Source organism: Providencia sp. NPDC089933, from assembly GCF_049545585.1.
In the GTDB taxonomy this organism is placed as follows: domain Bacteria; phylum Pseudomonadota; class Gammaproteobacteria; order Enterobacterales; family Enterobacteriaceae; genus Providencia; species Providencia huashanensis.
In genome coordinates, this window is record NZ_JBMWDT010000020.1 from 1 (window position 1) to 57,671 (window position 57,671).

The following is a 57,671-nucleotide window of genomic DNA, read 5'->3' on the forward strand; positions in this document are numbered from 1 at the left end:
GAAGTCGCCTGAAATGCATGATAAAATCATCGGCACATTCATAGAGCGGGAGTATTACCTATTGTGATGATCTCTATATTGAATACACGACCAAAGAAAAAGGCTCAATATAACTATTGAGCCTTTAATAGAAATGGATGTACTAAGATTAGTTACAAGAAGCAGATTTATCGAAATTGATGTTACCTGTAGGAACTAATGCAGGATCAAATTGACCATCTTCCATTGATGGACGAACAGTATAATAACCTTCTAACTCAACATACACCGGTGTTCCACCATCAACACCTGTTTCACTATATGCTTTTTCTAATTCAATACCTGATGCTGAATATTGGCGCCCACTTTCACATTCAGTGAACACAGCAGCGTCCGCCATATAACGGTACTGACCTATTTTTTTGCTTGGCTTAACTTTCTCTAACGTATAATTCATTTGCGATTCAATCGGATTACCTTCTAAATCAAGTAAAGTAACCGACTTCCCATCCGCAGCTTGAGAGAAATAAGTATTCTCACCTTTTGGGTTAGTTGTGCGTAATTTGTTATCTTCAATAGCCCATTTACCTGAATCATGGAAAGCACTATCGCCATCCTTTGTTCCTAAATAGATCAATTGCTCAACATAGCTGCCATCTTGGTTAACTAATAAGGTTGCTTCAATACCAGAACAGTCTGCACAAGGTAGTACACCTGTGTAAACATTATCTACTGGTGATGATTCTGTATTTTTTGCAACTGTCTGACAGCCAGCTAACGTGACAGCCCCAACAGCCATTAATACTAACATTAGTGATTTTTTCATTATAATACCCTTAAAATCATACATTTTTATTCGTTAACCGATTTCTCAATCATAACATTTCAAAACTTAAAAAAACGGCAGGGATAAGAAAATTCGGACATTACTGATAAAATACGTTATGAATTAATTTAATGAATAAGAATTGTCTTTTTCCTCTAGCTACGATTATAGTTATTAAATTTACTGTGCTATTATCGTAGCAAGCGCTTTTTTGCTTGATACAACATGTTCAAGGCGGCAATAACCGCCACTAACACAGTGGTGAGGGAATATGTCTACAGATACTGAATATCAACCTATCAATTGTGATGATTACGAATATCTAGAAATTGCATGCCAACGTCAATTAAAGTTACAGATAAAACTTAATGACGGCGAGAATATTGAAGGGCAGGCCAGTGATTTGCTCCTGCGAAAAAAAGTCGAGTACCTGATTGTTGAAACGCATGAAGGAACCAAGGAACTACGACTGGATTGCATAAACTCCTTCAGTCATCCAGAAATCGGCACAATTGTTGTCGACCACTCTCACTAATACTCACATTATTGAGTCCTTCTATCCCCCCTTATGATAATCACAGTCATAAGGGGTTTCTCTTTATAACAGCGCCTTAAATACACTGCCTTGCTGCCAATCAATCGCTATCCCTAATTGTGTCTCATCAGCCAGCCCTTCAGGCGTAATAAAACAACCTACAGCCGTGATAAGCTGGTCATTATAATAAACTAGAGGCACTCGCTCACGCATCCACGGAGCAACCCCCAGTTCTTGCCATAGCTTTTTGCTACTTCTTGAACGATGGCGACCCACGATATTCAATGTGCCTTGCAACCCAAAGCGAATAGTTGCTGTTTCATGAGGCAACGGGGGGCGTATTTGCCCTTGCCCAGCCATAACATGAAGTACACCAAGAGATTCTGGCAATTCAAATGGTTTTGGATAATGCCATTGAAACTGCTTGTTCGCTAAACTATTAATACGCTTAATAACCCATAATGCCCCTTGGTACCGACGAACTTCAAATTGGCCTAATCGGCAAATTGGGTCGGCATCTTGTCGAGCTAAAGCAACTTCTTGCCAAATTCGTTCTAATTGGTTAAAAGGTGGCATCGGGAGTTGATGCAAACCTATCCAACGGCGGATTAATGCATTACGCTTTGATAATGAACAATCTTGTAGGTCATCAATAAATAGCCCACCTCGATAATCCATCATGCCTTCTAGCGTTTCCTTCAATAATTCATCAAGTAACGTTTCTTGTTCAGCACATAAAGCTGCGCTGCGAGCAACAGCATGCGGAAAGTGCGGCCAACGTTCTGTTAATGCAGGCATGATATGTAGACGAAGAAAATTCCTATCATAGCGATCATCTTGGTTACTATCGTCCTCAACCCACGCAAGTTGGTTTTCCTGCATGTAAGTTTCTAACTCAACACGTGGCGTTGAAAGTAACGGGCGCAATAGCCACGTAGCCCCACTCAAAGCAAGAAATGGTAACGATTCAGGCATAGATGATAACCCTGCGGGGCCACTGCCTCTCTTAAGCGCCAACATAAATGTTTCTGCTTGGTCATCAAGATGCTGTGCCGTCACTAGGATTTCATTTGCCATTAACTCTTCACGGTAAGCTTGATACCGCGCATCGCGTGCGGCTGCTTCAACCCCTTTTTGGCTGGGGTCAACCGTCACATGTCGGCAAATAAAAGGGATATCCCACTGTGAGCATAACTGAGCACAATGTTGTTCCCACGCATCCGCTTTATGGTTTAGCCCATGATGAATATGTATTGCGCGGATACTCAATGTAGGAAGGTGAGTTTGCCGAATTTGAAAAAGGGCATGCAATAACACCGTTGAGTCAATGCCGCCACTAAAGCCCACCAATAGCTGCTCAAAACCCTGTATTTTATTTAAAATACGCTCAATGATGATATTTGATTGCTGCACTATTAGCCTACCCTTATTCACGATTTCTGACTTTCCCTTTTATACCAATACATAAAACACCTGAAATGATTACAAGCAACACCCCTATGATATAGGCGATTTCAAACGGATCACTTAAAATTAATACCAACCACAGCACCGATAGTACAGGGGACAAAAACACGACAGAGGCGATTTTTGCCGAATGGCCCGTATTCATTGCTTTAAACCATAGAATATACGAAACGCCGTTGATTAAAATACCATTAATCAGTGTTGGCCAAAAAGCAGCTTTTGAGGGTAACTGTACTTCGCTAAACAGTAGCAGTAGCACAAGCGAGGTCAGTGTGGAGAAGATAAATAGCCATACTGTACTGATATAAGGGTCGATCGAATATTGCCGAGAAAAAACGGACATTAGCGCAAAACAAAAAGCACCACTAAAGACTAATAATAGCGCCGTTGGGTTTTCTACATGCAGCTGAGTAATTTGCCCCTTGGTAAAGGTAATTATCACGGCAATAAACCCAATAATAATGCCAACTATTTGCCTACCCGCTAACTTATCCTTTAATAATACCACTGACAGCAAAATAATAATTAATGGCCAACTGTACTGAATAACTAAGACTGCAATTCCATTTTCGATGGAATAACCGTAATACAATAGTAAGTAGAACAAACAATCCAAAAAACCAAGAATAAACACTTTTTTTATCGTGTTTCTAGGTAAAATAAACAGCTTACTCACTTTATAGCCAGAACCTAAAGCAACAATCACGACAGATATTGCTGATATCAAATTAGACCAAAATAGAAACTGAAAACTATCCATTCCAGCTTGCCCTAAACGGGAAACAATAGGAATAAAGCTCCATATCAATACACAAGCCAAAGCGTACATTAGGTAATTATATTGTCTCACTTTAGTTCCTATCTATTGTTCTTCTTAGCAGATAACCGAATGGCAATTTAGACCTTAACTTATCGGTTATATTAGAAAATAAAAAACGGGAGCAAGCAAAAGCAAACTCCCGTTTTTTTAACTAATTAACGACTCGCAATTAGCAGTAACCGTATTCCATTAAACGTTGGTAACGACGGTTTTTCAACGCTTCCGCGTCTAATAACTCTAATTCGTTAAGGTCTTCAGTGAGGCGAGCTTTTAGATGTTCTGCAATCTCATCATAATTACGATGAGCACCACCTAAAGGTTCAGCCACAACATTATCAATTAGTTTCAATTCTTTCAGACGAGGTGCGGTGATCCCCATCGCCTCAGCCGCTAATGGGGCTTTATCAGCGCTTTTCCACAGAATGGATGCGCAGCCTTCCGGCGAAATAACAGAATAAGTACTGTATTGCAACATGTTAACTTTATCGCCAACACCGATTGCCAGTGCCCCACCTGAACCACCTTCACCAATAACGGTACAAATAACCGGAACGGAGAGGCGTGACATCTCACGTAAGTTACGAGCAATAGCTTCTGATTGACCGCGCTCTTCAGCACCAACACCAGGGTATGCGCCTGGAGTATCAATGAATGTAATAATCGGTAGATTAAAGCGTTCAGCCAATTCCATCAAACGCAAAGCCTTGCGATAACCTTCAGGAGCTGGCATACCAAAATTACGACGGATTTTTTCTTTTGTTTCACGCCCTTTTTGGTGACCAATAATCATCACTGGACGACCATCTAAACGTGCCATTCCGCCCACAATAGCTTTATCATCCGCATAGGCACGGTCGCCCGCTAATTCTTGGAAATCGGTAAAAATGCGCGGGATATAATCCAAAGTATAAGGACGACGTGGATGACGAGCAAGTTTAGCAATTTGCCAAGCACCCAGATCAGAGAAAATTTTACGTGTCAGTTCAACACTCTTTTCACGTAAACGAGCAACCTCTTCATCTAGGTTGACTTCTAAGTTGTTATCTTGACGGCTAACCGCTGTTAGAGAATCAATTTTCGCCTCTAATTCCGCAATTGGCTGTTCAAAATCAAGAAAATCCAGACTCATAATATTCCTATTTTAGTCAAATTCTAATTCTACCTGCTCACTACCCAGCAGAGTTCGAAGATCGTTCAGAAGGGGATCTACGGGTGTCACACGCCAAACAACGCCAAATTTAAGCTTAGCTCTGGCATCATCCTTCTGGTAATACAAATGAACCGGGATCGTTCCTGAACGGTGAGGTTCAAGAGTACTACGAAGCCGATTCAGTAATTGATCGTTAATTTGTTTGTCTGACAGTGAAATTGCAAGCCCTCGTGCATATTTTTCCCTTGCTTCACCAATATCCATTAACTCACGCACTGTCATTTTATTACCACCATTGAAATCATCAAAGCTGACCTGACCGGTGGCTATCAGGATATTGTCTTTTTCCAGCAGGTGCTGGTACTTATCGAGTGCATCTGAAAATAGCATAATATCCAGACGACCGGAACGATCATCAAGCGTACAAATACCTATTCTATTACCACGCTTGGTTGTAATCACTTTAGCTGAAAGTACTAAACCTACCACAGTTGTCACTTGACCACGAGGGGTTGGGTTCACATCTTTTAATCTAAGACCGTTAGTATAGCGTTCTATTTCGCTCAAGTATCGTGTTATTGGATGCCCTGTTAAATATAAACCAAGCGTTTCCCTTTCACCATCCAAAACCACTTGCTCGGGCCATTTCGGTACGCTAGCGTAAGAACTTTCCACCTGCTCTGGTGCGTCCGCTAATACGCCAAACATATCAGCTTGGCCAATAGCTTCTGCTTTCGCATGTTGATCGGCGGCTTTTAATGCATCTTCTAATGAAGACATTAATGCCGCACGATGAGGGCCTAATCGGTCAAAGGCCCCCGCCATAATCAGTTTTTCCATCACCCGTCGGTTAATTTTTTTGATATCAACACGGGCACAGAGATCAAAAATTTCTTTAAAGAAGCCACCTTGTTGACGAGCTTCAACAATCGCCTCAATCGGGCCTTCACCAACCCCTTTAATCGCGCCAATACCGTAAACTATCTCACCATCGTCATTGACATGGAAATGATAAAGCCCACTATTGATATCCGGTGGCAATACTTTTAATCCCATTCGCCAACATTCGTCAACTAAACCAACCACTTTTTCTGTATTATCCATATCAGCGGTCATTACTGCGGCCATAAATTCGGCTGGATAATGGGCTTTTAACCATAAAGTTTGATATGAAACTAATGCATATGCAGCTGAGTGAGACTTATTAAACCCATAACCGGCAAATTTCTCTACCAAGTCAAAGATTTTCATTGATAGCTCGCCGTCAACACCATTTTTGATTGCGCCTTCTTCAAAAATGGACCGTTGCTTGGCCATCTCTTCTGGTTTCTTTTTCCCCATAGCTCGACGCAGCATATCTGCACCGCCAAGTGTGTAACCAGCCAAAACTTGCGCAATCTGCATAACCTGTTCTTGGTACAGAATAATGCCATAAGTTGGTTCTAGAACAGGTTTTAATGACTCATGTTGCCACTGTACATCAGGGTAAGAAATTTCTTCGCGACCATGCTTACGGTCAATAAAGTTATCTACCATCCCTGATTGCAAAGGGCCGGGACGAAAAAGAGCAACTAAGGCGATCATATCCTCAAAACAGTCTGGACGTAACCGCTTGATCAAATCTTTCATTCCACGGGATTCTAACTGGAATACCGCCGTGGTTTCTGAGCGTTGTAACATATCGAAGCTTTTTTGATCATGCAATGGGATCGCTGCGATATCAATCGGATCTAAATTTTTCTTGGCTCGACGTGCGTTGATCATTTCCAACGCCCAGTTGATGATTGTCAGTGTGCGTAAACCAAGGAAGTCAAACTTCACTAACCCTGCGTATTCAACATCGTTTTTATCGAATTGAGTAACAGGGTTATTTCCTTCTGCATCACAATACAGCGGCGCAAAATCAGTAATTTTCGTGGGGGCAATAACGACACCACCCGCATGTTTCCCTGCGTTTCGGGTCACACCTTCAAGCTTACGCGCCATATCAATAAGCGCTTTAACTTCTTCATCAGCTTCGTATATTTCTGGCAATTGGGGTTCAGCTTCAAAAGCTTTTTCCAATGTCATACCTGGATCAGGTGGCACTAATTTCGAAATTCTGTCAACAAAACCATAAGGGTGACCAAGCACGCGCCCTACATCTCGGATAACCGCTTTTGCAGCCATCGTACCGAAAGTGATGATTTGCGAAACAGCATCGCGCCCATACATATGAGCAACGTGTTCAATCACTTGGTCACGTTTTTCCATACAGAAATCGACGTCAAAGTCTGGCATCGAAACACGTTCAGGGTTAAGAAACCGCTCAAACAGTAAGTCAAATTCCAAAGGGTCAAGATCAGTAATTTTTAAAGCATAAGCGACAAGTGAGCCCGCGCCTGACCCCCTGCCCGGCCCTACAGGGACACCATTATCTTTTGACCACTGGATAAATTCCATTACGATCAAGAAGTAACCGGGAAACCCCATTTGGTTAATAACGTTTAGCTCAATATCTAAACGCTCATCATACTCGGGCCTCTTTTCTGCCCTAACTTTTTCATCTGGAAAGAGAAATTCTAAGCGCTCTTCAAGCCCTTCTTTTGAGCGTAAAACCAGAAAATCTTCCGTTTTCATATCCCCAGTAGGGAATTGTGGTAAGAAATATTCACCAAGACGGATGGTCACGTTACAACGCTTAGCAATCTCTACACTGTTTTCTAACGCTTCAGGGATGTCAGCAAATAGCTCACACATCTCTTCTTCAGAACGTAAATATTGCTGAGGGCTATAATTTTTAGGCCTTTTAGGGTCGACAAGTGTAAACCCATTATGGATGGCAACTCGGATCTCGTGAGCATCGAAATCACTACTTTCAATAAAACAAACGTCATTGGTAGCAACAACAGGTAAGCCTTTTTTAGTGGCTAGCTCAACGGCTGCGTGTAAGTAGCTTTCTTCATCCGGTCGACCAGTTCTTATTAACTCTAAATAATAACTGTCTGGGAAATGGGTTTCATAAAATTCAAGACATTCATCGACAAGCGCCTGATTACCTCTTAAAAGAAATTGACCGACATCTCCTTTGCGCCCACCTGAAAGTAAAATCAGGCCTTCTTTATGTTTTGCTAACCAATCACGGTGGATTGTTGGGCCTATTGCCCCATAACCTTTTTGATAGGCTTCAGAAATCAGCAAGGTTAGGTTCTGATAGCCTTCATTATTACGCGCTAAAATAGTTAAATGTGAAATTTCATCGCCTAATAATTCACTTTCAACATAAAAATCTGCACCAATAATTGGCTTAATCCCTGCACTATGGGCAGCCCCATAGAACCTAACTAACCCACAAAGGTTAGTAAAGTCTGTGATTGCAAATGCGGGCATTCCCATAGCTGCCACTTTTTTAACTAATGGACCCGTTTTAGCTAACCCATCAATCATGGAATAGTCACTATGGACACGCAAATGAATAAAACGAGGAGATGCCATCGAATTTCTACCTACTGTGTTATATCTAAAGCTCGTCTCACTGGAGCAAAGCTTTTGCGATGGAATTCGGTTGCGCCATATTGCGCTAATTTTTCTAAATGGTAAGCCGTAGGATAACCTTTGTGCTTAGCAAAACCATATTCAGGGAAGGTTTTATCTAGTTCAACCATTTCGCGATCTCTAATAACCTTCGCCAATATAGAGGCGGCACTAATTTCCTGTACAAGGCTATCCCCTTTGACAACCGCCTGTGCTGGCATCGGTAATTCAGGGCAACGATTGCCATCGATCAAAACAAACTCAGGAACAATTGCTAACCCTGCGACTGCACGTTGCATGGCTAACATAGTTGCATGCAGAATATTTATTTTATCAATTTCTTCAGGTTCTGCACGACCAATGCACCAACACAACGCTTTTTCCTGGATTTCATCAAATAGTTTTTCACGTTTTCTTTCCGTGAGCTTTTTTGAATCAGCGAGACCAATAATTGGATTGTTAGGATCGAGGATCACGGCAGCAGTTACCACAGCCCCGACTAATGGACCACGACCTACTTCATCCACACCAGCAATCAAATTGGCTTTTGGATAGATAAATTCCATTAATTTTTAACCAAATCTAGTACTGCCTCAGCAGCTTGTTTATCTGCATCACAACGAATACGTTGATGCAATTGCAAAAAGGTTTGTTTCAAGCTATCAACCTGCTCTCCGCCATCTAATAATGGAATAAGCTGTTGTGCTAATTGTTCAGGTTGACACTCTTCTTGTAGTAATTCTTTTACTATCTCTTTTTCGGCCAGTAAGTTAGGCAAAGAAACATAGGGTGTTTTTACTAAGCGTTTTGCTAACCAAAAAGTAAAAGGTTTCATACGATAACCCACAACCATTGGGCATTTTGTCAGCATACATTCAAGCGCAGCAGTGCCAGAGGCTAATAAAGTTGCATCTGCAGCTATCATTGCATCGCGTGCTTGACCATCAAGAATATGAACCTGTAATTCAGGCGCAGTACTTTGCTTGATAGCATCAAATTGCTGACGGCGTTTTTCATTCACCAACGGAACGACCACATGCAAGTCAGGAAACCGCTGCTGTAAAATTTTAGCTGTATTGAGAAAGTCTGCGCTGAGCATTTCCACTTCTGAATGGCGACTCCCCGGCAATAATGCTAAACATTTTACACTTTCAGGGATATTTAGACGAACTCTAGCTGCGTGCTTATCTGGATGTAATGGGATTGCATCTGCCATTGTATGACCGATAAAGCGACAAGGGACATTGAAACGATCGTAAAACGCTTTTTCAAATGGTAAAAATGCTAATACTAAATCAGTGGAACGACCGATTTTAAATACCCGTTTTTGGCGCCATGCCCAAACCGACGGGCTTACGTAATGGATCGTTTTGATCCCTTTTGACTTTAAACGACCTTCTAAGGTGATATTAAAATCAGGCGCATCAATACCAACAAAAACGTCAGGTTGCAACTGAGTAAAACGCTGAGTTAAATCTTTACGAATGGATAATAAGCGAGGTAAACGACCAAGGACTTCAACCACGCCCATCACAGCAAGCTCTTCCATTTCATACCAAGCTTCACAACCTTCAGCTTGCATAAGCGGCCCTGCAACACCGACAAAACGTGCATTAGGGACTTGCTCTTTAAGCGCTCGTATAAGGCCAGCGCCAAGAATATCACCAGAAGTTTCTCCGGCAACAAGGCCAATAGTAAGTGGACGGTTGCTATTCACCGAAATTCGCTCCTTAATAAAGGCCTAAGCTCGTTAACCCCAAAGTAGGGATTAACGGATAATACCACGTTTAGATTGCGCAGAATCTTCCAAGAAATCGCTGAATACTTTAACGTACTCATTAAGCTTTGCAGCTTCCGCGATTTCTTCACGAGCTTCCTCTAACGATTTCCCTGAACGATATAACGTTTTGTATGCATTACGAATTGCATGCAACGAGTCTTTTTCAAAACCGCGACGTTTTAAACCCTCAAGGTTTAAACCAAATGGAGTCGCATGATTCCCTTGCGCAATAACATAAGGAGGAACATCTTGTGCAACACCAGAGCAGCCACCGACCATAACATGTGCACCAATTTTACAAAACTGATGTACAGCTGTCATCCCACCAATTATGGCGTAATCACCTAATGTAACATGGCCACCTAATGTCCCATTATTGGCAATGATGCATCGATTGCCAATCAGGCAATCATGAGCAACATGGACGTTAACCATTAACAGGTTATCATCACCGATTTTGGTCAGCCCTACGTCTTGGACAGTGCCTCGGTGAATAGTTACGCTTTCTCTAATACGGTTTCTATCACCAATTTCAACACGTGTTGGTTCACCTTGGTATTTAAGGTCTTGGTTTATTTCGCCAATTGATGCGAATTGAAAAATGACATTATCACAGCCGATCTTTGTATGGCCATTGACCACAACGTGGGATTTCAGCTCTGTACCTTCTCCAATTTCAACATTCGCGCCAATATAACAAAAAGGGCCAATTCTAACATTGGCTCCAATACTAGCCCCATCTTCTACAATAGATGAGGGATGGACATAGGCTGTTTTGTCAATCATATCAGACCTCACGACGACGGGCGCACATCATTTCTGCTTCGCAGGCCACTTCTCCATCAACTTTTGCAACACCTTTAAAACGTGCTACACCACGGCGTTCTTTAATGAATTCAACCTCTAAGACCATTTGGTCTCCAGGTAGAACCGGACGTTTAAAACGTGCATTATCAATCGCAGCAAAATAGTACAGTTCACCAGGTTCTAATTTACCAGCGCTTTTAAACGCAAGAATACCTGTGGCTTGAGCCATTGCTTCTAAAATTAACACGCCAGGAAAAATAGGTTTGCCTGGAAAATGGCCTTGGAAAAATGGCTCATTAAATGAGACATTTTTTACTGCGCGCAAAGATTTGCCTTCTTCAAAATCTAATACACGGTCAACCAAAAGAAATGGATAACGGTGCGGAAGCAGTTCTAAAATTTCTTCTATATTCAGAGTATGATTATCACTCATCGAAATACTCTTCCTGTCTATTAATACGGTTTAATTAATGAATCGGCCCGCTTTAACCATAAATTAGGTTAACTGGCAGGCCGGAAAACGTAACTCAGATGACTATTTTAGCCTGAATTACAAAATGATTACTGATTTTTTTGATTTTGGCTATCTAATTCACGCTCAACATGTTTCAGTCGCTTATTCATCTCATTGATATTTAAGACTAAAGCAGCTGTTTTACGCCAAGCTTTATTAGGCTGTAAAGGAATACCTGAAGAGTAAACTCCCGGCTCAGTGATTGGTCTCATGACCATACCCATTCCCGTTACCGTTACCTTATCGCAAATTTCCATATGGCCATTGATTACACTGGCACCACCAATCATACAATAACGGCCAATTTTTAAACTGCCCGCCATGATGACACCACCAGCAACTGCTGTATTATCACCAATAATGACATTGTGTGCAATTTGACACTGATTATCGATGATAACCCCATTGCCAATTATTGTGTTATCCAATGCACCACGATCAATCGTTGTATTTGCGCCGATTTCTACTCGTGAACCAATAATTACGGTGCCTAATTGGGGGATTTTGACCCAATTACCACGATCATTTGCATAGCCGAACCCATCGGAACCAATCACTGTTCCGGATTGAACCAAGCATTGCTCGCCAATTTCAATATTGTGGTACACACTCACATTTGCCCACAAGCGGGTCTCTGCACCTATACGTGTGTTTTTACCCACAAAGCAACCTGCGCCAATCACCACGTTATCGCCTAGGATTACACCACTTTCGATAACGGCATTTGCACCTATTGCCACATTCTCACCGAGTTTTGCGTCTTCTGCAATCACTGCGGAGGGATGGATATTTTCAGCTGGGCTCGGAGTTGTATCCATAATTTGAGCCATGTGCGCATAAGCAAGGTATGGGTTATCCACAACCAATGCTGCGACTTTACAGGCTGCAAGATCTTTTGCTGTGAGAACAACCGCTGCAGCTTGGCAATCAGCCAATTTATCACTATAACGGCTATCAGATAGAAAAGTAATCTGTTGATTATTCGCTGAATGCATTGGAGCAATACTGGTGATGACAATATCGCCATCACCATGTAGTTGCGCATTCAACTGCTGAGCAAGGTCAGCCAATCGAATTGAAGACATCTATTATTTAACCTGTTTTTGAACCTGACTGGTGATGTCTACGCTATCTTTTGCATAAGCAACTGCATTTGCATCGATAACAACATCATAGCCTTCTTTAGCAGCTACAGATTTAATAGAATCCTGAATACGTGTTAAAATTTTAGTACGCTCTTCACCTTGACGACGACGGTTGTCTTCTTCAAATTTTTGAGCTTTTTCAGCGAACTGGTCACGTTTAGTCATGAGTTCTGCTTCAAGTTTTTCACGTTCAGTTTTCTTCATAGTTGCACCATCACGGCGCAATTTATCAACTCGAGCTTGTAAATCTTTCTCTAGATTTTGTAACTCAGTTGCGCGACTTTTGAACTCACTCTCAAGCTGTTTAGCAACGGCTTCACGTGCAGGCATTTTTTGGAAAATTTCACCAACATTTACAATAGCGATTTTCTCAGCATAAGCACCCGCAGACATTGCTAAAGCAATACTAACACCCGCTGCACACAACAATTTTTTCACACTAAACTCCTTAACCCATATGTATGGCTGGAAATTTTGGTTGCTCCCACAAAATTATGGGAGCCTTCATAGATAGAAACTAGAGTAGATTACCACGTTCTACCAATATTAAATTGGAACTGTTCTGATTTATCCCCTTCGTAGTCCTTAATTGGCTGCGCATAAGAGAATACCAATGGCCCAAGAGGAGACATCCATTGTAAAGCAATACCCGCAGAAGCACGGACATTACTTGCTTTACCATAGTCAGGCATACCTGCACGCCAAGCAGCGGGAATACTGTTCCAATTTGTGTCCCATACCGTACCAGCATCGACAAACAAAGAAGTACGAACAGAATTCGAATATTTCTCGTCAATAAATGGTGTAGGGGTAATTAACTCAAATGATGCTGCGTACATAGCATTACCACCGACCGCATCACTTGATGGACTTCCAGGTTCAGGTTGATCTTTACCATTAATTTTCTTCAGGTAAACCGCTTTCGGACCGATATTGTTCGAGCGGAAACCACGAATGGTGCTAGAACCACCCGCATAGAAGTTTTCATAGAATGGCATTTGCTTACTACCGATACCATCCCCATAACCCGCTTGTGCACGGCCAAGAACCACCCACGATTCGTCTTCATCCAATGGGTAATACTGTGCTGTATCAAAACGCAGTTTATAGTATTCGTTATCAGAACCAGGAATAGTCACTTTAGCAGACAAGTTAGTTTTATTACCTGATGTCGGGAAGAAACCGCGGTTTAACGAGTTGTAAGTCCAACCTAAGTTAAGCGTGAAGTCATCTGCATCAAAACTTTCTTTATTACGCCCATTTTCTGTGACTGGTGGATTTTTACCCATAGAATCAAGGTAATCCCACATCGCAGCTTGTGCACGCATATCAGAAAGTCGGTTATGTACATAACCGGCACCAACACGGAAAGAGTTATTCTCATTGAATGGGAAACTTAAGAAACTATCTAAACCATACGTTTTGTTGTTATAGCCTGATAGATCTGCATCTTTCGCACTAAAATCATTATAGAAAATGCGCCCACCTAAACTCACACCGTTAACGGTGAAGTAAGGATCAGTAAATGAGAATTCAACGTTTGTTGAATAGTCATTCTTACTTGCGTTAATACCAACCGCATTCCCCGTTCCTAACCAGTTATCTTGTGTTACACCGACTTGGAAACTTACACCACTCTCAGTACCAAAACCGATACCAAAGTTCATAGAACCCGTATTACGTTCTTTAACTTTGTAGATAACGTCAACTTGATCAGGGCTTCCTGGTACACGTTGAGTTTCAACATCAACAGTTTCAAAGAAACCAGTACGATTGAGGCGTTCTTTACCTAATTCGACAAGGTCATTACCAAGCCAAGCGCCTTCCATCTGACGCATTTCACGGCGCAGAACAGTATCTTTACTGGTATCATTCCCTTGGAAACGAATTTCACGTACATAGAAACGGTTACCAGCATCAATGTTGAGATGCAACTTAACTGTTTTATCTTCATCATTGATTTCAGGTTGAGTCATAACCCGAGGATAAGCATAGCCATAGCGACCAAACATTTCTTTAATTTGGTTTTCCATGCGTGTCACTTGCGCACCGTTATACAGCTCACCCGGAGTGATAGTGATTAGCTCTTGGATTTCAGCTAAGTGTTCTGCTGTATTACCATTAACCTCAACACCAGAAATTTTATACTGGTCGCCTTCGGTAATGTTAATCGTAATATAAATTCCTTTTTTGTCTGGTGTCAGACTAACTTGGGTTGAATCTATATTGAAACGAGCGTAACCGCGATCAAGGTAAAAACTGCGAAGTGTTTCTAAGTCACCCGCCAATTTTTGTTTCTGATATTTTTGGTCAGCAGCAAGGTTCCACCATGGTACATCATCACGCAATTGCAGTTTATTGACTAATTCTGCAGTCGTGTAATTTTTATTACCAACAATGTTAATTTGCTGAATTTGCGCAGAAACACCTTCAGAGAAAACAAATTTTAGGTCAACACGATTACGTGGTAAAGGCGTTACAACCGCTTTTACTGTCGCGTTATATTTACCTACACTGTAGTAAAAGTCTTCTAAGCCTTTTTCAATATTCGCAATTGTTGTGCGGTCAAGCGCCTCACCAACACGGATATTTGAAGCTTCCAAGTTCTGCTTAAGCATGTCATCTTTGACAGATTTATTACCTGTAAAAGTGATACTTGCGATAGTTGGGCGCTCTTTAACTTGAACGATCAGCGTGTTTCCATCACGCAGGACCCTAACATCTTCGAAGTTACCGGTTGAAAATAGGGAACGAATCGAACGACTGATATCTTCGTTATCAACCGAATCACCGACCCTAACTGGCATGTTCAATAATGCTGCACCAACGGCGACGCGTTGTAGACCTTCGAAACGAATGTCTTTAACTACGAATCCGTCTGAACTGTATGCAGTGGCGCTGCTGAAAAGCAGCGACGCTATGAGCAACTTTTTCATCGCCATCGTTGTTATGCGTATTCCTTACTGGTCCCCAGCTTATAAAAATTAGAAGCGAGAGAAATCATTAAAAAGTGCAAGTCCCATTAACAGAATCAATGCCATTGCACCTATCCGAAAACTAAAGTCTTGTACTCGCTCAGACACTGGACTTCCTTTAATTTTTTCAATTAACAAGAAGAGCAAGTGCCCCCCATCTAAAACAGGCAGTGGAAACAGATTGATGATACCTAAATTGACGCTAATAAGCGCAATAAACATCAAATAATACACCAAGCCTGATTCGGCTGATACCCCCGCACCTTTTGCGATAGATATCGGACCGCTTAAGTTATTGAGTTTGACATCCCCAACAACCAGTTTACCCATCATGTTGACCGTTAATTTCATTAACTGCCACGTTTTATCACTGGCTTGGTAAAACGCAGAAAATGGCCCATACTGCTGTACCATTTTATATTCATCCGCTAACGGTAACACTGAAAGTTCAACGCCCGCAAACCCAATTTTTTCACCACGCTGACCATTTTGGCTGTCAGGGGTTAGAGTGAGAGGGATCAAATGTTGTGACCGCTCTACCTCAAGTTTCAATGGTATTCCAGGGTTATTACGAATAATACGCGTCACTGGATTCCAAAGACCCAATGCTTCCCCGTTAACACTAACAATTCTATCACCCGGCTGTAAACCCGCACGTTCACCAGCCAAACCTTCAGTGACTTTTTGAATAACAGGGTCAATTCTCACAGATACTGGCATAATGCCAATAGACAGTATCGGGTCTTGTTTTTCTGGATCAAATTGCCAATTGGTTAAATCAACCGTTTTTGTAATCGGCTCACTGTAGCCCTGTGGCAATACTTGAGCCGTTAATTCACGGTCACCAATTTTACCGACCAATGCCAAACGCACTGAATTCCAATCAGGTGTTTCGATACCATCAATGGCTTTTAGTTCCATTTTTGGTTCAAAATTTGCTATGGCGGCGATAGAACCGCTTTTTACATCCTCAATAATTGGTTTCACCGAAGGAACACCAATCATAAATACTACCCAGTAGACAACAATAGCAAGTAAAAAGTTCGCAATTGGCCCTGCACTAACAATGGCAGCCCGCTGCCCAACCGTTTTATTGTTAAATGCTTGGTGCCGACGCTCAGGAGAAACTTCGCCAACTCGCTCATCAAGCATTTTGACATAGCCCCCTAGCGGGATCATTGCTAATACAAACTCAGTACCCTGTTTATCTACCTTACGCCATAACGTTTTCCCAAAACCAATGGAGAAACGCTCAACATAAACACCACAACGGCGAGCAACCCAAAAGTGCCCAAATTCATGTACTGTAATCAGCACACCAATCGCAATAATAAACGCCGCTAAGCTCCAAATAAATCCCATTTATCTTCCTAAAGACCAAAACCGTTAAAAACTAACAAATTTAGCCCAGCAAAAACTGGAATCGCTGCTGTCAGGCTATCAATTCGGTCAAGAATACCGCCATGCCCCGGAATTAAGTGGCTACTGTCTTTAATACCTGATTGACGTTTAAACATACTTTCTGTTAGGTCACCAAACACAGATACTACAACAACAATAATCGAAGTCACTAGCAAATAATCAGGCATCACAGGGATTGGTGCAAATGTGCTAAACAACCACGATATCACCCCTGCGGTAATCAAGCCCCCAATTAAACCTTCCCATGTTTTCCCAGGAGAAACTTTCGGCGCCATTTTATTCCGCCCAATGGTGCGGCCAAATGCATAAGCACCTGAATCAGCTCCCCAAACAAGTAACATAACGTACAATAACCACCATGCACCAAAGGATGTATCACTTTGATAACCAATAGTTCTAAGTACCATCATGCCGCAATAAAATGGAATAATAGTTAATGCACCGAACAGCAAGCGGACAATGACCGATTTACCCCACGATGCCGATGCAGGATAAGTCACGACTAAAAGAATTGCGACAACCCACCATGCCAGACCGGCCCACAAGCCGTAGAGGATCATCGGCTCAGAGGAAAATGATGTTATATCAGGAACAGCTAATTGAACCGCAAGCAATATTATTGCAAAAACAATAGCTAGCCCTATACGTTTAACTTGCGAATGCCAGCCTGCGAACTGCGCCCATTCCCAAGCACCTAATGCACAAACTGCAATCACGACAAAACCAAAATTTGCTGGAGAAAGCAAAAACAAAGCTGCAATAACGATTGGTATTAATACTATTGCAGTAAGTAAACGGTATTTCAGCACATCTTTCCCCTATTATTTGACGAGTTCATCATCTGATTCAGCTCCACCATAACGACGCTCGCGCTTACTAAAAGCATCAACTGCATCCTGAAACACCATTTCATCAAAATCTGGCCACAAAACGTTGGTGAAATAAAATTCCGCATAAGCGACTTGCCATAACAGGAAGTTGCTGATGCGATGCTCCCCTCCTGTTCTTATAACCAAATCGACATTTTCTTGGTCATGCATACAAATTTCACTATTAATGGTTTCTTCATTGATATCATCAATAGAGAGTTCACCATTTTGTACTTTCGAAAATACCTGTTTCACACTGTTGGTTATATCCCAACGGCCACCGTAATTTGCGGCAATATTCAGTTTCAAACCTGTATTGTTTTGCGTGAGTGCCTCTGCCTTATCGATTCTTTTTTTGAGACGATCACTAAAACGACTTACATCACCGATAACCTTTAATTTTACATTGTTTTTATGCAGGTTTTTAACTTCATTGTCGAGAGCAAAAACAAATAATTCCATCAAAGAACTCACTTCTTTTTCTGGCCGTCTCCAGTTTTCACTACTAAATGCATACAGTGTAAGGGAGCTAATTTTATTTTTTACCGCAAAACGCACTGAATTACGAACAGATTCAACACCTGCCTTATGACCTGTAATTCTGAGTTTTCCTCTCTGTTTAGCCCATCGCCCATTACCATCCATAATGATAGCGACATGCTTAGGTATCATCGAATCAGAGAGATTTTCACCACTAGAGTTCATTAAATGTTAATCCTTGTGAGTACTGCTTTAAAAATACAGCCCAATAATAACCACTATTATTAAGTTTGCTGATAAGACACATCCTTAATTCGCTACAAAATACTATGTTATCTTTCTTTTTTTAAACACATCACATATTAAAGATATAATGTGGCTATCAGCAACTAAATAAATCACATACTGAGGTTAAACTGCCTGAGCGATTATTTTTACCGCATTTTTGCGGGCTTGCTCATCGATTTCTAAGACCTCATCAATAGAAACTGGTTCAGAAAAAACTTGTGCATCTAGTACTTTGTGGTTAATTTTTGCTATATCTGTAAAACGAATTTTACCGTTAAGGAAAGCGGCAACGGCCACTTCATTTGCTGCATTTAATGTAGTTGTTGCCGCTTGGCCTTCATGGCAAGCATCTATAGCTAACTTCAAACAAGGATAACGTTGATAGTCTGGCTGAACAAACGTTAATGATGAAAGAGTGGCAAAATCGAGAGGTTCTGCACCAGACATTATACGTTGAGGATAAGCCATACTATATGAAATTGGTGTGCGCATATCAGGCGTACCCAATTGAGCAATCACACTGCCATCTTTATACCGTACCATTGAATGGATAACTGACTGAGGGTGAATAATGACCTCCATCTGCTCAGCACTCGCATTGAAGAAATAACAAGCTTCAATATATTCTAGCCCTTTATTCATCATTGTCGCCGAATCTACTGAAATTTTTCTTCCCATCGACCAATTCGGGTGATTGCAGGCTTCATCAGGTGTCACGTTATCAAAATGAGATAATGGGGTATCTCTAAAAGGGCCGCCTGAGCCAGTTAAAACAATACTTGATATACCAGAAGCAGATAGATCAGCAAACCCTAAATTAAGCTGAATAACTTCAGGTAAGCTTTGAAAAATAGCGTTATGCTCACTATCAATAGGAAAAACTGTCGCATTGTGTTGACGAATCTCATTAAAGAATAAACGGCCACTCGTAATCAGAGACTCTTTATTCGCTAATAATATTCTTTTGCCTTTTCTGATCGCGGCTAAAGTAGGAAGTAAGCCCGCCACACCAGTAATCGCTGACATAACTTGGTCAGCATCGTCAAGCCCTGCGAGCTCAATTGCAGCTTGGTTTCCTGACAACACTTCCGTTTTATTGTTATTTTCAGTCAAAATAGCCCGTAATGCTTTGGCTGAAGACTCATCCGCCATTGATACATATTTCGGATTAAACTCAAGGCATTGTTTAGCCATTTCAGCAACGTTTTGCCCTGCGACTAAAGCAAGAATTTGAAATTTTTCGGGGTTTTGGCGAACAACAGAAAGTGTATTTGTACCAATTGAGCCTGTGGAACCTAGGATTGTCAGACGTTTCATAGTGATTGGTTACTCTGTATTAAATCAATACTGAGATTATATCAGCTTAGAGGTTAGAAAGGATTTTTTAATAGATATGAAAACAATAAAGCCACACTAACACATACTTTTTACGGTATGCTTTGGTGGCTTTATATCAAGATGGATTAAAACTCCATCAATTCCGTTTCTTTTTGCGCTAATGACTCATCAACTTTCTTGATGTAGCTATCAGTTAGCTTTTGGATTTCATCCTGTGAACGGCGCTCGTCATCTTCACTAATTTCTTTATCTTTCAGTAAAGCTTTGACTTTATCGTTAGCATCACGGCGAACGTTGCGAACTGCGATACGGCCTTGTTCTGCTTCACCACGAACCACTTTGATTAAGTCTTTACGGCGTTCTTCCGTTAATGGAGGAAGTGGAACACGGATAACTGTACCTGCCGATGAAGGGTTCAAACCTAAATCAGAAGCCATAATCGCTTTTTCAATAGCCGGTGACATGCTACGGTCAAAAACAGAAATTGCTAATGTACGGGAGTCCTCAACCGTCACGTTAGCTAACTGACGTAGAGGTGTTGCTGAACCGTAATATTCAACAGTGATGCCATCTAAGAGGCTTGGAGATGCACGGCCTGTACGGACTTTGCTAATTTGGTTTTTAAATGCTTCTAGGCTCTTTTCCATACGGTCTTGAGCATCTTTTTGGATTTCATTAATCACGTTTTCAACCCTTAAGAACTGGTTATTAAAGGCCGCGATGCGACCTCGCTTAAATAGTCTGAATTTATGTTAGATAATACATTTAAACTCAGGTTATGTCTCTGAGTATTAATTGTGAGAAATCAGGGTACCTTCATTTTCACCCATTACGGCACGGCGTAAAGCGCCCGGCTTATTCATGTTAAAAACACGAATAGGTAAGTTATGATCGCGCGCCAGAGTGAAGGCAGCTAAGTCCATCACTTTAAGTTCACGTTCCAGAACATCTTGATAGCTCAGGGTTTCATAAAGAACTGCTTCAGGGTCTTTAGCTGGATCTGCTGAATATACACCATCAACTTTAGTGGCTTTTAATACCACATCCGCTTCAATTTCAATCCCACGTAGACATGCCGCTGAGTCCGTTGTAAAAAATGGATTCCCTGTTCCGGCAGAAAAAATAACAACACGGCCGTGGCGTAATAAGCTGATTGCTTCAGCCCAGCTATAATTATCACAGACACCGTTTAGTGGAATTGCAGACATTAACCTTGCATTCACATATGCACGGTGTAACGCATCACGCATAGCGAGCCCGTTCATCACTGTCGCTAACATCCCCATGTGGTCGCCGACAACACGGTTCATGCCAGCTTGTGCCAAACCAGCACCACGAAACAGGTTACCACCGCCAATAACCACACCGACCTGTATACCCAGTTCTATGAGTTCTTTAATTTCCTGAGCCATACGATCTAAAACGCTAGCATCGATACCAAAACCTTCTGCACCTTGTAAGGCTTCGCCACTTAATTTAAGCAGAATACGTTGATAAACGGGTTTTGCATTGGTTGCCATGGTGTTCTGTCCTAACAGATTATTTATTGGGGTAACACACGTAGAATAATGGTTTTCTACGTACCTAAATTTAAAATTAGAATACGACAGTTATACACTAAATAGTTCGAGCTACATGTTGCTGTTATGTCAACGGCTCCGAGGGCGGAGTTATTCTCCGTTTGCAGTCGTAAAACAAGGCTAATACAGCTTGAAATATAACGTGTATAAAACAGAGCCGCCAATCGGCGGCCCTTAAGTTGCTTACTTGCTCATTGCAGCAACTTCTGCTGCAAAGTCAGTTTCAACTTTTTCGATACCTTCACCAACTTCATAACGGATGAAGTTAGAAACAGTAGCACCTTTTTCTTTCAGTAAGTCACCAACAGATTTGCTTGGGTCCATTACGAAAGGCTGGCCAGTCAAAGAGATTTCGCCAGTGAATTTGTTCATGCGACCAGTAACCATTTTTTCAGCGATTTCGCGTGGTTTACCAGATTGCATTGCGATGTCTAACTGGATTTGATGCTCATGAGCAACAACATCCGCAGGTACATCATCTGGAGTCACATATTCAGGTTTGCTTGCAGCGATGTGCATAGCAATGTGTTTTAGTAATTCTTCGTCTGCGCCTTCGCCAGCGACTAAAACACCAATACGAGCACCGTGCAGGTAGCTACCTACTTGTGCGCCTTCCAGAATATCAACACGACGGATATTGATATTTTCACCGATTTTAGCAACTAAAGTTGTACGAGCTTCTTCGAATTTTGCTTTCAGCGCTTCGATATCTGCATTTTTGTCCGCAACAACAGATGCTAAAACTTCTTTACCAAATGCTAAGAAACCAGCATCTTTAGCAACGAAGTCAGTTTCACAGTTCAGCTCGATCAGAGCGCCTGTTTTGCCATCGTTGAAAACTTCGGTCAGGATAACACCTTCAGCTGCAACACGACCTGCTTTTTTAGCCGCTTTTGCTTGACCTGATTTACGCATGTTATCGATCGCTAATTCGATGTCGCCATTAGCTTCAACAAGTGCTTTTTTACATTCCATCATACCTGCGCCAGTACGTTCACGCAGTTCTTTTACCAATGCAGCGGTAATTCCAGACATGTGATTTATTCCTCGATATTCCCCGTGAGAGTCTTCCTCACGTGGATAGTTCTGATTCATATATAAAAGGGGCCTTTATCAGGCCCCTTCTAACATATAGCAGTACCTGTATAGCAATACCTATAAATAAGGACTTAAGCCTTATTATTCAGCTTCTACTAAGCTTTCTTCTGCTTGAACAGCCAGATCTTGTGAACGGCCTTCACGAACGGTGCTTGCTACAGCGCCCAGATACAGTTTGATTGCACGGATTGCATCATCGTTACCAGGGATAACGAAATCGATACCATCTGGATCAGAGTTAGTATCTACGATAGCAAATACTGGGATACCCAGATTGTTTGCTTCTTTGATAGCAATGTGTTCGTGGTCTGCATCGATAACGAACAGAGCGTCAGGTAAACCGCCCATATCTTTGATACCACCTAAGCTGTTTTCTAACTTACCAAGTTCACGAGTACGCATCAGCGCTTCTTTCTTGGTCAGTTTATCGAAAGTACCGTCTTGCGACTGAACTTCTAAATCTTTCAGACGTTTGATTGACTGACGAACAGTTTTCCAGTTAGTCAGCATCCCACCTAACCAACGGTGGTTAACGAAATACTGATCACAGCTGTTAGCAGCTTCTTGAACGGCTTCGCTTGCAGCACGTTTAGTACCGACAAACAGAATTTTGCCTTTACGAGAAGCAATTTTAGTTAACTCAGCCAAAGCTTCGTTGAACATTGGAACAGTCTTTTCCAGGTTGATGATATGAACTTTGTTACGAGCGCCGAAAATGAAAGGTTTCATTTTTGGGTTCCAGTAACGAGTCTGGTGACCAAAGTGTACGCCCGCTTGTAACATATCGCGCATGGAAACAGTTGCCATTTAATACCTCTGTATATAAGTAATTGGGGTTATGCCTCCACAAATCCCATGCTACCGACTCTATGGCTGCGTTTAAACGCATAAGAGCACCCCGGAGCACGTGTCGATTTGTGTGTGTTATTACACAATTGAGTTTAAGTTTATCGCATATCCAATTTTCTATCCGACTAACAACATTTGAGCAGCATTCATTGATGCACAAAAAAGTGAGAAGAAATAATATGGATTGCCGGCGCGCTTTATACCATAAATCCAACTTAGAAGCCAACTTTTGTTGTTTTTTTCGCTAACAAAAATGACAAAAAAGCAGATTGATTAAAAAGCGGTTCACTCGGGAAATATGATATTCCCATTAATCAATTATAGACGCTATTTGGGCAGGGTAAAAACGCTGGTAGAGTAAAAATCTTATTTTCTATCGGTGTTATTTCTCCGTTCAAGATATCTTCATCATTACTGTGCATTTTGTGCTATAAAACACTTAGGTGAGTATAGCCTCAGCGCCCTACTCACCTATCTAAAAAACACTTAATCTATCGGTTCCTATCGATAGCTAGTTGGCAGGAAATGCGGTGGCTGTTACCATAAGTGTTATTGATGTAAAAAAGGTACCAAACCTATTTTCACCCCCCTTTATTAAACATGCCATTAATATATGTGGCATGAATGGATTAAACTCATGGCTATTATTATCAAAACTGAAGAAGATATTCAGAAAATGCGTGTTGCGGGTAGGCTAGCAGCGGAAGTGTTAGAAATGATTGCGCCACATGTTGTGCCGGGCGTCAGCACTGGTGAATTGGACCGCCTCTGTCATCAACACATCGTTGAAACGCAGCAAGCTATCCCTGCCTGTCTTAACTATCACGGTTTCCCTAAATCCGTTTGTATTTCCGTCAATGATGTCATTTGTCATGGAATTCCTAGTGAAGATAAAATTTTAAAAGATGGTGATATCGTTAATATCGATGTTACGGTGATCAAAAATGGTTTCCACGGTGATACGTCTAAAATGTTCATTGTTGGGAAACCGACTATCCAAGGCGAGCGTCTTTGCCAAGTCACATTAGATAGCCTGTACTTAGCCCTACGTCTGGTTAAACCGGGTATTCGCTTACGCACCCTAGGAAAGGCCATCCAAGAGTTTGTTGAAAAACAAGACTTTTCAGTTGTACGTGAATATTGTGGCCATGGTATTGGCGAAGGGTTCCATGAAGAACCACAAGTTCTACATTATGATGCTGATGATAGTGGAGTGGTGCTACAAAAAGGCATGGCATTTACCATCGAACCTATGGTTAATACTGGCGATCACCGCATCCGTACCATGAAAGATGGTTGGACAGTCAAAACCAAAGACCGAGGTTGGTCAGCACAGTATGAACACACTTTAGTCGTTACTGATAACGGTTGTGAAATCTTAACATTACGTAAAGAAGAAGAGCCATTTATCTCAGCGGTTCTGGTTAACGCCTAATTCCAAGAAGACCCCCTCACATTAGGGGGTTCTTTTTCTGTTCATTTTTACTAAAAAACCGTAAGCTGATATAAGTTTTTCTATCGATATCACTACGGAAAGATAAAGATGACGGCACTTCCTACTCCCTATCTCTCACCAAACCAATTTGGTCCCCACGACCTTGAACTCAGTGCCTTAAGGCAACATGTCGATGATTTTGACCATTGGCTAGAGGAAGCATTCAACCAAGGTAAAGATGTCGTTGACCTAGTTCATATTCGCAGTGACTACCTCGATGCTTTACTGACTCGTCTCTGGCAATCATTTAAATTTGAAAAACAGTCAGGGATGTCACTGATTGCGGTTGGTGGCTATGGCCGTCATGAGCTGCACCCACTTTCTGATATTGATATCTTAGTGTTAAGTAAAGAGCCACTACCTGAGACATTAGCAGCTCAAATTGGGCAATTTATTACTTTATTGTGGGATCTTCGCTTTGATATTGGTCATAGCGTTCGTTCTTTATCTGAATGTATTGAAGCCGGCAATGCAGACCTCACAACCGCAACAAATTTAATTGAATCAAGGCTAATTTGTGGTGACATCGCCCTCTTTTTACAGTTACAAAAAACGATTTTCAGTGATGAATTTTGGCCTTCCGCTGTCTTTTTTGCCGCTAAAATTGAAGAGCAACAAGAACGCCATCAACGCTACCATAGCACTAGCTACAACTTAGAACCTGATATTAAAAGCAGCCCTGGTGGCTTGCGGGATATACATACCTTACTATGGGTAGGTAGGCGTCACTTTGGGGCAACAACCGTCGATGAAATGGTGGGTTTTGGTTTTTTAACCGAAGAGGAACACCAAGAACTCAAAGAATGTTTAGTCTTTTTATGGAAAATTCGCTTCGCCTTACACTTAGTGGTTAAACGCCATGATAATAGACTGTTATTTGACCGCCAGTTTAGTGTAGCCAATCTATTGGGTTATCAAGGTGATAAAAACCAACCTGTTGAGCGAATGATGAAAGATTTTTATCGTGTCACTCGGCGCGTTAGAGAACTAAATCAAATGTTATTACAACTATTTGATGAAGCCATTTTGACCCTCAACCCCGATGAAAAGCCTCGTCCTATTGATTCTCAATTCCAGCTTCGTGGCTCGTTAATTGATATGATTGATGATGACCTATTCATTAACCAGCCTGCCACTATCTTAAAAATGTTCTACCAAATGGCCCGCTATCCCAATATTACAGGGATTTACTCAACCACTTTACGGCAATTACGTTTTGCGCGACGAAATCTTGTGAAGCCGCTCTGTGAACTACCAGAAGCACGAAAACTATTCCTAAAAATATTATGCCATCCTAGAGCAATCAAAGGTGCGTTTGTCCCTATGCACCTTCACAGTGTCCTAAGCGCTTATACGCCTCTTTGGAGCAATATTGTTGGCCAAATGCAATTCGACCTATTCCATGCTTATACCGTCGATGAACACACAATTCGCGTCTTGCAAAAAATTGATAGTTTTACCCTAGAAGAAAATCGCCGCGATCACCCGCTTTGTGTCAGTGTTTACCCTAAATTACTTCAACCTGAGATTTTACGGCTAGCCGCTATTTTCCATGATATTGCTAAAGGGCGTTCAGGAGATCATTCTGATCTTGGAGCCGAATTTGTGTATGACTTCGCCTTATTACATGGTTTTTCGAGCAAAGAAGCAGGTCTTGCCGCTTGGTTAGTAAAAAACCACTTACTGATGTCAGTAACCGCTCAAAGGCGTGACATTCAAGACCCCGATATCATTAAGCAGTTTGCAGCTGAAGTAAAAACAGTTTCGCGTCTTAATTATTTAATGTGTTTGACCGTCGCTGATATTTGCGCGACCAACAGCACATTATGGAATAGCTGGAAACAAAGTTTAATCCGCGAGTTATTTTTATCCACTGAACACCAGTTAAATCAAGGGATGCAAAGCACGCCTGATTTGCGCCAACGTATCCGCCATCACCGTTATCAAGCTTTATCATTATTACGGCAGTCCCCTACTAACGAAGAAAAATTGCAAGCGCTTTGGTCCCGTTGTCACGCCGACTATTTTTTGCGTCACACCCCATCACAACTGGCTTGGCACGCCAAACATTTGCTAGCGCATGATTTAAGCCAACCGCTTGTCCTGATAAGCACCCAACCTAAACATGGTGGCACTGAAATTTTTATTTGGTGCCATGATAAACCCCATTTATTTGCAGCTGTTGCTAGTGAACTTGATAGGCGTAATTTAAGTATTCACAGTGCGCAGATCTTTACTAATAAAGATAATATGGCAATGGATACTTTTGTGGTGTTAGAGCCTAACGGGAATGCATTGTCGAAAGATAGATATGAACATATCCGTAAAATGTTGTTGCTAGCGGTGCAACAACCTGAAATTTCGCTACCAAAACCACGCACTATTCCATCTAAATTACGTCATTTTACGGTTCCAACAAAAGTCAATTTTTTACATTCAACGAATGATCGCCGTACCTATATGGAATTATTTGCCTTAGATCAACCAGGGTTATTAGCGCGAATTGGGCATGTTTTTGCTCAAATGGAAATTTCGCTATATGGCGCACGGATCACCACTATTGGCGAAAAAGTTGAAGATTTCTTTGTGTTAGCAGATAAAGAGCACCAAGCCTTAAGTAAAAATATGCAACAAGAGTTATCAGAAAGGTTGACAGAAGCCCTAAAATCGAAGGATAAAATATAGCGCTCATCGCATTATTGCGGTCAACGCTTACTTTCATGTCATTCAAGAGGGAAATACAATCAATGCAGCATTTACAGGCGATCATTGAACAAGCATTCGAAGATAGAAGCAGTATTACACCAAATACCGTCTCTATACCAGTAAAACAAGCCGTTTTAGAGACTATTGCATTACTTGATAGCGGTAAATTACGTGTCGCAGAAAAAATTGCTGGTGTTTGGGTTACACATCAATGGCTCAAAAAAGCCGTGTTGTTATCATTTCGTATTCAAGATAACCAAGTCATTGATGGCGCTGAAAGCCGTTATTTCGATAAAGTCCCAATGAAATTTGCCGACTACGACCAAGCTCGCTTCGAAAAAGAAGGTTTTCGCGTTGTTCCACCAGCCGCTGTACGTAAAGGGGCTTACATTGCTAAAAATAGCGTCTTAATGCCATCATACGTCAACATAGGGGCTTATGTTGATGAAGGCACCATGGTTGATACATGGGCGACAGTCGGCTCTTGTGCGCAAATTGGTAAAAATGTTCACTTATCTGGCGGCGTTGGCATTGGTGGTGTTTTAGAACCATTACAAGCAAACCCAACAATAATTGAAGATAACTGCTTTATTGGTGCTCGCTCAGAAGTGGTTGAGGGTGTGATTGTTGAAGAAGGCTCCGTTATTTCAATGGGGGTTTATCTGGGACAAAGCACAAAAATTTATGATCGCGAAACTGGCGAAATCTTTTACGGTCGTGTACCTGCGGGGTCTGTCGTTGTTTCCGGTAACTTGCCTTCCAAAGACGGTAGCTATAGCCTTTACTGTGCTGTTATTGTTAAAAAGGTCGACGAAAAAACACGGGGTAAAGTAGGGATCAATGAATTATTAAGAAGTATTGATGAATAATTCCTATCAGCCACTACTTACCATCTAAAAACCTATTACTCAGTTTTTGTAATCATTTCATAGTAATTAGGTTAAACATGAAGCTATCCCGAAGCGCATACCTTGTATGCAAATCGGGTGGCCATATTCAATACACTTTCGTTAATATTTCATTTTGTGGTTCATCTGAGTGCATTAATTGCAAAGAGAAGTTTGTCAATTTCAAGAAATCGCGCATAATATGTCCGTGACTTTTGCCGTTTACCATCAATAAAACTGTATTATTTTATTTTTCATTATAATGATGCTATTGCAAAATGACGTAATAGGGTATTTCCAACCTACGTCTTTAAACCAGTAGTACCATAAAGGGAAATAGACCGATATTGTTACGGCCTTGCTCACACTATCACTTTGTTTACCGACTCTGTTCCTACAGTAAAGCGAGCTAACATGTACGATAATTTGAAAAGTTTAGGCATCAGTAACCCCCAAGACATTGACCGCTATTCCTTGCGTCAAGAAGCGAATAATGACATTTTAAAAATCTATTTTCGCAAAGATAAAGGGGAGTTTTTCGCTAAAAGCGTAAAATTCAAATACCCACGCCAACGTAAAACGATTGCCGATGGCGGTAATAATTTCAAAGAAATTAACGAGATCAATACTAACCTACGTTATGCGATTGAAGAACTAGACCAAATTTGCCAAACAGAGCAAACTGATATTGATTTAAAACACAAAATTCTTGATGACTTACGCCATTTAGAACATGTTGTTTCAAATAAAATTGCAGAAATTGAAGCTGACCTCGAAAAACTTACCCGTAAATAATTTACAGGCGAAGTGATTATATACTGCGCCGTAGCATTACCGCTATTTATTATAAATATGGGTAATCCCACGGTGCAGGCATTTAAAGTAGCTCAGCCCAAGCTTCAATCCAACTCTTCGCATATTCTTCTGGCGTGTCCACTTCAATTGCATCAATAAATAAAATATCACCAATACGTGTAGCTGATTGTTCGGCTAATAGTTCATCAAAACGGACCCCAGCCCCGCAAAAACTTTCATAACTGCTATCACCTAAAGCAATTAGGCCGTAACGTAAATCAGGTTGATAACCAACAACATCGTTAATTTCACTAAACAACGGCGCTATAGTATCGGGCAAATCCCCTTGGCCTGTAGATGAAGTCACAATTAAGGCAATTTCTTCACCTGAATTGTAGTGTTGCCAATCATTCAAGGTAGGTTCGTCAAAGACAACCACTTCATGCCCTTGCTGTTCTAAAATTTCTTGTGCCGTTTCTGCAACAGCCAAAGAGTTACCATAGACAGTTCCAACAAAAATGCCTATTTTTGACATAACACCCCCTCTATTTCTTATTCATTTGACGAATTAATAACGTTTATTCCTAACTTTACAACCTTATCTGACCACCCAAATTGTTCAATTAATGACAACCATTGTGTGTCCCACGGCGCAACTAGTGATATATTTTCTTTTGTTATCGGGTGATTTAAATTTAATAAACTGGCATGCAACATCAGTCGTGATACTGAAAAATTCGCATTAACTCCCCGGTTCTGCCGCAAATCACCATGTTTACTATCGCCAATAATAGGATGACGAAGGTGAGACATGTGCCTTCTTAGTTGATGCTTACGGCCTGTTTCCGGCCTTAATTCAACCAAGCTGAACCTAGATGTGTCGTAGCGCCCGATAGCAATAGGGCATTCAACGGTGGCGATTGGCTTACAATGAGTAATACATTCCTGTAAAACGGGCTCACGAGACGCGTGTTTATCCGCAATTTTATCTAACTCTTCCAAGAGTGGATAATCGATGGTTTGCTCTTCGGTTAAATAGCCACGAACGATAGCATGATATACTTTTTCTAACTGGTGGCTTTCAAACTGTGCAGCTAACAGCCTTGCAACCTCACTCGACAACGCAAAAAGCAATATACCTGATGTAGGCCTATCAAGCCGATGAATGGGATACACATATTGCCCAATTTGATCTCGCAGCGTTTGCATGACAAACACCGTTTCTTTGCTATCTAACCAACTGCGATGCACTAGCATACCTGCCGGTTTATTCACCGCAACCATATACTCATCGTGATAAATGATTTCCAGCATTAATTATTCACCCGCTCGTTTTCGCTGAAAAAAGGCCGTCTAGCTCACGCAAGTGATGAATAACCAATGTATAACGCTCTTCTTCGTCATGCTTATAAGCCTCTTCAAAATAAGGGGCAACTGCAAAGCTTGTCGGCAATACCGCTTTTTGCTCAATCAGTATCTGCAAGCGAGGGATCAAAACCCATTGTAACCATTCCGAAGCTTCCATTGTATCAATACAAAAGGGTTCAACACTTTTAAAAGCTTCAGGACTTGGTGGCTGTTCATTCCAAAGGGATTTTAATTTCATTTCCTCTTCTAGATGACAAAGTTTTTCAATAATGCGTTGTTCAATATTCATGCTTAAACCTATTTAATTATCACAAAGCAAATATACTTTATTTTTCATCACAATTCTGTCGGATAAATGGGGTTAAAAACGAGGAAATACAAGTTTATTGATATCTCTATACCATTATTTTCTGCTTAATTATCTGCTCGACTTAACTTGATAAGTTTCGTTGATGATTTGTTTCGATTGATAAAAGTAAAATCAAATGTTTTTCAATTTAATGCAAACAAAATAATTAACAATAAAATGGTTTATCTATGGGATTACTAAAGCAGTGGCGTAAGGAAAATAAAGTTTGGCGAGCTTTTAACTCAAAATATGTTGAATTAAAAAGAAAAATTCGTATTACTAAACTTCCTACTGAGCAATATAAACACTATCAGGTAATGTGCCAAAACTACCGTTGTGCTCAATTTTCGGCGGCAATTGAAGGTGTTCCTCATTTCATTGAACGACCGATTAATAAATACCTTCATAAGGCTTGGACTGGAAAGCAAAAGTTGCTTACGGCTAGCTATACACTTAATTTAGTTGAAACAACATTTAAACCTGAAGCTATCGAAGCCATGTTTTGTGATAAACGTGAAGGGCTTGTTGTGGCTAATATTGAGTTAAAATCAGGGGATTTTGCTCAATTAACCTTAATATATTCACAATACCCAAGAGAAGGTGACCTCACTCTACACCTGAAAAATGAAACAGGTGATGAGATCTATTTAATGAGTTTTTCTTTCGGCCCTGAAGGCCAACTTTATGTATGCTCCTTACAAGGGCCTTCAACCGAGCAAAGTGTTGACCAAGTTAGGTTAATTACTAAACAAATGCACGGTATGAGACCTAAGAATTTATTAATGTCCGCAGTTTATGCTGTCGCTACTTTTTTCCATGTAAAATCAATATTAGGCGTTTCTAACCAATGCCATATTAAGAGCCAACATTTAAAATCAAGTTATGATACTTTTTGGTTAGAGTGCAATGGGACGCAAACCGCAGACGGCTGGTTCCAATTGCCAATTCAAGAGCCTGTACGCGATATAGAATCAGTCAAAAGCCAACGTCGAGCTGAGTTTCGCCGTCGCGAAGCGCTGCGCGATGCAATGACCCAAGAAATTATTATGTCATTAACTAAAAACTCCCAGCATAACAGCCATTAATATTTCATTCGCAGGCCCTGCGTTAGCAAGAATGTAAATGATAACTAGCCGTTAATAAAAATGCCTTGAAGAACCATAACCAATAAAGCCTATTATTAACTCTATAATATTTATCAGGAAAAAAGCCAGTCAACCTTGGTTGACTGGCTTACGCTTTAGGACTTATGCATCCTGCAAAATGACATCCTGTCACTCAACATCCTGTTGAATAAAAGCATGTTAATAGGTGTTTTAACCTATTTAGCAATCCCTCGCCTTACTTTTAAAGATTTTTACACCCTATAATTAGGTATAAAAAGCTAAACTGACTTACCCTGTCCAGCGAGATAAGAATGTATGAAACCGCTTACTAAAACAACCTAGTATGGCTTGCAATAATTCAATAATATTAAATGAAATATCACGTACGGTAGTAACGCCATGAAATAAAAAGTTAAATAATTATCATTCTTATAAAAGAAAAAAACTTTAAGATATTGCTTAACTTAATTGTAAGCTTTTACCTACACCAAGTTGTAATAAAATGCTTACCCCTTTGGCTCCACAATGACAGTCAGCTCTTCAAGAAAACAGGTTAAATTCGAAGAAAGTACTCGTCTTTCTTTACTACCAAATTTTTCTAGGATTATTTCACCACTAAGATTACACATTGATATCATTTCAAGTTCAGAATCTAAGGTTGCAATAAACAACGTTGGCGGCAGCTTTAAACGCTTTTGAGTGACCAAATGGCCAATTAAATTTTCCTGTAAGCGAATAAAGTCATCCTCATTCCAAACTTGCACTAAATTAAGGGTAATATCACGAAATGTCGCTTTCATATCACCAGCTAACTGAGTGGTATAAAAAGTGTGGATATCACTTTGCAAATTGATATCTAATGCAGTAGCGACTTTATCCAAGGTTGCACCCTTAATTGGAAATGTTTGAGGCTCCCAATACACCCAGTTTTCGCCAGTGCGAACAATACAAGGGGATGGAATACCATATAAATCCGTTGAAGCGGGCGGTAAACCAGTTTGTTGTTGCCATTGAGAAACATATTTCTCAGTAAAGTTATGCAATGCGACAGAAAGTGTTGTATTCATATTTATATGGTTTTATAGCTGCGTTAAATTGAAAGACGTCAACAAGGTGGATAAATGGTATTATGGCAGAAGTTTACGGGCGAATAAAATGTACCAGTTTCTGCCTTTTAACCTCATTCTCGTTTATGAAGTACAAGGACCAATATGTCACACTACCAGAATAATCCCGCACTTGATAATTTAACGTTAGGGAAAAAAACGGCTTATCATGACCAATATGATGCAACATTACTCCAAGCCGTTCCTCGCAGCCTAAATCGCTCTCCTTTAGCGATCTACGCCGATGCTCTTCCCTTTCATGGTGCAGATATCTGGACAATGTACGAGCTTTCTTGGCTAAACCAACGTGGTGTCCCTCAAGTTGCGATTGGTTCAATCAGTGTTGATGCCCATAGTGAAAACCTTATTGAATCCAAAAGTTTTAAGCTATATCTCAACAGCTTTAACCAAACATGCTTTGAAACTTGGGAAAATGTGCGAAGCGTTTTGCAAAATGATTTAAGCCGCTGTGCTAATGGTAAGGTTAGCGTTACACTTTATAAATTGGATGATTTTTCCCATCAACCTATCCAACCATTGCAAGGGATATGTATTGATGATCAGGAAATTGATATCAATAATTATGAATTTAACCGTGACTACTTAACAAATAGTACGCAAGAAGATATCGTCGAAGAAACCTTAGTTAGCCATTTGTTAAAATCAAATTGTTTAATTACTAATCAACCTGATTGGGGCTCCGTACAAATTCACTATTGCGGTGCGAAAATTAATCGTGAAGCCCTATTACGTTATTTAATTTCATTTCGCCATCATAATGAGTTTCATGAACAATGTGTTGAACGTATTTTTAATGATATTACACAACTGTGTAAACCCGATAAATTAAGTGTTTATGCACGTTATACTCGCCGTGGAGGGCTTGATATTAACCCATGGCGAAGTAATGAGGATTTTACGCCTGAATTAGGTCGTTTAGCACGGCAATAAGTATCCATGTAGTTGAAAAACAATTGAAAGTAAATGTTACCCATGCATTTACAGTACAATTCACATATCAAGAACCCACTGGGTAAAGGAGTACTACTTGATTACTCATATCAGTCCATTAGGTTACAAAAACAATAAAAACACCTAACTATCAATTAATTAGACTATTATCAGCTTATTTATTATACAACAAAATACTACATTTCATTCTAAACACTTCAATAACTTACCCCTTCATTTCGAATGAAAAAGAGGGGAAATCCCCTCTCATTTTTGTGTCACAATTTCGGCACGGTTTGTTAAGCTGTCGGTTCAAACTTGCTTCCGTTGTAGTAACCGTAAACCAAACGCTCTTTTGTATCTCCTACCGCGAAGCTTATCTGTGCGCTTTTCTCTATTGAATTCCCCGAGGCTCTCGCTATTCCTCCCGACAACTCAATGTTTCCTGCGCCCGCTTTGAATAGAGAATTAAGATACATGTGAGTAACACCGCCGCCTGAATACCTGCCAGCACGTATTCTTGAAGCATTGTGACATACTATCCCTTTTCCGTTTCTCCCTTCACCCGCAAACCCATCGATATTCAAAGTATCACAGCTATTTAGTGTTAAGCTAAAGCTTGCGGGACTAACGAAAACAGCATCAACTATTGAGTTATTAAAAGTAAAGTTAGCCGTATACTCCGTCGTTGCTTGATATATATCTGCAATATCAACGTTTAGTGTAATACCCGTTCTTGCAATAACCGCAGATGGGATTGAGGATGGGAAGATGTTTCCAGTGACTTCAACAGACATATCCCCGTAAAATCCTGTCGTAGCTTGACCAGGTAAGCGGACGGGGTTAATTCTTACAACGCCAGAGCCTGCGGGTATTCTGACATTTAAATCGACAATTTTAATGAACTGAGGCAGCTTTCGACTGAATGTCGTTTGACTCGTTGGATATCTGAATAACTCAACAATATTCACCGTTGGTGCAGCATTATTGTTCGCAGAAGCTGTTAGTGACCCTCCATTGATGATAATTCTTCTCGGATAAAAGACCTCTCGACCAAAGTCGATATTATCAGCGTGCAAGCGAACAATACCCGTTTCCGCATCCGTTAGTGCTAAATCCCCACAGTTGAGCTCAGGATTGTCAACAATGATATCCCCAACCCACTCAGACCCGTAATCCGCACGTAAATCAATTAGCGTATTCACGTATCCAGATGTGCCACCCACACCGACGCAAAACTTTTTACAATCACTTGCTTTTAATGTGCCCCTGCCTGAAATTTGAATCGCTTTTTCTTTAAGAGTGCAACGCTCAGCAGTGAAGTTAAAAGCTTGTGCGTGAACACCCACGCGAGCACCGGTAATGTCAGTAGCAAAACCATCGCGGATAGTGTTACCGTCCATTAGTCCCCAATCACCAGCACTGTGATAGTTTCTAGCACCTTGACGTATCACTGAGCCGCCTGAAATTCCATACGCACTAGCTGTTTCAAAGTGATTAGTGTTATCGAGTGCTATTGCATCTAAGACATTGTCTCTACAGTTGTGGGGCTCAAAATAAGTGATGATGCGATTAACAAGGCTATCATCTGTTCTTTTGACTCCGCTTGCATTTACAGTCACATCATTGCGCGTTGAGTAGATGAATGATGCAATAAGTGAGTTTCCGATGGTGATAGATGGCGTATTAAATATTAATTTGCTTTTTTCAAGTTGATTAACAACAACTGAAACTTGTGTTGTCATTGTGTAAATTAAAGGGTGACTTAGTGTACCCCCTTTCCTGACTTCGACAATATCTCGCTTATAAACTGGCGAGTTTCTATCACCATTTCTGTAAATATCAATATCTTTCGAGTTAATTGATACGACAGCGTTTTCGTAAATAGCCAACTCAGGAACAACAGTATTCCCATTGACAAAGTTTTGGTTATTAACATTCGCTTCGATTAGATTAACAGTCGGCTTGACGTTGAACATCTTGTTAATATTCAATCCGTCATCAAAAACGAACTCTGATCCCTTCAAGTCCACATCCGTTTTTACGCTGACTTCAACGGGTTTTGATATACGAAACTTACCGCGATTTTGTTTTAGCTGCACGCCCAAGCGGTTAGCAACTAAATGAGCGCGTACTATTGCATCTTCGGAGGGCTCTACACCCGTGATATCCGCACCAGCGATTTCATAAGAAATATACAGCTGATTATCCAGAACTTCTCGCACAAATCTACCAGAGCCAATGGTAGGAGCTATAATCATCACGCCGTCATCAGCATCCGTATTATCCGCATCATAGCGAAAGAAACCACCGCCATACCCTTGGTTCTCAATATAGGAATCAACAAGCACTCTCGAGCCAGTGTTTAGCGAAGATGCATTGTATTGCCTTAGCTCACTAATTGAGTTGAATGAGCCTATGTTTTTGTAACCATCCATCTCCCCTAATCGATATTTAAATTGATCAGGGTCATACTTCAGCACATTAGGGTAATAGAATTGCTGTGCACCGTAGCTGTCATAAACAGCCATGCTGTGGCCTTCCACGGTCACGAATTTAGCAATCTGACCATTATAAACGGGGTAGCCCGCTTGGTTGATAATTAGCGGCTGAGCGACAGGGATTGTGCTTCCATCCTCATTTTCCAAATACACCTGAATTTGATTTTCTGGGATCGTTGGGTCTTTGTCGATTTGACCAATATAAATTTTTCCGTTACTCGCCGCTTGGAATTTCCTTGCGAGAGTGAATTGTTGCGAAGGCATCGAGACGACGACATTAGGGATAATATCTGACATTGCTTTCTCCAAGCGTGAGTAGTCGCACCAGTGTTAATCTGGTGTGTTGTTAAAATTAGGACGTAAAAAAACCGCAATTAAGCGGCGTGGTTGGTTTTGTTAGCCCATCCTTGGGCTATGTGGTTAGGCTGTAAACGTCTTGTTCACAACATCTTTCATTTTGGCAAAAGAAGCTATTTGACCTAGCGCCCATGACATTTCAATCATAGTGTGGCGTAGTGACTCAATTTCAGCCTTAGCTGCTGTTACATCGTAGCCAGCACTTTCTAACTTGCTTAAAATTTCTTTGCTTGGGCTTTTGGTCTCAGTAAGCATTGACTGAGTTACTTTTAATTGCCCGTTTTTGTAGAAGCACATATCTACAAATGGGAAATTGTCTGGATACCAAGTAAGCGGATAATCAATCTCAAGCTTTGGCGTAGGTAGCTCAGCTTGCTTCGGTAAATACTCACCTTCGAGCGGAACACGCGCAGCCAGTGATAATGCCTCTGTGAACTTGTCGCTATCAATTTCTTTGTACGTGCAACCAAAATGACTTTTTAACGATGACCACATAGTTATCATTGCTTTTGCTTGTTTCTCTTTAGGTAATGCTTTACCGCGATTTAAAACTAGCTGCTTAATAGCTTCTTGTTGCTCTGAACTAATACGACCAGCGATTTGTTTAACCTGTTTGCGTGGCTTAGCCTTAACTTCGCCAGTAGTCCAATATTCATAAAGTACGTCGTCGCATTCTTCTTGATACTGGATTACCTTATCGCGGATTTCAGGTTTAACTTTGTTAGGCATGATTGAAAATAACCAACCCGTTAATTTATGCATTGCTAAACAAACAGTCTCTTGAGCACCACCAATTGAAGGTATCACCATTTTGATCATACCTTTAGCAAAGCGTTGATTTAGCTTTCTTAATTGCGGCTCCCAAGATAGCCCCATTCCTTCGACAATTGGTTTCATCGGTACGTATGGTCTACCATCATGATTGACGATACATAAATTGTTACCGTGGAAAGGTACGTTAATTGTTGATATAGTATTCATAGTTCGTTTTTCCTAATATTTACGAGCTAACTCTAAGCCCAGCTTGTTCGCGCAAGTTGGGTTTTCCTTTTCTAGCAAGCTAATCCGTCCTCTTCCAAGGTTCTACGAATTCGGCTAACTATCTCTTTGCTGAAAGTTCTATCATTTTTTTTAGCTAAAAATTCTAGTAACTCTCTAATCTCTTCTGGGAACCTAACCGTTGATGGCTTTGACTTTTTCATTGTTCATCCTTGTATTCTTTTGTATTTGGTACGCATACATAGTAAATGGGTACGTCTTGATAGTCAATAGATACCTACTTAATCTATAAAAAAATATAGGGGTAGGTATGACAGAAAGAAGATACAGGCATCCACAGGTTAATTTACGATTACCTGTAGAGCTAAAAGAAAGAATCGCTGAAATAGCTGAAGCCAATGGCAGGTCGTCAAATCAGGAGATGACTGCTGCGCTTGAGGCGTGGGCTGATAGAAATAAACATATCCATGTTTTAACTATTTCTGACCTAGCAGAAAAAGTTGAATCTCTAGAGTATGAAATTAGCCGTATAAAAAAAATCATAAATATCAATAACGAAAAGGACGAAAAATGAGCGAAGAAGCTACCGAAAAAGAGTGGTTTGACTTTCTTAAAAGACTAGCGAAAGTCAATACTGCTAAATTTGCATCTTTTCTCAAAGCTACTGGTGCTAGTTCTTCATGTCTATCTTGTGGTCATCATGATATCAGCCTTCCCCAGATGGAGCTTATAGATAAAAGGACAGGTGAGCATATAGCGGTAAAACATGCTCGCTACGACTCTGTGATGATTATCACTGACGATGATAAATTCAATTTAGAAAACTATAAATACTGGGTTATGTGTGAAAATTGCGGTTACATCATGACCTATAATGCAAGTGTTGTGCTAAAATGGATTGAGAATAATGAGTAAAGAATACGCCACTCACATAAAAACTAGAGAGCCAATATTCCCGCATGATGTTCCTTTTGAAAATCGCATGTATGGTGGCGGAAATGGCGGAGGTGATGATATGCAACAAAGAATCAAAGAACTTGAGAAAGAAGTTGTCTCAATGAAAACAGATGTTGCCGTAATTAAATCAAATTATGCTACAAAAAATGATGTAACTAGCGCAAAAAATTCAATAATACTATGGGTTGTTGGTGCATTTTTCCTTACTCAGATAATGCCAACAGCAATAGAGGCAATCAAAGTGGCTCTTACGCGTTAAATAGCGAGGTGATGCATGTCTACATTCACATATGCTTTTCTTATTGTAATAGCCATATATGTAATCAATCGCATTTTAAGTGACGTTAGATCAGATATAGCTGAAGATACCTTCAAAAAAAATAAGTTAATAAAAGAAGCTCAAAAGGTAAGGGAATTCTTAGATAATAAGGAATGGAGTGATATGACCAACGAAGAAAGGGAGTGCTACACTATTGCTAACGAGCGACTTCGAGCTCTTCTTGGTTACAAGAAAAATCAAACCCCTGATTATTTAAACCTTACCAGTTGGCCTCACTATTACTGCGATTATCTAAAAAACAAGCACGATAAATTCACAGGTTGATATCATTTAAATGCCTCAGCTCTTTCCCCTTGAATCATTGACTCAACCGCTTGACGTATTTGGTTTATTAATCGATCACCTGCCGTGCTACCTCTTGGCGTGTTAGCAAGCCTTAACATAAAGTTTCTTATTTTAGGGCTTTCATACACCCTAGCTAACGCACCATAACTCCCAAACGCAGCAGTTGCCATACCGCCAGTGCCAAGAAAATCTGTGGCAATTCCAGCTGGAATTCCAACTTGTAAAAGCTCTTGTCCTGTCGGAGTAACCGCCCCAGCCCTTGATGCGTGCCTTGTTGAGTCTAGGTACCTAGTAAGTCCATTAAGGTATCTACGCTCATCACCCCTAAAAAATATCCTAGTTTGACTACTTAGCTTATTTACAGCATTTAAGAATTTATCGGGACTACCGCCTGATTGCTCGTACGCCTTCCCTATTATTGCCGCTCTGGCTGTTTGCCTACCATGATTATCCAAAGAGCTATAAAGTCTAGCTACCTCACTAGGCTTATTACTAAATAATAGGTTATTAGCAACCTCTGGAGTTAAGTCCCCTTTATTTAGAACATTCTTTAGCCTTGTGCTGTTTATGTTTTCTGCCTCTCTTGCGTAAATAGCATCAGATTGATGATATCTCCTTGCCACATTATCGCCCAGATTGTTTCTAACTAAATTATTCAAATCTTGCGTTATCGCTCTGTATACCCTCTCTATTGATGCATCAGATTGCGTTGGTAGATTTGTTCTCTCACCTCTAACTCTTTGTCTGAAGCTAGTTCTCAGGTCTCTCAATAGTTGAAAGTCACCACCAGTGTTGAGTTCATCTCTATATACCCTTAATTGCTGTATGGTCTCATCGTCAGATGCATTTCTTAGCCTACTAAGATGATTTATTTCGTTATCCAGTGCATTTACGGCTCGTTGTGGTGAAATATTACCTAACTGATTCATGTCATCAATAATGGTGTTTAGCCTATTACCAGCAGCAGCCCTAATATAACCATCACGCCCAACTTTCCTGTTTAGGCTGGCAATTATTTCATCGTGATTAGGCTGTCCAAATCTTTGGGCGTAATCATCAACAAGATCAGACCTTATTTTTTGTTGAGACCTTCTTGCCGCTCCAGTTCCAGTTACAGGGATTTTATCACCCAAAGCTCTAGCTGAGCCCATGGCAAAATTACCATCAACTGGAACAACATCAGTAGTCATAAGTGGGGCATTGTTTCTTTCGGCAAACTCTACGGCCTCTCTTGCCTCTGGCGACATTGCGCCTCTAACCCCCCTGTACCCAGCTCCAGCAAGATTAAAAATTCCTCTAGTAGCGGCGCTTAATGCAGTTGCAGTACCAAGCTCCTGACCAAGATCACCTTGACCATTTTTACCCGCATTTTCAGCCATCACGCCAACAACGTTCTCGGAAAGCATTCTAGCTGCTCTCTCTGACAAAGCTGCTCCTCTTGGTGCTACGCCAGACGGATTAACCAAAAATGGCAGTGCTTGAGAGAACACTTTACCTTCACTGGTTTGTGGCTTCATATCTTCTGGCAGTGAAAATCTAGATGAAGGCGTGTAAGTCCCATCACCCAAGCCAGCCTTCTCACCAGCCCAAGCTCCAGCAGACACAAAAGCATCGCCAATATCGGCTGGTATATTAGCAAGGTTAACTCCTGCTTGAGCTGTTGCTTTTGCGGTTTCTAACAGCCCGTCGCCAATATTTTCCAGAACTCCCCTTTCTTGTGGGGCTTGTTTAGGCTTTTTGGCATCGTGGTAAGCTAAAATTTCATCCGTTGGAATATCTAAATTAGCCATTTGCGCATCAGATAATTGCGACTTTCCGACAGGATAAGCAGAATAAAACTGCTGCCGTGCTTGTTCTACATTTGCACCAACTTGAGGAGCTACCACCTCATTGAAGTATTGCTCTTGCGCTGCCGCCTTCTGCTCACTGGATAAAGATTGATAATTAGGCGATGCAATCACCTCTTTCCACGGCTTAGCCATTAATCACCCCATAAACTTGAGTAGTTCCCGCTTTGCTGAGTAGCATTACCTTGAACATTAGGTGTAGATGGTTGATAAGAACCGCCAACATTTACGTTATATTGACTATTATAATTATCAGTATATTGTTGTATTTCCCTTATCGATTGCTGAATAGCTTCAGGGCTCGAATAGTCTACTTGTGGCATACCTTGGAAATACATTTTAGCCTCAGCCACAGTGTTGATTCCACTTGCACCCATATCTCTTGCTGCTGCAATACCCTGATTTTGCATTCGCCCTTGAATGCGTTGTGCGGCCATATACAACTGTCTTTGCTCACCACCATTCCAACGACTACGGCGATCTGCTCCTAGTGCTGGATCTCCAGCTCCACCAGTAAATCCAGTCATGAAATCTAAATCATCTGACTTAGCGCTCAATATAGAATCCATGTCTTTTTTCATTGCGTAATTTGTTGCATTAGCTGATGAACTAGCTGGCGCTGCAATTGCATTTGCAGGAACTCTGACAGTATTCCCACTATTATCAACACCTTCATAAAAAGCATTAGCACCTGCACCATGTAACTTACCACTTATCTGCACAGTTCTGCCGTCTGAAAGCTGGACGCTTCTAGTTTCATTTTCACCACCTCTCGCTGCAGACCTTTGCATTGCCATGTCTTGACCTCTACGAGCTGTAGATGCTGATATATCCTGACCACGCCTTGCGGTAGCAGCACTGATATCCTGACCTCTGCGCGCAGTTTCAGCGCTAACATCTTGACCGCGAACTGTTACCTTCCTATTTTCATCAGAATTTATTTTATTGATGAACAATTCAGGGCTTCCCTCAGCCATCATCCCAAGACCTACCGCATACTCTCTAGCTGCGTTTGGATTTTCTTTAGCCATGCTTAGTGCTACTTGCGGGTCGAATCCATACTGACGCATCTTATCGGCATTTGCTCTGATAAACTCCTCTGGTTTGCCACTAACTACGGCAGCGTGGTAACCAAGAGCCAAATCACTGATGGACTTTCGAACATCGGCATTAATGCCTTCCATTCCTTTGCCTATTTGCGCCTCCATCTCAGGGTACTCGGCGAATAACCCCTTCATGGTATTAGTGTCATTATTAGCCATAGCCTGACCCCATTTACCTTGGAACTCTTTCAGGCGTTCTTGTTGCTTTTGTTCATTCATAACCTGAGCAACGCCAGATAATCCAGCAAGACCTTGCAACCCCCAATTATTTGCACCGGAGCGTTGAAGGTCGTTGTTTTCTCTGATAAGGCCTAGAGCGGGATTAATATCGATAGCTCTAGGTGCATTGTCGTTAACTTGACCTATGCCTCCTAAAAAACCACCACTATTAATATTCTGGTTCCAAGTCGCCATTAGAAGATACTCCCTAAAATACCTAATCCAGCTCCAATACCCATCCCCCAAGGCGTTGAAGTACCTAGAGCGCTAGCAATTCCATATCCAAGAGCACCACCGCCTAAACCACCAGTCACTGCTTGCTGCATACCTGACGGTCTATTAGCGTTAGCAGCGGCAAGGGCAGCATTTTGCTGAGACAACTGGCCAGCATTATTCGCGTATGTTTGCCCCGCGTTCGCTTGACCTTGAAGCGCACCAAGCCCGATATTTGCAAGGTTGTTATAGTTGTTCATTTGACTATTCAGCCAACTTTCACCGAGTGCAGGAGCAATTGAAGCTAGACTGTTGCTTGTAGCCGTAGAGCCTAGTCCGCCCATCGCTTCGGCTGCCGCTAAGTTTTGGTAACGCGCCTGATTAGAATAATCATTAAACTGTTGCGAGTTGTAATATTGCCCAAGAGCCTGAGCAGCACCTTCGGGAGATGATAGGTTTTTAAGCTGATTAATATACTGGCCAGCAAGCGGAGTAAATGGAGCTAGCCCATTCATGACTCGTTCAAATTGTTGGTTTTGCAGGTCTGCTGCGTATTTAGTTGCTGCGGCCTGTTCTCCTGCACCACTACTACCACCGCCACCCTTGCCGCCCTTTTCAGGGAATAGAGGTTCTTCACCATGCAACTTTCTGCCTAGTGCAAAAATATTTCCGATAGCCATTGTTAACTCCGTTATTTACTGATGAACTCGGCTAATTCTTCGCGAGTTGCTGAATAGAAAGTGACGTCATCAACGCCTTTGAAATACTTTTTGATAGTGCCAACACGTTTAAGGCCAATCATCGTGCAGTAAATTTGACCGTGCCGAAACTTACGAGCAGCGAATGAGGTAACACATTGAACATGAGTTGTTGAGAGAATGAATTTCCAAAACGCTAGGCCAATGTCTTTACTGAATCCCCTTACTTCTGGCAAATACATCGCGTGACAGTCAAACGCCATCGGCTGCACTTCTTCGTAATACACGATGCCACCAAATTGACCATGAACATTAACCTCGAAGTATTTCTGGTTAGCGTTGTAATCGAACCCATCACCGTTATTGCTTCCCGCGATAATATCTTTGTGATTGCCTACTGCTTCAATCAAATCGATATTTCGCGTTGGTTTGAATGTGATCATGACTACCTCAATCAATTAACCCATGTGAACGCGCCATATCTTCCAGCGCTTTAAGGGATTTACGAGTTTCAGTGAGATCAGATGCAAGAGCCTGAATTTCTAACTGGTCATATGTCGAGCCAATACTGTAAGTTTTATTGGCATTGAAGCCAGATTTTGACGCCGTACCAGTTGAGGCAGTAAAGCCAGTAACCTGAGCGCCGACAACCTGAACACCGTTAACAGAGTACGAATCTTTGACAGAAATCGGAGAGGCTAAATTTTGCGTAGTTTCACGACTCAATGAGACGTAATCAGCGTCGATTTCAGCGACCTTTTCCGCGAGGTAGTCAATGTCACTCTCGGCTGCCGTCAATCGCGCTTCGTGGTCATCTAAGCGTGATTCAGCTTCATTAAGCCTTATCTCATGCTCAACAATCTTTTCTTCTGCGGCAGTGATTCGAGTTTCGTGATTCTGAAGCTGTGCTTCGTGCTGCTCTAATGTTTCCTCTGCTGATTTCAATCTCAACTCGTGGTCGTCAAGGATGATATCTTGCTCATCATTTCGTAACTGAGCTTGATATGCTTCGTTGCCGGCCTCATTCGCACGTCCAGCAACCTTAGCCATGTCTTCGGCACCGTCTAATACAATGCGACGATATGTTTCGCTAAAGTTACTAGGCAAAATATCAGGGACTATATAGGCGGATTTAATCTCAACTGGAATTGATAATGAACTATCTCTTTCCTCATTGGCCATCATTCAACCCTCATCGACAGGTCACTGAGCGTTACAGGCGACTTAGTGATAACGCGAATCTTGAAACCAATATTCTTTCTCACCCTGCCAACTCTACGCCAGATAGCGCGCATGTCGTAACGGAATGGCGCGTTTTGGTCTATCATTTGTTCCCTTCCGAAGTTTATTCCGTCAGTAGTTGCAGATAAAAATAAGCGGTCAGCGATTTGAGCAACACCCGTTGATGCTTCAAGTTCTAAATCAAACACTCGTGCATTATCCGCTTTAACCATTGGCGTATAGAGAATGTGTTCGGCTTGTTGGTCATATTGCGAGGATTTATCGAAAGCTAACTTACCAACTAGGCCAGACTTTTTATCGCCAACGGTTATCTGATTATCTTCATACATGAAGTCGATAGCGCGGTACGGCTCATCGTATAGTCCAGTTTTCAGGATCCCCCATTGCGGATATTGTTGGCTACCAGTTCCATCAAAACAAAGCGTATGGCGTGGTAAGTGGATTATTGCCAGTTCATGACCATCAAATTTAACCGACTCCATAACAGCGCCTAATAGCTCATCAGCGGTATAACTACGGATAATTTTATCAATACTTGCCGTCGATATGGCGCTAGCAGTACCTGAGCCAAGTAAATAAACAGACGGTGCTCCATTTGCAGGGTTGCTGATAAATGCGTATGAATCGCCAAACTTGCATTTAGCATCACGACCAGCGATACCCATTTGCACCATGTAAGATGGTTGCATTGCATAAATTGGCTGAGTTGCAGAAGTAGAGCCAGTAAGTGAAAAGTATTCGATAGTCGAAGCGCCAAAGCAGATGACCATATCGCGCCAAGAACTGACAGAAATAATACCATCAGGCTGGGATTCTGCCGTGTAAAAAGGCGTGTACCTATCAGGCTTTGATTCATCCTCAATGTCAGTTATACCAAAACGAGCGCCGCCCTTTTGTAGCCAAATATAACGCCCACGATTACGTGCAACGTCTATAACTTCGCCTAAATCGTACTGTGGGTATTTATTGACGACCTCTAACACTTCCTGAGTCATTACAAATTCAGTCGTATCAGTTGGCTTAACTGTGTTATCAGGGATTGTTTTGTCGTAATTGAACTTGTATTCAATCGTGAGTTTATTCCCTATGCGCTTCAATCCATTAACGATAATATCAGTTAAATATGGCTTTTCTGTCTCGGGTTTATCCTGTGACTTTTTAACGCCGAATTGATACTCGGGTATCTCAATAACTTCGCCTACAACACCGTCTGATGCCTTTGGCGTTATCTTCAGAGTGAGCGAACCGTCGATATCATCTTTAGTCAGTGATACGAAATCATCATTTCCAGCTTTGTGAGTCCACTTTTTAACATCACGGGTATAGCCTTCTTTGACTATTTCCTCTTCTGGCCAGTTAGTTAACTCTTTAACTTCACCATCGTAACGATAGAGTTTTAATTTACCGCCAAAAGCGACCGCCTGACTCACCCCAGAATGCGCCAGTGATACTCTATCCTTGCCTTGAATATCACCGATAGCATTGGCACCCTGATATAACTTGCCGCCACACACACGATACACAGCGCTATTTTTCGTGTTGAATTGAACGCCTCGTGAAATACCGTCAGCATCACGAAGTTTTACCAGCGCAGGGAATGACCTAAGATAACCAGCGGCATTCAATACTTCTTTCGGTGTCGCTAGCATATTGACTGGCAAGCCATCGATATAATCAGCCGTGTGTGGGTCTTTGCGTAAACCTCTAGCAAGAGGGATCTGAATCCTTGGCATGTGGTTTACTCCTATGGAAGAATCGATATCCGTTCATGGTTGCTAGGCGATTACCAGAACCAATAGGGAAGCCATTTGGATAATGAGCTCTGGCTTCTTTTGCTCGTTTCATTGCACAGCTACGCATCAATCTTTCTTTGCCGTATCGTGCTGTTGTAATGACTTTATCAAGCGGTGTGATTTGATAATCAGGGGCAATGCGGGTGGCTAGGTTGTAGATAACTGCGTTAATAGCTTGCTTATACAGTCCGTGCTCATCACCTTGGTCGATTGGTGTATCTTCCTCAGCGAATTTATAACCAGTATGAATGCCCGCGCCATCTTCAAACCACTCATACATCATTGACTCTAAATCAACTACTCCGTCCTCTAATGATTGAGGTTCAATATCGGTTAGCGTGGCATCCGACGCAACACCTAGTTTACGCAGTGCTGCGATGACTAACTCACCCTTCGTTATTATCTGCATCTTTCACCGCCTTTTTCTTGGTAGCGGGTTTCTTTGCTGGCTCTGGCTCTGGCTCTGGCTCTGGCTCTGGCAAGATTTGTGTATCATTTGGGTTTTTATGCCAACCATCATTTAGATAATCTTCAATTTCATCATCGTTGACAGTGGCGATCTGAAGATTCATGCCCCAGATTTTTACATCCCCATTGGCTTTATAAAGCATGGTGATCATGTTTCATCTCCAAAAAATAAAGGGAGCCGAAGCCCCCCTTAACTAATTACCAGACTAAGCCTGACCAGTAAGACCAACGCCAACCGCTTCAGGTCTTTTAGTGCAAGCTGAGTACCAAACAGCAATACGGCACTTACCTTCTAGTGTTGAGATATCACCTTGATACGCTACAACACCATTCAGGCCAACAGAGTCGATACTGAATGACTGTGTTTTCATTCCGCTAAATAATGCGTGGTTAAGCGGGATAGGTTGAGATAACAAGGTAATTGAGTCATCAGCCCAGAAGATATTTGTCTTAGACGTTTTAATGTTAAGGACGCTAATTGCCGCACCTGCTGCTAGTGACGTGTTGACGTTTGCATATGCTCTCTCTTCAGGCTTCAGTGCTGCGTCATCAAGTGCAATTGGCTTAGGCATGATAGTAATGTTGTTGCCATCAACACCAACCACTGCAAACGTAGCATCTTGTGTCAGCAAGTCTTTTGCCATCTGAGAGATGAACTTAACGCCAGCGAAGCTGATTTTATCGCCGCGTTTAAATGCCGTTCCGTCACTAACTTTAACTACTGCTGTGCGGTTATCAACGTTTTCACGATTTCCGTCAACATCTTCTTTCCATGCCTCAGGCTTGAACTTCTGCGCACCATCGACTGTGACACCTGTGGCAGTTGCCGCTAATAACGTTGGCAGTTTAGGGGAGCGTAGAACATCTTCAAACCCAGCAACTTGCTTTTGAATTGTCCCTGACTTGTAAGCCTCTTCCTGAATGCGTCCGTATAGATCTTTGCCTACCAAATTATATCCAGCCTTCAGATAGTCATCTGGGTTAAAGAAATAGCTAAGACCTTGGTTGCGGTTCAGCTCGCGTGAAAACATAAGAGACTCTGCTTTAGCGGTAAAGCCCCAAGCTTCTGCGCCATTAGCTAAATCTCCAGTATCAGTTACTACTAAAGACGCTGTGTCTGCCGCCTGCTTGGCAATTGAAGTCTCAACGTTGTTAGCCAGCTTTAAGCCAGATGCACGAATGCGACGGCGCAATGAGGTTTCATCACGTACATCATCGGCACGCAAACCAAAGAAATCATTATCTGGAACACCCATGTTGCATTTGACAGAGAGCTCCAAAATACCTGTCGCTTTATTGGTTAAATCCCAACCCTGTTGAGTAGGGGCTTCTTGCTCTACTGGCATCCAGACAGTATTTTGAGAGCGCTGCATATCGCCAGCAGGCGGCGTATATTTACCTACACGCTGAGACATGGGACAGTTGTTTTCGATAGTATTTACTACTTCATCCACCATATAGGTGATGATCTGACCTTCATTTAAAGCCATTATTTTATTCCTTGTAATTTAGCCTTGATAGCGCGGTACTTTTCTACATCACCTTTACTTGCTGCATCGTCCATTTGCTTCTGCAATGCTGCGACATTGGTCGCTGAAACATCACCACTAATTGGTTCGTCGGCAGGTGGGGCTGATGAACGTTGTGTACCGCGAGGCTTGAGAGTTAAACGATCAGCTAATCGAGTTAATTCGATAGTGACCTGAACAGGGTTTTTGCTAAACAATTCTTGCGCTTTATCAGGGTTAGACCCGAGGTAGTAAATGATGGCGGCTGATTTCTCTGGGAAGTTTGTTGCGACTGCCTCATAAACACCTTGTGGCAATACTTGCAATGCAGAATCTTCCTTCTCCTGATAGTCAGGTAAGTTGAGTTTTTCAGCCGCATCATAGTGCGCCTTCATTGCGTTAGCGATTTGTTGACTTTGTTGTGCATATTCCTGAGTTTTACGACCCTGTGATGCAACAGCCTTACTTCTTGCATCAAGAGCGTCCATTTGCCACTTCTGCATATCTGCATTAAATGCGGCTGTAGCTCTGTGAGTGTCATAGTTGTATTTAGCCAGACCTTCATCGGATAAGTAATCATCCATATTAGGCTGTGCTGGTAACTCAGGATTAACACGTAGGTGCTCAGGAAGCTCGCCGCTTTCAATTGCTTTTACTTGCTGCTCAATTTCTCGCTGACGTTTGCGAGCGATACGTTTGGCTGCTTGTATTGCGTTATTGCTAGGCTTGCCTTCCTGCGGTTGCTCATCGTCTTTCAGTACAATGTCGAAGCCTTCTTCTTGCCCTGCGTTACCGTTGGCATTATCGATAACTAAGCCATCTGCGGATGCCGCCGCCTGATCGCCAGACAGGATTATCTCTTCAGACTGATTCTGAATTTCGGTGGTTGTGCTCATGATATTTAACTCTCTTACATGGTTTGAGGACTATTCTCGACGATATTGTCGGTAGGAATGTTTTGTTGTTGCTGTTGTGCAACCTCGTTCAGAAGTTTAATAACTTCTCTTACTGCCGATTCATCTATGTTCCTAGCCTGAGCCAGTTTATAGACTGTATTAGCTTGAGACTCCATTGCATCTTGCTGAGCGGTAAATGCTTTGATTTGAGTTTGTGCTGTTTCGTTATTAGCTTTGGTTTGCTCTGCTTGAGCCGCGATGATCTGCGCTTGAGCTAACATAGCATTAGGGTCTTGATTGCTTTGTGCTGCTTGCTGAGCCTCCATTAACCATTGCTGCTCTTCCTCGGTCTCTGGTTTCTTCAGCCCACCAACAATCAATTCCTTGTTTGCGTAATCTCTGATGTACTCAACGCCTTTACCTTCCATCATATTTGCATACGTCAGCATCATGACATTCCACATAGGATGTTCTACTGGAACCTTAACGATAAGCTCGCCTATCTCAGCCCTAGCAGCATCTTTTTGTGATTGGAAAGATGGTCCAACATCAGTAAATGTTTCGTACTTGCCTCGGATATCATTTCGAACAATCATTTCACCTTTGCGGAAGTCTAATTCTTCCTGCATAAGATCAATCTGGTTTTCGCTTCCATCCTCTGAGGTTGTTGTTACTGTTCGATTGGTGTCGTATATCTCAGCAGCAATTGATGCGTAAATTTCACCATCACGGCGCATTGCTATAGCTAAATTATCCTGAAACACATAGGTTTCTAGGTCGATGCGACTATTGAGTTGATTAACGGTATCAAATGCCGTTTGACCATTAGCCGCTTCAACGTCGACGCCAACACGAGCCGTTTCTTTTGCTGCTTGAGTGGCTACTTCAAGTAGTAGAGTGTCCGCTTGTGATACTTCAGCATTCTCCATATATGCAACGGGAGATGGAGGTAGGTCTGCTCCGTTCTCATCTGTTTTATTGAGATAATAAAATGGATAATCGTCATCTCCTGTATACATCGACTGATAGCCTTCTATCTGCTCAGGATAGAAAAACGGCTTTTTCTTCGGTGATTTTGCTGCTGTATCAGCAGCTTTTGATAAGATGAAGTTACGCAGACGTTGAGCATCTTTCGATAGCCTAACAACCCCTTCGTATAACTCGTTATCATCAAAGAATGACCACTCGCCATACACAGGAACAATTGGTATGTGCTCGCCAGCTATTGGCATCTTATCTTTCAGAATGCCAGTGTTAGTGATGATTGACTTGTAGACTCTGCGTTTTTTAACCCTGCGCTCACCTACCTTTTGATAACCAGCATTTGCCAGTTCATCAATCTTTTCTTTCGCTTCTTTTGCCGAGTAAGTTTGAAGATCATTAGTTAGCGGGTCGCGATAAACAAACACTAACTCTTTCTTTTCCTCAACTTCGTAATGCTCAGCGATATGAATTGTTTTCCCACTCGACCAAGTGAACAATAAATCATTGTTAGGTGATTGGAATGATGGCTGAATATCAGGGTCAAGCCCGTACTGTTCTGCGAACGCTTCCCACCCATCAATATTCATCGCGTGAATGATCGTGCAATTCTTCGCGTCAGACTTATCCATTGCCTTGGCGTTGCAATCCCAGATAACGTGAGTGCAAGACTCATGCATCGGAACTCGTCGGATAATCTGATTATTGCTAGTTGGGTTATCATCCTCATACTCAGTGACGAGTCGCCAAGCACCGTAACCACATTCGATTTGCTCTCTTACTGCCACGTTAACGGCAATCTTTGAGCTATTGTTTCGCATGTCAGTTCGATACATGCCCATAAGAATATCAGCGGCATCAGCTGGCGCGTTATCCTTTGGTCGATACTGAACCTCAATAGGATTCTTGCGCATCTCAGCGACGAGCTTACGCACCATTGGGCGCACTACATCAAACTGACCTCGGTATTGCAATGTGACGTAGCTTTCAAGCCAATCATCCCACTGACTAACGCGACTAAAGAATAAATCGTTTCTCGCCTCCGTTCTGGCATTTTCAGATGCAGAGTAATCGAGGTCGAATTTGCGAAGTATTTTCTCAAGCCGCTCGTTTCTATCGACCATTATGATCTCCTAATCGGCCTAATCGGTGCGGGAATTACTCGCTGCTTAACTTTTCCTATCTCGCCAAAGCGTTTTGCAAATCGGCGCATCATGTAGGCGTATCGAGTGGCATCAAGTAAGTCATCACGAGTTTTAACAATCTTTCCTTTCTCGTCGCGGTGATAGAAGTTGTATTCTTCAAACCAATCACGCAACCCACGGAAAACTTTAAATCGCCCTGTTCTCATTAAGTCGTATATTTCAAATAGACCAGCTTCAACAGAGCGTGATTTATCAGGCCACTGAGCAGGGTCATTAAGCATCTTAAACCCCGCATCTTCGTAATATTCTTTTTGCTGTAACCCAGACCCTTTTTCAGTTTGCAATCCATCTTGAGGCCACGCGGTAGGAATATCTTTAGCCCACTTATTTACAGCCCCCCACGCTTCAGCAGGTGAAGTCTTACTAGCCTTCCATGCCCTAGTAACGTAATAGGCATCATTATCTAAATCGATAGCTAGCTGTATGTGCGCTTGAGGGTGATCCCAACCAAAGTCCATGCCATCAATGACAGCCCAATGCTCAGGGATAGGGAACGGGTCACACTTAATGTAATCCTCGCCTAAGTCATAAATACGACCATGACCAAGCATCGGGATACCTTTGGTTCGCATATCACGCTGATGAGGTGGGAATGAAGCCAGCAACTCAGTTTTAACTTTTTCGCTCAAGTGTGGCGCATCATCCCATCCAACATTCATACACGTTTGAGCTGCGGAAGGATTATCCATAAAGCCGATAACTAAATCAGTCCTACCGTTCTCTGGTGTAAACGTCAGAATGCCACGACCACCGCGACCTTTATCGCCTGTTGCAGTACGAGTTAACACCTGCGGATAAATGGTAGGGTCTTTTGGCTCCTCATCGATATGAAACCAATCAACGCTATCACCCATTAATGCGTGCTGGCCTTGTGAGTATGACCAGAATTGAATCTTTGCTAAGTCACCTGATTTATGTCTGATGTACGCAGAACGAACAGCGTTAGGTGTGCCAGCCATTGGTTCAGTATCGACAATTAACTCACTAGGGATCAATCCACCTTGCCAGCCGTTATCTGTTTTCCTGCCAATGATAGGCGCTTGTAATAAGTCTCTACATTTTTCACCAGAGTAACCAAGGCACCAGATAAGCGGAGCATGTTCGAACTTATACCCTTCCCAATCATCAGGATAATCACCCATTGCATGAATGGCGTCGATATAGGTAGCAGTGTCAGTCTTACCAACACGGTTGGCTGCAATTAATGCGACCTGTGAATATTCAATACTTAGTGCAATGAATTTCTTCTGCCAAGGGTAACGAGTTTCGTAATAGGTTTTGTAGCGATAGACATTTGCGCGGCGGGCTTTTTCTTCAATTAAAGCGATAAGCTCTATTTTCTGGTCACGACTTAACTGATCCATTTATTAGCCTCGCCAACTTTGCATTTAATTCTTCGTCTGACATTGTTTCAATTGAGCCAGAATGCTCTACCTTGTCAGTGAATAGCTTGAGGTGCTTACCTAGAAGCTCATAGCCTTTTAGCACTGCTGATGAATCATAGCGATAAACAGCGTTTAACTCTCCATCGTCTGTTTCATGCAGAACAGGATCACCATTTGGATAAGTAACCTTCTCTCCTTGTTCGCACCGACGAATATTTTTAATTATTCCCTCGATGACAAACTGAGAACTTAGACCAACAGCCTCATTACGCTCTGCTGCTAACTTCTTTATTTGCGCTCTAATATGAGGTTTTCTAAGGTTTTCACTTGCTATCTGTGCGGCTGACTTTTCACTATACCCAGCCCTAATTGCTGCCTGAGTACCGTTTAAATCGATAATGTACTCTTGGCAGAATCTTGTTTGTTGCTCATTTAAATCATCTGCCATATATCCCCCTTAATCAATTATCCAGCCCACTCGTAAATGAGCTGTGTAATTAACTATTTTGGAAATAGCAGCTCTGCTTCTTTGCACATTTGAACCGCTTTCTGTGCTCGTGATACCGATGAACATTCAGAGCCTGCGTGCTTCCATTGATCCCTGAATAACTCAAACTTAAGCTCGTCGTCTTGGATGAAGTCAATAGCAGCTTGAGCAGCAGCAGTGTCATTCATCACATGGCGAAGAATCTCAAGCCTCATATTTTGTTGCGCTGTAATCGTAGTCATTTAGTTACCTTATCTGTGTAGGGCTACTTAATTAAAAAGACCCTGCAATACAAGGTCTATTGTTACTATTCGTGAATTACCCAGTCTTCCGCCAACGCATCCGACTGACTAGCCAACCAAGGCACTAGTTTGTTGTCTGCGGTTTTCATGCAAATGAAGCAAGATGTCTCTAATTCATCCACACCTTCAATATCACACTCGAAACCCCAAGCATCAGCAGGAACAATAAAAAGGAACATGCCCTTACCATTCCACCCTGAGCGAGAGATTTTCTTTCCTGCCTTGACAGCTTCTAGTGCTTTTCCAAAATTAACCATTTAATGCTCCTTTAGGTATTAAAAAGCCCCCTAATTGGAGACTCGTTGTTTTATTTGCGCCATCTAAATCCAAAGACATGCCTTTCTTTTGGCTTGCTAATTAATGATTGAATTTCACTGAAATTGATAGTTGCAATGTCCCTGTTTTCATACCTTGCTACCATTAAGAGCCTTGATTTGCTCTGGTGTTATTGCGATATTACTCGTTCTTAAAAACTCCTTTCCGTATTCTGTAACAATTTTCGCCTAGATTATTTTACTTATGTTGATATTATGCGCACGCCCTTACGACATTTGGGCTATTCATAGAACTAGTAATAAACATTCCGAATTTTTATGCCTCAGCTTACAGAGGCTTTTTTTTTATTCTTTCGGAATGCTTTTATCAAACTCATCTCGAAATTGTTCTGGTTTATCGAAACATTGTGCTGCCACGATAGGTATTTCTCCCGTAGATATTAAAAAGCCTCTGAGAAATCAGGGGATAGTTATTATTTGACTATATATATTGTACATTTATAAATCATTAACTAAGCTTACTATTGGTGGCAGATGCTACCGCATTTACATTTTTATCTTTATATAACTAAGCCCCTGCGTCGTTTACAGGGGCTTCATTCTTTATCTTGAGTTAATCTTTCCAAGTGATAGCTTTTACCGCCCACATTTGAGCATCCATAATGCGACGAATGGCCTCATTGTGAATCATTAAGGCTTCTTCTGAAGTGGCTCTTTGCATGCTGTCCTGAATTAAATCAATTGTATCTGCTGCATTTTGCTTTACAGCATCAACAATGATATTTCCGCTAGGGTTGAAACTAACGCCAACTAACTTTTGACCTAAAGTCTGACTCATTTTAAACACTCCGTTCTAATGTAATCCTGCAAGCCAAGTATCATTTGCTTGGATTCTGCGATTCGTTGTCTAAGTAACCAATAATTTCGGATAGCGGAGTCAGTAGGTCGGGCGGTGATTGCATCATCCAAGCCGGGGGGGCTAGTGCCTTCGGCTTTAGGACAACTGGCTCTGATGTACACCCACTCAGGATTACGCTCAGCAGCAATACGCAACTTATCAATTTCAGCTTTTGCATTTGTGAGTTCCGTTGTGTGTTTGGTGTCGAGTTCGTGAAGGGAGTTAATGCGCTTTTCGTAGTCTGCGGTGATAGCTACTTGCTCACTGAATTTATCCTTTAATGTTGAGTAATCACCTTTCAGGTCACCGTAACTACCCATTACCCACCAAAGCCAGAAAGCTAGGATGGCGCAAGCACCGACCAAGACTTTGGTTAGCGTTGTCATGCTGGAATCTCAACATGAGGCGCATCAATGAATTTAGTTTCAATTGGTAGTGATGGGTCATTCTTCCAGTTGATGCCGAAACGCAATTTAACGCCTAACTCATCAGCAGCTTGCTTAACTGCTTTCAGTAGCGGCTTAAACTCATCAATCTGCCATTTAGTATTCACGGGGATAATGTCTACTGCATGACCTGTCAAGTGACGACTGTGCATAGTTTGTGATTTCTTTTCTGCAACCAATTGCTGTTGTCGCTCTTGAGTTCGTAGACCTTCAATGACAATGAAATCGACAGGTGTTATTTCCAGAGTGCGACGAATAACTTTCACTAAGTCAGGGTTAACTCCCTTGAGATTGTTTTCGCTTCGCTGGCTGAATTTAAAATTGCTCATTTCCTACCGCCTGTATATTTAGCCCAAAAGAAATCAAGAGCCACTGACCCCATTGCGCCAGCCATGCCAGCTGCAAATAGAATTATGTACATTGAAGCGCCTGACTCTAAAGCACCTAGCCCACCAAGCACACCAGTGAACCCTGATACCGCCATCTGAGACAATGCCCCGAACCAACTGAACGGATAACCATTCCTCTTACTGTCAATTATGTAACGCGCTAAACCGCCATACAGTGAGATAGCCAATATGACACCCCATGCGGTTGCACCGACTTTTAGGTCTTTATCATCCATTCGTGCCATACCGCCTCCTTGGTGGAGGAATTTAGTTAATAGATAGCCGCGCACAATCTCTATGCGTCAATTAAGTGTGTGTGATTAGAATTCTGTGGCGGCGTATACGAAAAAAGGCCGCACTAGGCGACCTCTTGAATTTGAACTTGTAAGGATTACTTACAGGTTGGAATTTTGGCAATAAAAAAACCCACGCTGTATCGAGCAACGTGGGCTATATATGGGAGTACTTTATGTGGTTAAGCCAACCTAAGAACAGTTAAGGCAGCTTACCTGATAAGTATTGTCCATTTGGTCATTACTGTCAATAGCAAAGTTCAGTTATTTTTCTAACTTTAGCTACACGTTTGCGACTGTTCATTGCATTTCGAAGAGGTTCGTATAATAACCACTGGCAAGCTTTCAGTTTTTCGTCAACTTCTCTTCGGCATGTTCGCAATGATGGAACCTTTACTTTTCCTCCTGACCTTGTGTTCATTTTGCGGGGATTTGCAACCTTATGATAGTAAGATGCTATCGAAAGCTTGGATGCCCCATGAGCGTAATAGCTGAGCAATATTTTATAAGCCTGCTCGTCAGTGGCGATGATTGAATCTACGACCTGAGAAATCAACATTCCTTCATCGTCACTGCACATTGGTCTGGATGGTGTACTGTTTGGCTCTACTGTTCGCATAAATTTATAAATCATGTTTATCATACGTACATTCAATCGCCCTGAGTGAACCCAAGCACCCCACAATTCAAGCCACCCGTTAAGCCAGTCGAATTGTTCCTTCGTTAACTCTTTCTCTCCGATGTAGCTCATCTTACCTCCGGCAATACTGTGTGATACCTGTCGCAACCGACTGAATAAACAATCGACTTTCCTCTTTGTTGTGCATCAAAAGTTCTCACAACAGCTAGGTTTCCTAGTGGAAGCTGAATAACACTAAATTTGGCTCGATGAAGTGATTCTCTTGATTTTCTTCTGGCCACCGCTATTGCAACGCGAAGATTTTTGTATTTATCAGTCATCACATATCCCCCATCTGATAAGTTATGCCATGCTGATACCAATCTGGTAACGTGAACTCAATCCGACCTGTTACACCCTCACTACGCAGCTCCTGAAGCCGTTTAAGCTCACCTTTCATGTGCTGATATAAATCATCCATCTGCCATGGTTTTAACTTCACTGCCGTTCCTGCTAAACGAGCCACGCTATCAATAGTCATCTCGCTGTAAGTGATAACAGCATGAGCATTGAATTCGTGTGGGTCTTCGCCTAGTTTTCGGTGGCAGCCAGCGCAGTGAGAGAAAGCATTAAGAGGATGGTATCGAGTTGCTTTGTGTCGTCGTGATTTGAAATGGGAGCAGTGAAGTTTTGAAGGTTCGTGTCTAAAGTGTCTTCCGCAGTAGTCGCATTCGTAATCTGTTCGTTCCCTGACTAGCTGCGAAAAT

At 41.7% G+C, this 57,671-nt stretch carries 58 protein-coding genes and 1 pseudogene; 11 read left to right on the top strand and 48 right to left on the bottom strand.

The features are described from left to right. Positions 1-148: 148 nt before the first annotated feature. Positions 149-805: an envelope stress response activation lipoprotein NlpE gene (nlpE, locus tag ACPEH5_RS20360; protein ID WP_048606323.1), complete on the bottom strand. Its 657-nt coding sequence runs from the start codon at positions 803-805 to the stop codon at positions 149-151. Positions 806-1,076: 271 nt separating this feature from the next. On the opposite strand from nlpE, the gene rof reads away from it, so the two are divergent. Further along, complete coding sequence (rof, locus tag ACPEH5_RS20365; protein ID WP_042848970.1) at positions 1,077-1,340, top strand: Rho-binding antiterminator; 264 nt, start codon at positions 1,077-1,079, stop codon at positions 1,338-1,340. A 63-nt stretch (positions 1,341-1,403) separates the two neighbouring features. Here the strand turns inward: rof and tilS are convergent, their stop codons facing one another. From tilS to rpsB, 19 genes are all read right to left on the bottom strand, one after another. Then, complete coding sequence (gene tilS / locus ACPEH5_RS20370) at positions 1,404-2,753, bottom strand: tRNA lysidine(34) synthetase TilS (RefSeq protein WP_048606322.1); 1,350 nt, start codon at positions 2,751-2,753, stop codon at positions 1,404-1,406. A 13-nt stretch (positions 2,754-2,766) separates the two neighbouring features. Then, positions 2,767-3,657 (bottom strand): DMT family transporter, encoded by an 891-nt coding sequence (locus ACPEH5_RS20375; RefSeq protein ID WP_129466373.1) that lies wholly within the window; start codon positions 3,655-3,657, stop codon positions 2,767-2,769. A 139-nt stretch (positions 3,658-3,796) separates the two neighbouring features. Next, positions 3,797-4,756 carry an acetyl-CoA carboxylase carboxyl transferase subunit alpha gene (gene accA, locus ACPEH5_RS20380; protein WP_042848972.1) on the bottom strand — a complete coding sequence of 320 codons (960 nt, stop codon included), beginning with the start codon at positions 4,754-4,756 and terminating at the stop codon, positions 3,797-3,799. Between the two features lie 12 nt (positions 4,757-4,768). After that, positions 4,769-8,251 (bottom strand): DNA polymerase III subunit alpha, encoded by a 3,483-nt coding sequence (gene dnaE, locus ACPEH5_RS20385; protein WP_281111268.1) that lies wholly within the window; start codon positions 8,249-8,251, stop codon positions 4,769-4,771. A gap of 11 nt (positions 8,252-8,262) precedes the next feature. Continuing rightward, a complete protein-coding gene (rnhB, locus tag ACPEH5_RS20390; RefSeq protein ID WP_042848974.1) occupies positions 8,263-8,856 on the bottom strand; it encodes a ribonuclease HII in 594 nt (197 codons plus the stop codon). Then, a complete protein-coding gene (gene lpxB, locus ACPEH5_RS20395; RefSeq protein WP_042848975.1) occupies positions 8,856-10,013 on the bottom strand; it encodes a lipid-A-disaccharide synthase in 1,158 nt (385 codons plus the stop codon). The genes rnhB and lpxB overlap by 1 nt, the downstream gene beginning before the upstream one ends. A 45-nt stretch (positions 10,014-10,058) precedes the next feature. After that, entirely contained in the window at positions 10,059-10,856 is a 798-nt protein-coding gene (gene lpxA / locus ACPEH5_RS20400) for an acyl-ACP--UDP-N-acetylglucosamine O-acyltransferase (protein ID WP_042848976.1), read from the bottom strand. Between the two features lies 1 nt (position 10,857). Then, positions 10,858-11,310: a 3-hydroxyacyl-ACP dehydratase FabZ gene (gene fabZ / locus ACPEH5_RS20405; RefSeq protein ID WP_042848977.1), complete on the bottom strand. Its 453-nt coding sequence runs from the start codon at positions 11,308-11,310 to the stop codon at positions 10,858-10,860. A 128-nt stretch (positions 11,311-11,438) separates the two neighbouring features. Next, positions 11,439-12,476, bottom strand: a complete 1,038-nt coding sequence (lpxD, locus tag ACPEH5_RS20410; protein WP_042848978.1) for a UDP-3-O-(3-hydroxymyristoyl)glucosamine N-acyltransferase — start codon at positions 12,474-12,476, stop codon at positions 11,439-11,441. A 3-nt stretch (positions 12,477-12,479) separates the two neighbouring features. Beyond that, positions 12,480-12,974, bottom strand: a complete 495-nt coding sequence (gene skp / locus ACPEH5_RS20415; protein ID WP_042848979.1) for a molecular chaperone Skp — start codon at positions 12,972-12,974, stop codon at positions 12,480-12,482. Between the two features lie 89 nt (positions 12,975-13,063). Further along, a complete protein-coding gene (gene bamA / locus ACPEH5_RS20420) occupies positions 13,064-15,478 on the bottom strand; it encodes an outer membrane protein assembly factor BamA (RefSeq protein WP_042848980.1) in 2,415 nt (804 codons plus the stop codon). Between the two features lie 42 nt (positions 15,479-15,520). Next, entirely contained in the window at positions 15,521-16,873 is a 1,353-nt protein-coding gene (gene rseP, locus ACPEH5_RS20425; RefSeq protein WP_042848981.1) for a sigma E protease regulator RseP, read from the bottom strand. Between the two features lie 8 nt (positions 16,874-16,881). Then, positions 16,882-17,742, bottom strand: a complete 861-nt coding sequence (cdsA, locus tag ACPEH5_RS20430; protein ID WP_042848982.1) for a phosphatidate cytidylyltransferase — start codon at positions 17,740-17,742, stop codon at positions 16,882-16,884. Between the two features lie 12 nt (positions 17,743-17,754). Then, on the bottom strand, positions 17,755-18,507 hold the full coding sequence (gene uppS, locus ACPEH5_RS20435; protein WP_042848983.1) for a polyprenyl diphosphate synthase: 753 nt from the start codon (positions 18,505-18,507) through the stop codon (positions 17,755-17,757). A 186-nt stretch (positions 18,508-18,693) separates the two neighbouring features. Continuing rightward, the gene (ispC, locus tag ACPEH5_RS20440; protein ID WP_281111269.1) at positions 18,694-19,887 is read right to left on the bottom strand and encodes a 1-deoxy-D-xylulose-5-phosphate reductoisomerase; all 1,194 of its coding nucleotides are present in this window, start codon (positions 19,885-19,887) and stop codon (positions 18,694-18,696) included. 146 nt (positions 19,888-20,033) lie between these two features. Beyond that, positions 20,034-20,591 carry a ribosome recycling factor gene (gene frr, locus ACPEH5_RS20445; RefSeq protein ID WP_042848985.1) on the bottom strand — a complete coding sequence of 186 codons (558 nt, stop codon included), beginning with the start codon at positions 20,589-20,591 and terminating at the stop codon, positions 20,034-20,036. Positions 20,592-20,699: 108 nt separating this feature from the next. Continuing rightward, entirely contained in the window at positions 20,700-21,428 is a 729-nt protein-coding gene (pyrH, locus tag ACPEH5_RS20450; protein ID WP_042848986.1) for a UMP kinase, read from the bottom strand. Between the two features lie 243 nt (positions 21,429-21,671). Beyond that, positions 21,672-22,523, bottom strand: a complete 852-nt coding sequence (gene tsf, locus ACPEH5_RS20455; RefSeq protein WP_042848987.1) for a translation elongation factor Ts — start codon at positions 22,521-22,523, stop codon at positions 21,672-21,674. A 144-nt stretch (positions 22,524-22,667) separates the two neighbouring features. Next, entirely contained in the window at positions 22,668-23,393 is a 726-nt protein-coding gene (gene rpsB / locus ACPEH5_RS20460; protein WP_004257504.1) for a 30S ribosomal protein S2, read from the bottom strand. A gap of 679 nt (positions 23,394-24,072) precedes the next feature. Between rpsB and map the strand changes: the two genes are divergently transcribed. From map to ACPEH5_RS20480, 4 genes are all read left to right on the top strand, one after another. Beyond that, the gene (map, locus tag ACPEH5_RS20465) at positions 24,073-24,870 is read left to right on the top strand and encodes a type I methionyl aminopeptidase (protein WP_042848988.1); all 798 of its coding nucleotides are present in this window, start codon (positions 24,073-24,075) and stop codon (positions 24,868-24,870) included. 108 nt (positions 24,871-24,978) lie between these two features. Beyond that, positions 24,979-27,615 carry a bifunctional uridylyltransferase/uridylyl-removing protein GlnD gene (gene glnD, locus ACPEH5_RS20470; RefSeq protein ID WP_129466375.1) on the top strand — a complete coding sequence of 879 codons (2,637 nt, stop codon included), beginning with the start codon at positions 24,979-24,981 and terminating at the stop codon, positions 27,613-27,615. A gap of 62 nt (positions 27,616-27,677) precedes the next feature. Then, positions 27,678-28,505: a 2,3,4,5-tetrahydropyridine-2,6-dicarboxylate N-succinyltransferase gene (gene dapD / locus ACPEH5_RS20475; protein WP_042848990.1), complete on the top strand. Its 828-nt coding sequence runs from the start codon at positions 27,678-27,680 to the stop codon at positions 28,503-28,505. Positions 28,506-28,937: 432 nt separating this feature from the next. Next, positions 28,938-29,318, top strand: coding sequence for a DUF3461 family protein (locus ACPEH5_RS20480; protein ID WP_042848991.1), 381 nt, complete (start codon positions 28,938-28,940; stop codon positions 29,316-29,318). 82 nt (positions 29,319-29,400) lie between these two features. Here ACPEH5_RS20480 and ACPEH5_RS20485 read toward each other — a convergent pair whose 3' ends face one another. From ACPEH5_RS20485 to ACPEH5_RS20495, 3 genes are read right to left on the bottom strand one after another with little or no spacing between them, the layout of a single operon-like run. Beyond that, positions 29,401-29,853: a flavodoxin gene (locus ACPEH5_RS20485; RefSeq protein ID WP_042848992.1), complete on the bottom strand. Its 453-nt coding sequence runs from the start codon at positions 29,851-29,853 to the stop codon at positions 29,401-29,403. Between the two features lie 17 nt (positions 29,854-29,870). Next, on the bottom strand, positions 29,871-30,632 hold the full coding sequence (truC, locus tag ACPEH5_RS20490) for a tRNA pseudouridine(65) synthase TruC (RefSeq protein WP_042848993.1): 762 nt from the start codon (positions 30,630-30,632) through the stop codon (positions 29,871-29,873). Positions 30,633-30,639: 7 nt separating this feature from the next. Continuing rightward, positions 30,640-30,975, bottom strand: a complete 336-nt coding sequence (locus tag ACPEH5_RS20495) for a YqcC family protein (protein WP_042848994.1) — start codon at positions 30,973-30,975, stop codon at positions 30,640-30,642. A gap of 248 nt (positions 30,976-31,223) precedes the next feature. Here ACPEH5_RS20495 and ACPEH5_RS20500 point away from each other — a divergent pair, with 248 nt between their 5' ends. Beyond that, positions 31,224-32,120, top strand: coding sequence for a DUF535 family protein (locus ACPEH5_RS20500; protein ID WP_042848995.1), 897 nt, complete (start codon positions 31,224-31,226; stop codon positions 32,118-32,120). Positions 32,121-32,647: 527 nt separating this feature from the next. On the opposite strand, the gene syd is transcribed toward ACPEH5_RS20500, so the two are convergent. Continuing rightward, a complete protein-coding gene (gene syd / locus ACPEH5_RS20505; RefSeq protein WP_042848996.1) occupies positions 32,648-33,208 on the bottom strand; it encodes a SecY-interacting protein in 561 nt (186 codons plus the stop codon). A 144-nt stretch (positions 33,209-33,352) separates the two neighbouring features. On the opposite strand from syd, the gene queF reads away from it, so the two are divergent. After that, positions 33,353-34,198 (top strand): NADPH-dependent 7-cyano-7-deazaguanine reductase QueF, encoded by an 846-nt coding sequence (queF, locus tag ACPEH5_RS20510; RefSeq protein ID WP_129466376.1) that lies wholly within the window; start codon positions 33,353-33,355, stop codon positions 34,196-34,198. 299 nt (positions 34,199-34,497) lie between these two features. Here queF and ACPEH5_RS20515 read toward each other — a convergent pair whose 3' ends face one another. The 3 genes from ACPEH5_RS20515 to ACPEH5_RS20525 all read right to left on the bottom strand — a co-directional run bounded on the left by ACPEH5_RS20515 (position 34,498) and on the right by ACPEH5_RS20525 (position 38,258). Next, positions 34,498-36,996: a phage tailspike protein gene (locus tag ACPEH5_RS20515; RefSeq protein ID WP_348638187.1), complete on the bottom strand. Its 2,499-nt coding sequence runs from the start codon at positions 36,994-36,996 to the stop codon at positions 34,498-34,500. A gap of 123 nt (positions 36,997-37,119) precedes the next feature. Then, complete coding sequence (locus tag ACPEH5_RS20520) at positions 37,120-38,037, bottom strand: phage antirepressor N-terminal domain-containing protein (RefSeq protein ID WP_281111270.1); 918 nt, start codon at positions 38,035-38,037, stop codon at positions 37,120-37,122. Positions 38,038-38,108: 71 nt separating this feature from the next. Next, the gene (locus tag ACPEH5_RS20525) at positions 38,109-38,258 is read right to left on the bottom strand and encodes an Arc family DNA-binding protein (protein ID WP_004255403.1); all 150 of its coding nucleotides are present in this window, start codon (positions 38,256-38,258) and stop codon (positions 38,109-38,111) included. Positions 38,259-38,365: 107 nt separating this feature from the next. Here ACPEH5_RS20525 and ACPEH5_RS20530 point away from each other — a divergent pair, with 107 nt between their 5' ends. From ACPEH5_RS20530 to ACPEH5_RS20545, 4 genes are read left to right on the top strand one after another with little or no spacing between them, the layout of a single operon-like run. Then, a complete protein-coding gene (locus tag ACPEH5_RS20530) occupies positions 38,366-38,629 on the top strand; it encodes an Arc family DNA-binding protein (protein WP_281111271.1) in 264 nt (87 codons plus the stop codon). Then, the gene (locus tag ACPEH5_RS20535) at positions 38,626-38,970 is read left to right on the top strand and encodes a hypothetical protein (RefSeq protein ID WP_281111272.1); all 345 of its coding nucleotides are present in this window, start codon (positions 38,626-38,628) and stop codon (positions 38,968-38,970) included. The genes ACPEH5_RS20530 and ACPEH5_RS20535 overlap by 4 nt, the downstream gene beginning before the upstream one ends. Next, positions 38,963-39,271, top strand: a complete 309-nt coding sequence (locus ACPEH5_RS20540) for a hypothetical protein (RefSeq protein ID WP_281111273.1) — start codon at positions 38,963-38,965, stop codon at positions 39,269-39,271. Before ACPEH5_RS20535 ends, ACPEH5_RS20540 begins: the two co-directional genes overlap by 8 nt. A gap of 15 nt (positions 39,272-39,286) precedes the next feature. Further along, positions 39,287-39,616, top strand: a complete 330-nt coding sequence (locus ACPEH5_RS20545) for a hypothetical protein (RefSeq protein ID WP_281111274.1) — start codon at positions 39,287-39,289, stop codon at positions 39,614-39,616. A gap of 2 nt (positions 39,617-39,618) precedes the next feature. Here ACPEH5_RS20545 and ACPEH5_RS20550 read toward each other — a convergent pair whose 3' ends face one another. The 21 genes and pseudogenes from ACPEH5_RS20550 to ACPEH5_RS20650 all read right to left on the bottom strand — a co-directional run bounded on the left by ACPEH5_RS20550 (position 39,619) and on the right by ACPEH5_RS20650 (position 57,406). Next, positions 39,619-41,619 (bottom strand): lytic transglycosylase domain-containing protein, encoded by a 2,001-nt coding sequence (locus ACPEH5_RS20550; RefSeq protein WP_281111275.1) that lies wholly within the window; start codon positions 41,617-41,619, stop codon positions 39,619-39,621. Further along, positions 41,619-43,001 (bottom strand): phage DNA ejection protein, encoded by a 1,383-nt coding sequence (locus ACPEH5_RS20555; protein WP_281111276.1) that lies wholly within the window; start codon positions 42,999-43,001, stop codon positions 41,619-41,621. The genes ACPEH5_RS20550 and ACPEH5_RS20555 overlap by 1 nt, the downstream gene beginning before the upstream one ends. Further along, positions 43,001-43,699, bottom strand: coding sequence for a DNA transfer protein (locus ACPEH5_RS20560; protein ID WP_423727146.1), 699 nt, complete (start codon positions 43,697-43,699; stop codon positions 43,001-43,003). The genes ACPEH5_RS20555 and ACPEH5_RS20560 overlap by 1 nt, the downstream gene beginning before the upstream one ends. 11 nt (positions 43,700-43,710) lie before the next feature. Further along, positions 43,711-44,160 (bottom strand): DUF2824 family protein, encoded by a 450-nt coding sequence (locus ACPEH5_RS20565; protein ID WP_109911146.1) that lies wholly within the window; start codon positions 44,158-44,160, stop codon positions 43,711-43,713. 7 nt (positions 44,161-44,167) lie between these two features. Next, entirely contained in the window at positions 44,168-44,902 is a 735-nt protein-coding gene (locus ACPEH5_RS20570) for a phage tail protein (RefSeq protein WP_281111277.1), read from the bottom strand. Next, positions 44,899-46,692: a packaged DNA stabilization protein gene (locus ACPEH5_RS20575; protein ID WP_281111278.1), complete on the bottom strand. Its 1,794-nt coding sequence runs from the start codon at positions 46,690-46,692 to the stop codon at positions 44,899-44,901. The genes ACPEH5_RS20570 and ACPEH5_RS20575 overlap by 4 nt, the downstream gene beginning before the upstream one ends. Next, positions 46,664-47,161, bottom strand: coding sequence for a packaged DNA stabilization gp4 family protein (locus tag ACPEH5_RS20580; RefSeq protein WP_281111279.1), 498 nt, complete (start codon positions 47,159-47,161; stop codon positions 46,664-46,666). Before ACPEH5_RS20580 ends, ACPEH5_RS20575 begins: the two co-directional genes overlap by 29 nt. Then, positions 47,139-47,372 carry a hypothetical protein gene (locus ACPEH5_RS20585; RefSeq protein ID WP_423727147.1) on the bottom strand — a complete coding sequence of 78 codons (234 nt, stop codon included), beginning with the start codon at positions 47,370-47,372 and terminating at the stop codon, positions 47,139-47,141. Before ACPEH5_RS20585 ends, ACPEH5_RS20580 begins: the two co-directional genes overlap by 23 nt. A 54-nt stretch (positions 47,373-47,426) precedes the next feature. After that, complete coding sequence (locus tag ACPEH5_RS20590; protein WP_281111281.1) at positions 47,427-48,710, bottom strand: P22 phage major capsid protein family protein; 1,284 nt, start codon at positions 48,708-48,710, stop codon at positions 47,427-47,429. After that, complete coding sequence (locus ACPEH5_RS20595) at positions 48,710-49,624, bottom strand: scaffolding protein (RefSeq protein ID WP_281111282.1); 915 nt, start codon at positions 49,622-49,624, stop codon at positions 48,710-48,712. Before ACPEH5_RS20595 ends, ACPEH5_RS20590 begins: the two co-directional genes overlap by 1 nt. A 14-nt stretch (positions 49,625-49,638) precedes the next feature. Beyond that, a complete protein-coding gene (locus ACPEH5_RS20600) occupies positions 49,639-51,729 on the bottom strand; it encodes a portal protein (protein ID WP_423727148.1) in 2,091 nt (696 codons plus the stop codon). Further along, complete coding sequence (locus tag ACPEH5_RS20605; RefSeq protein WP_281111284.1) at positions 51,729-53,174, bottom strand: terminase large subunit domain-containing protein; 1,446 nt, start codon at positions 53,172-53,174, stop codon at positions 51,729-51,731. Before ACPEH5_RS20605 ends, ACPEH5_RS20600 begins: the two co-directional genes overlap by 1 nt. Next, positions 53,155-53,643: a terminase small subunit gene (locus ACPEH5_RS20610; protein WP_281111285.1), complete on the bottom strand. Its 489-nt coding sequence runs from the start codon at positions 53,641-53,643 to the stop codon at positions 53,155-53,157. The genes ACPEH5_RS20605 and ACPEH5_RS20610 overlap by 20 nt, the downstream gene beginning before the upstream one ends. A gap of 53 nt (positions 53,644-53,696) precedes the next feature. Beyond that, positions 53,697-53,924 carry a DUF2560 family protein gene (locus tag ACPEH5_RS20615; RefSeq protein WP_281111286.1) on the bottom strand — a complete coding sequence of 76 codons (228 nt, stop codon included), beginning with the start codon at positions 53,922-53,924 and terminating at the stop codon, positions 53,697-53,699. 65 nt (positions 53,925-53,989) lie between these two features. Continuing rightward, positions 53,990-54,238 (bottom strand): annotated as a pseudogene (locus ACPEH5_RS20620) (DUF2829 domain-containing protein); the annotation flags it as partial. A gap of 634 nt (positions 54,239-54,872) precedes the next feature. Next, positions 54,873-55,097, bottom strand: coding sequence for a hypothetical protein (locus ACPEH5_RS20625; RefSeq protein WP_281111288.1), 225 nt, complete (start codon positions 55,095-55,097; stop codon positions 54,873-54,875). Continuing rightward, positions 55,094-55,543 (bottom strand): lysis protein, encoded by a 450-nt coding sequence (locus tag ACPEH5_RS20630; RefSeq protein ID WP_281111289.1) that lies wholly within the window; start codon positions 55,541-55,543, stop codon positions 55,094-55,096. Before ACPEH5_RS20630 ends, ACPEH5_RS20625 begins: the two co-directional genes overlap by 4 nt. Beyond that, positions 55,540-55,932, bottom strand: a complete 393-nt coding sequence (locus tag ACPEH5_RS20635; RefSeq protein ID WP_281111290.1) for a M15 family metallopeptidase — start codon at positions 55,930-55,932, stop codon at positions 55,540-55,542. Before ACPEH5_RS20635 ends, ACPEH5_RS20630 begins: the two co-directional genes overlap by 4 nt. Next, complete coding sequence (locus ACPEH5_RS20640; RefSeq protein WP_004255358.1) at positions 55,929-56,237, bottom strand: phage holin family protein; 309 nt, start codon at positions 56,235-56,237, stop codon at positions 55,929-55,931. Before ACPEH5_RS20640 ends, ACPEH5_RS20635 begins: the two co-directional genes overlap by 4 nt. A 295-nt stretch (positions 56,238-56,532) precedes the next feature. Further along, the gene (locus ACPEH5_RS20645) at positions 56,533-57,036 is read right to left on the bottom strand and encodes an antiterminator Q family protein (protein WP_281111291.1); all 504 of its coding nucleotides are present in this window, start codon (positions 57,034-57,036) and stop codon (positions 56,533-56,535) included. Between the two features lie 208 nt (positions 57,037-57,244). Next, positions 57,245-57,406 (bottom strand): hypothetical protein, encoded by a 162-nt coding sequence (locus ACPEH5_RS20650; RefSeq protein WP_281111292.1) that lies wholly within the window; start codon positions 57,404-57,406, stop codon positions 57,245-57,247. Positions 57,407-57,671 lie beyond the last annotated feature (265 nt).

Excerpts from the sequence above, each read along its gene's own strand:
- nlpE (WP_048606323.1), bottom strand. The coding sequence starts at position 805 with ATGAAAAAATCACTAATGTTAGTATTAATGGCTGTTGGGGCTGTCACG.
- rof (WP_042848970.1), top strand. The coding sequence starts at position 1,077 with ATGTCTACAGATACTGAATATCAACCTATCAATTGTGATGATTACGAA.
- accA (WP_042848972.1), bottom strand. The coding sequence starts at position 4,756 with ATGAGTCTGGATTTTCTTGATTTTGAACAGCCAATTGCGGAATTAGAG.
- dnaE (WP_281111268.1), bottom strand. The coding sequence starts at position 8,251 with ATGGCATCTCCTCGTTTTATTCATTTGCGTGTCCATAGTGACTATTCC.
- rnhB (WP_042848974.1), bottom strand. The coding sequence starts at position 8,856 with ATGGAATTTATCTATCCAAAAGCCAATTTGATTGCTGGTGTGGATGAA.
- lpxA (WP_042848976.1), bottom strand. The coding sequence starts at position 10,856 with ATGATTGACAAAACAGCCTATGTCCATCCCTCATCTATTGTAGAAGAT.
- fabZ (WP_042848977.1), bottom strand. The coding sequence starts at position 11,310 with ATGAGTGATAATCATACTCTGAATATAGAAGAAATTTTAGAACTGCTT.
- lpxD (WP_042848978.1), bottom strand. The coding sequence starts at position 12,476 with ATGTCTTCAATTCGATTGGCTGACCTTGCTCAGCAGTTGAATGCGCAA.
- bamA (WP_042848980.1), bottom strand. The coding sequence starts at position 15,478 with ATGGCGATGAAAAAGTTGCTCATAGCGTCGCTGCTTTTCAGCAGCGCC.
- rseP (WP_042848981.1), bottom strand. The coding sequence starts at position 16,873 with ATGGGATTTATTTGGAGCTTAGCGGCGTTTATTATTGCGATTGGTGTG.
- uppS (WP_042848983.1), bottom strand. The coding sequence starts at position 18,507 with ATGAACTCTAGTGGTGAAAATCTCTCTGATTCGATGATACCTAAGCAT.
- ispC (WP_281111269.1), bottom strand. The coding sequence starts at position 19,887 with ATGAAACGTCTGACAATCCTAGGTTCCACAGGCTCAATTGGTACAAAT.
- pyrH (WP_042848986.1), bottom strand. The coding sequence starts at position 21,428 with ATGGCAACCAATGCAAAACCCGTTTATCAACGTATTCTGCTTAAATTA.
- tsf (WP_042848987.1), bottom strand. The coding sequence starts at position 22,523 with ATGTCTGGAATTACCGCTGCATTGGTAAAAGAACTGCGTGAACGTACT.
- rpsB (WP_004257504.1), bottom strand. The coding sequence starts at position 23,393 with ATGGCAACTGTTTCCATGCGCGATATGTTACAAGCGGGCGTACACTTT.
- map (WP_042848988.1), top strand. The coding sequence starts at position 24,073 with ATGGCTATTATTATCAAAACTGAAGAAGATATTCAGAAAATGCGTGTT.
- glnD (WP_129466375.1), top strand. The coding sequence starts at position 24,979 with ATGACGGCACTTCCTACTCCCTATCTCTCACCAAACCAATTTGGTCCC.
- dapD (WP_042848990.1), top strand. The coding sequence starts at position 27,678 with ATGCAGCATTTACAGGCGATCATTGAACAAGCATTCGAAGATAGAAGC.
- ACPEH5_RS20480 (WP_042848991.1), top strand. The coding sequence starts at position 28,938 with ATGTACGATAATTTGAAAAGTTTAGGCATCAGTAACCCCCAAGACATT.
- ACPEH5_RS20485 (WP_042848992.1), bottom strand. The coding sequence starts at position 29,853 with ATGTCAAAAATAGGCATTTTTGTTGGAACTGTCTATGGTAACTCTTTG.
- truC (WP_042848993.1), bottom strand. The coding sequence starts at position 30,632 with ATGCTGGAAATCATTTATCACGATGAGTATATGGTTGCGGTGAATAAA.
- ACPEH5_RS20495 (WP_042848994.1), bottom strand. The coding sequence starts at position 30,975 with ATGAATATTGAACAACGCATTATTGAAAAACTTTGTCATCTAGAAGAG.
- ACPEH5_RS20500 (WP_042848995.1), top strand. The coding sequence starts at position 31,224 with ATGGGATTACTAAAGCAGTGGCGTAAGGAAAATAAAGTTTGGCGAGCT.
- syd (WP_042848996.1), bottom strand. The coding sequence starts at position 33,208 with ATGAATACAACACTTTCTGTCGCATTGCATAACTTTACTGAGAAATAT.
- queF (WP_129466376.1), top strand. The coding sequence starts at position 33,353 with ATGTCACACTACCAGAATAATCCCGCACTTGATAATTTAACGTTAGGG.
- ACPEH5_RS20515 (WP_348638187.1), bottom strand. The coding sequence starts at position 36,996 with ATGTCAGATATTATCCCTAATGTCGTCGTCTCGATGCCTTCGCAACAA.
- ACPEH5_RS20520 (WP_281111270.1), bottom strand. The coding sequence starts at position 38,037 with ATGAATACTATATCAACAATTAACGTACCTTTCCACGGTAACAATTTA.
- ACPEH5_RS20525 (WP_004255403.1), bottom strand. The coding sequence starts at position 38,258 with ATGAAAAAGTCAAAGCCATCAACGGTTAGGTTCCCAGAAGAGATTAGA.
- ACPEH5_RS20530 (WP_281111271.1), top strand. The coding sequence starts at position 38,366 with ATGACAGAAAGAAGATACAGGCATCCACAGGTTAATTTACGATTACCT.
- ACPEH5_RS20535 (WP_281111272.1), top strand. The coding sequence starts at position 38,626 with ATGAGCGAAGAAGCTACCGAAAAAGAGTGGTTTGACTTTCTTAAAAGA.
- ACPEH5_RS20540 (WP_281111273.1), top strand. The coding sequence starts at position 38,963 with ATGAGTAAAGAATACGCCACTCACATAAAAACTAGAGAGCCAATATTC.
- ACPEH5_RS20545 (WP_281111274.1), top strand. The coding sequence starts at position 39,287 with ATGTCTACATTCACATATGCTTTTCTTATTGTAATAGCCATATATGTA.
- ACPEH5_RS20550 (WP_281111275.1), bottom strand. The coding sequence starts at position 41,619 with ATGGCTAAGCCGTGGAAAGAGGTGATTGCATCGCCTAATTATCAATCT.
- ACPEH5_RS20555 (WP_281111276.1), bottom strand. The coding sequence starts at position 43,001 with ATGGCGACTTGGAACCAGAATATTAATAGTGGTGGTTTTTTAGGAGGC.
- ACPEH5_RS20560 (WP_423727146.1), bottom strand. The coding sequence starts at position 43,699 with ATGGCTATCGGAAATATTTTTGCACTAGGCAGAAAGTTGCATGGTGAA.
- ACPEH5_RS20565 (WP_109911146.1), bottom strand. The coding sequence starts at position 44,160 with ATGATCACATTCAAACCAACGCGAAATATCGATTTGATTGAAGCAGTA.
- ACPEH5_RS20570 (WP_281111277.1), bottom strand. The coding sequence starts at position 44,902 with ATGATGGCCAATGAGGAAAGAGATAGTTCATTATCAATTCCAGTTGAG.
- ACPEH5_RS20575 (WP_281111278.1), bottom strand. The coding sequence starts at position 46,692 with ATGCCAAGGATTCAGATCCCTCTTGCTAGAGGTTTACGCAAAGACCCA.
- ACPEH5_RS20580 (WP_281111279.1), bottom strand. The coding sequence starts at position 47,161 with ATGCAGATAATAACGAAGGGTGAGTTAGTCATCGCAGCACTGCGTAAA.
- ACPEH5_RS20585 (WP_423727147.1), bottom strand. The coding sequence starts at position 47,372 with ATGATCACCATGCTTTATAAAGCCAATGGGGATGTAAAAATCTGGGGC.
- ACPEH5_RS20590 (WP_281111281.1), bottom strand. The coding sequence starts at position 48,710 with ATGGCTTTAAATGAAGGTCAGATCATCACCTATATGGTGGATGAAGTA.
- ACPEH5_RS20595 (WP_281111282.1), bottom strand. The coding sequence starts at position 49,624 with ATGAGCACAACCACCGAAATTCAGAATCAGTCTGAAGAGATAATCCTG.
- ACPEH5_RS20600 (WP_423727148.1), bottom strand. The coding sequence starts at position 51,729 with ATGGTCGATAGAAACGAGCGGCTTGAGAAAATACTTCGCAAATTCGAC.
- ACPEH5_RS20605 (WP_281111284.1), bottom strand. The coding sequence starts at position 53,174 with ATGGATCAGTTAAGTCGTGACCAGAAAATAGAGCTTATCGCTTTAATT.
- ACPEH5_RS20610 (WP_281111285.1), bottom strand. The coding sequence starts at position 53,643 with ATGGCAGATGATTTAAATGAGCAACAAACAAGATTCTGCCAAGAGTAC.
- ACPEH5_RS20615 (WP_281111286.1), bottom strand. The coding sequence starts at position 53,924 with ATGACTACGATTACAGCGCAACAAAATATGAGGCTTGAGATTCTTCGC.
- ACPEH5_RS20625 (WP_281111288.1), bottom strand. The coding sequence starts at position 55,097 with ATGAGTCAGACTTTAGGTCAAAAGTTAGTTGGCGTTAGTTTCAACCCT.
- ACPEH5_RS20630 (WP_281111289.1), bottom strand. The coding sequence starts at position 55,543 with ATGACAACGCTAACCAAAGTCTTGGTCGGTGCTTGCGCCATCCTAGCT.
- ACPEH5_RS20635 (WP_281111290.1), bottom strand. The coding sequence starts at position 55,932 with ATGAGCAATTTTAAATTCAGCCAGCGAAGCGAAAACAATCTCAAGGGA.
- ACPEH5_RS20640 (WP_004255358.1), bottom strand. The coding sequence starts at position 56,237 with ATGGCACGAATGGATGATAAAGACCTAAAAGTCGGTGCAACCGCATGG.
- ACPEH5_RS20645 (WP_281111291.1), bottom strand. The coding sequence starts at position 57,036 with ATGAGCTACATCGGAGAGAAAGAGTTAACGAAGGAACAATTCGACTGG.